The 57,233-nt window shown below is 69.3% G+C and carries 53 protein-coding genes, 2 tRNA genes and 1 riboswitch (2 of these 56 cut by a window edge); of the genes, 38 read left to right on the top strand and 17 right to left on the bottom strand.

Features of this window, described 5'->3' with window-relative positions; translation table 11 throughout:
* From ABN034_RS09935 to ABN034_RS09910, 6 genes are all read right to left on the bottom strand, one after another.
* Positions 1–780, bottom strand: the 5' portion of a protein-coding gene (locus tag ABN034_RS09935) for a class I SAM-dependent methyltransferase (protein ID WP_349690703.1). Its footprint begins 3 nt before the window's first position; only the first 780 of its 783 coding nucleotides appear in the window; it begins with the start codon at positions 778–780; its stop codon lies beyond the left edge, outside the window.
* Entirely contained in the window at positions 777–1,991 is a 1,215-nt protein-coding gene (manD, locus tag ABN034_RS09930) for a D-mannonate dehydratase ManD (protein ID WP_349690702.1), read from the bottom strand. Before manD ends, ABN034_RS09935 begins: the two co-directional genes overlap by 4 nt.
* Entirely contained in the window at positions 1,988–2,932 is a 945-nt protein-coding gene (locus ABN034_RS09925; RefSeq protein ID WP_349690701.1) for an ABC transporter permease, read from the bottom strand. The genes manD and ABN034_RS09925 overlap by 4 nt, the downstream gene beginning before the upstream one ends.
* Entirely contained in the window at positions 2,932–3,855 is a 924-nt protein-coding gene (locus tag ABN034_RS09920) for an ABC transporter permease (RefSeq protein WP_349690700.1), read from the bottom strand. The genes ABN034_RS09925 and ABN034_RS09920 overlap by 1 nt, the downstream gene beginning before the upstream one ends.
* Positions 3,852–5,144 carry an ABC transporter ATP-binding protein gene (locus ABN034_RS09915; protein ID WP_349690699.1) on the bottom strand — a complete coding sequence of 431 codons (1,293 nt, stop codon included), beginning with the start codon at positions 5,142–5,144 and terminating at the stop codon, positions 3,852–3,854. Before ABN034_RS09915 ends, ABN034_RS09920 begins: the two co-directional genes overlap by 4 nt.
* Positions 5,145–5,214: 70 nt before the next feature.
* The gene (locus ABN034_RS09910; RefSeq protein WP_349690698.1) at positions 5,215–6,459 is read right to left on the bottom strand and encodes an extracellular solute-binding protein; all 1,245 of its coding nucleotides are present in this window, start codon (positions 6,457–6,459) and stop codon (positions 5,215–5,217) included.
* 395 nt (positions 6,460–6,854) lie between these two features.
* Between ABN034_RS09910 and ABN034_RS09905 the strand changes: the two genes are divergently transcribed.
* The 11 genes from ABN034_RS09905 (at position 6,855) to ligA (ending at position 18,939) form a co-directional block, all read left to right on the top strand.
* The gene (locus ABN034_RS09905) at positions 6,855–7,748 is read left to right on the top strand and encodes a sugar phosphate isomerase/epimerase family protein (protein ID WP_349690697.1); all 894 of its coding nucleotides are present in this window, start codon (positions 6,855–6,857) and stop codon (positions 7,746–7,748) included.
* Between the two features lie 368 nt (positions 7,749–8,116).
* Positions 8,117–8,908 carry an electron transfer flavoprotein subunit beta/FixA family protein gene (locus tag ABN034_RS09900; RefSeq protein ID WP_349690696.1) on the top strand — a complete coding sequence of 264 codons (792 nt, stop codon included), beginning with the start codon at positions 8,117–8,119 and terminating at the stop codon, positions 8,906–8,908.
* Between the two features lie 67 nt (positions 8,909–8,975).
* On the top strand, positions 8,976–9,947 hold the full coding sequence (locus tag ABN034_RS09895) for an electron transfer flavoprotein subunit alpha/FixB family protein (RefSeq protein ID WP_349690695.1): 972 nt from the start codon (positions 8,976–8,978) through the stop codon (positions 9,945–9,947).
* A 47-nt stretch (positions 9,948–9,994) separates the two neighbouring features.
* Positions 9,995–10,093, top strand: a riboswitch (TPP riboswitch).
* Positions 10,084–10,896 (top strand): hydroxyethylthiazole kinase, encoded by an 813-nt coding sequence (gene thiM, locus ABN034_RS09890; RefSeq protein ID WP_349690694.1) that lies wholly within the window; start codon positions 10,084–10,086, stop codon positions 10,894–10,896. It overlaps the preceding riboswitch by 10 nt.
* 12 nt (positions 10,897–10,908) lie before the next feature.
* A complete protein-coding gene (thiE, locus tag ABN034_RS09885) occupies positions 10,909–11,559 on the top strand; it encodes a thiamine phosphate synthase (RefSeq protein WP_502879000.1) in 651 nt (216 codons plus the stop codon).
* Positions 11,556–12,428, top strand: coding sequence for a bifunctional hydroxymethylpyrimidine kinase/phosphomethylpyrimidine kinase (gene thiD / locus ABN034_RS09880; RefSeq protein WP_349690692.1), 873 nt, complete (start codon positions 11,556–11,558; stop codon positions 12,426–12,428). The genes thiE and thiD overlap by 4 nt, the downstream gene beginning before the upstream one ends.
* A complete protein-coding gene (locus ABN034_RS09875; protein WP_349690691.1) occupies positions 12,412–13,113 on the top strand; it encodes a TenA family protein in 702 nt (233 codons plus the stop codon). Before thiD ends, ABN034_RS09875 begins: the two co-directional genes overlap by 17 nt.
* A 182-nt stretch (positions 13,114–13,295) precedes the next feature.
* Complete coding sequence (locus ABN034_RS09870; protein WP_349690690.1) at positions 13,296–14,573, top strand: cysteine desulfurase family protein; 1,278 nt, start codon at positions 13,296–13,298, stop codon at positions 14,571–14,573.
* Positions 14,573–15,667: a tRNA 2-thiouridine(34) synthase MnmA gene (gene mnmA / locus ABN034_RS09865; RefSeq protein ID WP_349690689.1), complete on the top strand. Its 1,095-nt coding sequence runs from the start codon at positions 14,573–14,575 to the stop codon at positions 15,665–15,667. Before ABN034_RS09870 ends, mnmA begins: the two co-directional genes overlap by 1 nt.
* 10 nt (positions 15,668–15,677) lie before the next feature.
* Positions 15,678–16,724, top strand: coding sequence for a uroporphyrinogen decarboxylase/cobalamine-independent methonine synthase family protein (locus tag ABN034_RS09860; protein WP_349690688.1), 1,047 nt, complete (start codon positions 15,678–15,680; stop codon positions 16,722–16,724).
* Between the two features lie 124 nt (positions 16,725–16,848).
* Positions 16,849–18,939: an NAD-dependent DNA ligase LigA gene (gene ligA, locus ABN034_RS09855; protein ID WP_349690687.1), complete on the top strand. Its 2,091-nt coding sequence runs from the start codon at positions 16,849–16,851 to the stop codon at positions 18,937–18,939.
* Between the two features lie 12 nt (positions 18,940–18,951).
* Here ligA and ABN034_RS09850 read toward each other — a convergent pair whose 3' ends face one another.
* Positions 18,952–19,617, bottom strand: coding sequence for an ACT domain-containing protein (locus ABN034_RS09850; protein ID WP_349690686.1), 666 nt, complete (start codon positions 19,615–19,617; stop codon positions 18,952–18,954).
* Positions 19,618–19,866: 249 nt separating this feature from the next.
* Between ABN034_RS09850 and gatC the strand changes: the two genes are divergently transcribed.
* The 4 genes from gatC (at position 19,867) to ABN034_RS09830 (ending at position 24,157) form a co-directional block, all read left to right on the top strand.
* Positions 19,867–20,184: an Asp-tRNA(Asn)/Glu-tRNA(Gln) amidotransferase subunit GatC gene (gene gatC, locus ABN034_RS09845; protein WP_349690880.1), complete on the top strand. Its 318-nt coding sequence runs from the start codon at positions 19,867–19,869 to the stop codon at positions 20,182–20,184.
* Positions 20,184–21,677, top strand: coding sequence for an Asp-tRNA(Asn)/Glu-tRNA(Gln) amidotransferase subunit GatA (gatA, locus tag ABN034_RS09840; RefSeq protein WP_349690685.1), 1,494 nt, complete (start codon positions 20,184–20,186; stop codon positions 21,675–21,677). Before gatC ends, gatA begins: the two co-directional genes overlap by 1 nt.
* Before the next feature lie 271 nt (positions 21,678–21,948).
* Complete coding sequence (gatB, locus tag ABN034_RS09835; RefSeq protein ID WP_349690684.1) at positions 21,949–23,457, top strand: Asp-tRNA(Asn)/Glu-tRNA(Gln) amidotransferase subunit GatB; 1,509 nt, start codon at positions 21,949–21,951, stop codon at positions 23,455–23,457.
* A 124-nt stretch (positions 23,458–23,581) separates the two neighbouring features.
* Positions 23,582–24,157, top strand: a complete 576-nt coding sequence (locus ABN034_RS09830; RefSeq protein WP_349690683.1) for a Uma2 family endonuclease — start codon at positions 23,582–23,584, stop codon at positions 24,155–24,157.
* Between the two features lie 31 nt (positions 24,158–24,188).
* Here ABN034_RS09830 and ABN034_RS09825 read toward each other — a convergent pair whose 3' ends face one another.
* On the bottom strand, positions 24,189–25,346 hold the full coding sequence (locus tag ABN034_RS09825; protein ID WP_349690682.1) for a PQQ-dependent sugar dehydrogenase: 1,158 nt from the start codon (positions 25,344–25,346) through the stop codon (positions 24,189–24,191).
* Positions 25,347–25,400: 54 nt separating this feature from the next.
* Between ABN034_RS09825 and ABN034_RS09820 the strand changes: the two genes are divergently transcribed.
* The 8 genes from ABN034_RS09820 to serA all read left to right on the top strand — a co-directional run bounded on the left by ABN034_RS09820 (position 25,401) and on the right by serA (position 35,808).
* Complete coding sequence (locus ABN034_RS09820; RefSeq protein WP_349690681.1) at positions 25,401–26,348, top strand: 2-hydroxyacid dehydrogenase; 948 nt, start codon at positions 25,401–25,403, stop codon at positions 26,346–26,348.
* A 55-nt stretch (positions 26,349–26,403) separates the two neighbouring features.
* On the top strand, positions 26,404–27,609 hold the full coding sequence (locus ABN034_RS09815; RefSeq protein WP_349690680.1) for a glycosyltransferase 87 family protein: 1,206 nt from the start codon (positions 26,404–26,406) through the stop codon (positions 27,607–27,609).
* A gap of 82 nt (positions 27,610–27,691) precedes the next feature.
* On the top strand, positions 27,692–29,365 hold the full coding sequence (gene ilvD, locus ABN034_RS09810) for a dihydroxy-acid dehydratase (protein ID WP_349690679.1): 1,674 nt from the start codon (positions 27,692–27,694) through the stop codon (positions 29,363–29,365).
* 21 nt (positions 29,366–29,386) lie between these two features.
* Positions 29,387–30,028 (top strand): pyridoxamine 5'-phosphate oxidase family protein, encoded by a 642-nt coding sequence (locus ABN034_RS09805; protein ID WP_349690678.1) that lies wholly within the window; start codon positions 29,387–29,389, stop codon positions 30,026–30,028.
* Positions 30,029–30,331: 303 nt separating this feature from the next.
* A complete protein-coding gene (locus ABN034_RS09800; RefSeq protein ID WP_502879005.1) occupies positions 30,332–32,065 on the top strand; it encodes an acetolactate synthase large subunit in 1,734 nt (577 codons plus the stop codon).
* A gap of 61 nt (positions 32,066–32,126) precedes the next feature.
* Positions 32,127–32,663 (top strand): acetolactate synthase small subunit, encoded by a 537-nt coding sequence (gene ilvN, locus ABN034_RS09795; protein ID WP_349326221.1) that lies wholly within the window; start codon positions 32,127–32,129, stop codon positions 32,661–32,663.
* A 45-nt stretch (positions 32,664–32,708) separates the two neighbouring features.
* Positions 32,709–33,740 (top strand): ketol-acid reductoisomerase, encoded by a 1,032-nt coding sequence (gene ilvC, locus ABN034_RS09790; protein WP_349326222.1) that lies wholly within the window; start codon positions 32,709–32,711, stop codon positions 33,738–33,740.
* Between the two features lie 454 nt (positions 33,741–34,194).
* The gene (serA, locus tag ABN034_RS09785) at positions 34,195–35,808 is read left to right on the top strand and encodes a phosphoglycerate dehydrogenase (protein ID WP_349690676.1); all 1,614 of its coding nucleotides are present in this window, start codon (positions 34,195–34,197) and stop codon (positions 35,806–35,808) included.
* A gap of 30 nt (positions 35,809–35,838) precedes the next feature.
* On the opposite strand, the gene ABN034_RS09780 is transcribed toward serA, so the two are convergent.
* Positions 35,839–36,405 carry an O-methyltransferase gene (locus ABN034_RS09780; protein WP_349690675.1) on the bottom strand — a complete coding sequence of 189 codons (567 nt, stop codon included), beginning with the start codon at positions 36,403–36,405 and terminating at the stop codon, positions 35,839–35,841.
* 265 nt (positions 36,406–36,670) lie between these two features.
* Here ABN034_RS09780 and ABN034_RS09775 point away from each other — a divergent pair, with 265 nt between their 5' ends.
* From ABN034_RS09775 to ABN034_RS09760, 4 genes are all read left to right on the top strand, one after another.
* Entirely contained in the window at positions 36,671–36,856 is a 186-nt protein-coding gene (locus tag ABN034_RS09775; protein ID WP_349326225.1) for a hypothetical protein, read from the top strand.
* Positions 36,857–36,989: 133 nt separating this feature from the next.
* Complete coding sequence (locus tag ABN034_RS09770; RefSeq protein WP_349690674.1) at positions 36,990–38,048, top strand: 3-isopropylmalate dehydrogenase; 1,059 nt, start codon at positions 36,990–36,992, stop codon at positions 38,046–38,048.
* Between the two features lie 131 nt (positions 38,049–38,179).
* On the top strand, positions 38,180–39,271 hold the full coding sequence (locus ABN034_RS09765) for a branched-chain amino acid aminotransferase (RefSeq protein ID WP_349690673.1): 1,092 nt from the start codon (positions 38,180–38,182) through the stop codon (positions 39,269–39,271).
* 251 nt (positions 39,272–39,522) lie between these two features.
* Positions 39,523–39,807, top strand: a complete 285-nt coding sequence (locus tag ABN034_RS09760) for a DUF397 domain-containing protein (RefSeq protein ID WP_349690672.1) — start codon at positions 39,523–39,525, stop codon at positions 39,805–39,807.
* Positions 39,808–39,886: 79 nt separating this feature from the next.
* On the opposite strand, the gene abc-f is transcribed toward ABN034_RS09760, so the two are convergent.
* Entirely contained in the window at positions 39,887–41,539 is a 1,653-nt protein-coding gene (abc-f, locus tag ABN034_RS09755) for a ribosomal protection-like ABC-F family protein (protein ID WP_349690671.1), read from the bottom strand.
* Positions 41,540–42,001: 462 nt separating this feature from the next.
* Between abc-f and cimA the strand changes: the two genes are divergently transcribed.
* From cimA to ABN034_RS09730, 5 genes are all read left to right on the top strand, one after another.
* A complete protein-coding gene (cimA, locus tag ABN034_RS09750; protein WP_349690670.1) occupies positions 42,002–43,621 on the top strand; it encodes a citramalate synthase in 1,620 nt (539 codons plus the stop codon).
* Positions 43,622–43,719: 98 nt separating this feature from the next.
* On the top strand, positions 43,720–44,499 hold the full coding sequence (locus ABN034_RS09745; RefSeq protein ID WP_349690669.1) for a fumarylacetoacetate hydrolase family protein: 780 nt from the start codon (positions 43,720–43,722) through the stop codon (positions 44,497–44,499).
* Positions 44,492–45,994: a glutamate--tRNA ligase gene (gltX, locus tag ABN034_RS09740; protein ID WP_349690668.1), complete on the top strand. Its 1,503-nt coding sequence runs from the start codon at positions 44,492–44,494 to the stop codon at positions 45,992–45,994. The genes ABN034_RS09745 and gltX overlap by 8 nt, the downstream gene beginning before the upstream one ends.
* 87 nt (positions 45,995–46,081) lie before the next feature.
* Positions 46,082–46,153: transfer RNA gene (locus ABN034_RS09735), tRNA-Gln, on the top strand.
* A 190-nt stretch (positions 46,154–46,343) separates the two neighbouring features.
* Positions 46,344–46,416, top strand: a tRNA-Glu gene (locus ABN034_RS09730).
* A gap of 232 nt (positions 46,417–46,648) precedes the next feature.
* Here ABN034_RS09730 and ABN034_RS09725 read toward each other — a convergent pair.
* Both ABN034_RS09725 and ABN034_RS09720 read right to left on the bottom strand, forming a co-directional pair.
* On the bottom strand, positions 46,649–47,230 hold the full coding sequence (locus ABN034_RS09725) for a hypothetical protein (protein ID WP_349690667.1): 582 nt from the start codon (positions 47,228–47,230) through the stop codon (positions 46,649–46,651).
* A 90-nt stretch (positions 47,231–47,320) separates the two neighbouring features.
* Positions 47,321–48,040, bottom strand: a complete 720-nt coding sequence (locus tag ABN034_RS09720; RefSeq protein ID WP_349326233.1) for an IclR family transcriptional regulator — start codon at positions 48,038–48,040, stop codon at positions 47,321–47,323.
* Between the two features lie 145 nt (positions 48,041–48,185).
* On the opposite strand from ABN034_RS09720, the gene leuC reads away from it, so the two are divergent.
* The 3 genes from leuC (at position 48,186) to ABN034_RS09705 (ending at position 51,371) form a co-directional block, all read left to right on the top strand.
* A complete protein-coding gene (gene leuC, locus ABN034_RS09715; protein ID WP_349690666.1) occupies positions 48,186–49,592 on the top strand; it encodes a 3-isopropylmalate dehydratase large subunit in 1,407 nt (468 codons plus the stop codon).
* A 36-nt stretch (positions 49,593–49,628) separates the two neighbouring features.
* A complete protein-coding gene (gene leuD / locus ABN034_RS09710) occupies positions 49,629–50,240 on the top strand; it encodes a 3-isopropylmalate dehydratase small subunit (RefSeq protein ID WP_349690665.1) in 612 nt (203 codons plus the stop codon).
* Positions 50,241–50,849: 609 nt separating this feature from the next.
* Complete coding sequence (locus tag ABN034_RS09705) at positions 50,850–51,371, top strand: HU family DNA-binding protein (RefSeq protein WP_349690664.1); 522 nt, start codon at positions 50,850–50,852, stop codon at positions 51,369–51,371.
* 80 nt (positions 51,372–51,451) lie between these two features.
* Here the strand turns inward: ABN034_RS09705 and ABN034_RS09700 are convergent, their stop codons facing one another.
* Positions 51,452–51,661 carry a cold-shock protein gene (locus ABN034_RS09700; protein WP_349326237.1) on the bottom strand — a complete coding sequence of 70 codons (210 nt, stop codon included), beginning with the start codon at positions 51,659–51,661 and terminating at the stop codon, positions 51,452–51,454.
* A 65-nt stretch (positions 51,662–51,726) separates the two neighbouring features.
* On the bottom strand, positions 51,727–52,407 hold the full coding sequence (gene cofC / locus ABN034_RS09695) for a 2-phospho-L-lactate guanylyltransferase (protein WP_349690663.1): 681 nt from the start codon (positions 52,405–52,407) through the stop codon (positions 51,727–51,729).
* A gap of 140 nt (positions 52,408–52,547) precedes the next feature.
* On the opposite strand from cofC, the gene ABN034_RS09690 reads away from it, so the two are divergent.
* Positions 52,548–53,399, top strand: coding sequence for a lysophospholipid acyltransferase family protein (locus tag ABN034_RS09690; protein WP_349690662.1), 852 nt, complete (start codon positions 52,548–52,550; stop codon positions 53,397–53,399).
* A 66-nt stretch (positions 53,400–53,465) separates the two neighbouring features.
* Here ABN034_RS09690 and ABN034_RS09685 read toward each other — a convergent pair whose 3' ends face one another.
* Positions 53,466–54,614: a trans-sulfuration enzyme family protein gene (locus tag ABN034_RS09685; RefSeq protein WP_349690661.1), complete on the bottom strand. Its 1,149-nt coding sequence runs from the start codon at positions 54,612–54,614 to the stop codon at positions 53,466–53,468.
* A gap of 75 nt (positions 54,615–54,689) precedes the next feature.
* Here ABN034_RS09685 and ABN034_RS09680 point away from each other — a divergent pair, with 75 nt between their 5' ends.
* Positions 54,690–55,862, top strand: a complete 1,173-nt coding sequence (locus tag ABN034_RS09680; protein ID WP_349690660.1) for a D-alanine--D-alanine ligase family protein — start codon at positions 54,690–54,692, stop codon at positions 55,860–55,862.
* 22 nt (positions 55,863–55,884) lie between these two features.
* Here ABN034_RS09680 and ABN034_RS09675 read toward each other — a convergent pair whose 3' ends face one another.
* Positions 55,885–56,316, bottom strand: coding sequence for a DUF3515 domain-containing protein (locus tag ABN034_RS09675; RefSeq protein ID WP_349690659.1), 432 nt, complete (start codon positions 56,314–56,316; stop codon positions 55,885–55,887).
* A 59-nt stretch (positions 56,317–56,375) separates the two neighbouring features.
* Positions 56,376–56,612: an Lrp/AsnC family transcriptional regulator gene (locus tag ABN034_RS09670; protein WP_502877533.1), complete on the bottom strand. Its 237-nt coding sequence runs from the start codon at positions 56,610–56,612 to the stop codon at positions 56,376–56,378.
* Positions 56,613–56,902: 290 nt separating this feature from the next.
* Here ABN034_RS09670 and ABN034_RS09665 point away from each other — a divergent pair, with 290 nt between their 5' ends.
* Positions 56,903–57,233 carry the beginning of a thiamine-phosphate kinase gene (locus ABN034_RS09665; RefSeq protein ID WP_349690658.1) on the top strand. It continues 686 nt past the right edge of the window, so 331 of the gene's 1,017 nt are visible here — the first part of the coding sequence; the start codon lies at positions 56,903–56,905; its stop codon lies off the right edge, out of view.

Genomic DNA, 57,233 nt, shown 5'->3' with positions numbered 1-57,233 from the left:
GGAGGGGACGTTCGCGACCGCCAGCAGGTCGAGCGAGGCGTCGAGGTCGGGCAGAGCGCCTTCGCCGATCCCGGCGCGCAGGTGAAAGTCCTCGTCGACGAGGCTGGTGACGAAGGCCGCCAGCTCGGGCGACCAGTCATCGGGCGGATCGGCGAGCTGGGCCTTGACGAGGTCGCCGTGTCGGTGGTCCCAGGCCAGGATCCGTTCGCCGTGGTGGAGACCGGCGACCGTCGTCGCCTCGAGTCCGGCCCGCTCCAGCAACGCCCGAAGCTCACTGCCGACGAGCTCATGTGCGTGGCAGATGTTCCCCGGTGGGAACGTCAACCGGTTCGGTGTGGAGAGCACGATGCGCCCGCCTGGCCGGGTGACGCGGACGCACTCGGCGAGGAACGCCGGCTGGTCCCACAGGTGCTCGATCGTCTGCAGGCTGACCACCGCGTCGAACGCGTGCGAGGCGTACGGCAGCGCCACGAGGTTGCCCCGCAGCACCGGGACGTCCGGATAGGTCCTGCGCACGTGTGCCGTCACGTCCGCGTCGTAGTCGAGTGCGGCCACCCGGGCTCCGGTCGTACGCCGTAACAGGTCCGCGCCGTAGCCCTCGCCCACGCCCGCGTCGAGCACCCGCCAGGACGGTCCCGCCCCCGCCGCGAGGAACTGCTCCGCCACCCAGTGGTAGACCACCTCGTGGCGGCGGAACCAGTAGTTCTCGTGCCAGATGCCAGGCATGGTGCGTTCACCTGTCAGTGGCAGCGCGTCGGGGGAGGCCATGAGCCTGCTCACCAGCTGTGCACGGTGCCGTCGGTCAACCGGTTCACCGGAAGGTAGGCCGGTTGGTACGGATAGCGGGCCGCGAGCTTCTCGTCGATGTCGACGCCGAGACCGGGTTCCTCACCGGGATGCAGGTAGCCGTCGGCGAACCGGTAGCTGCGTGGGAACACCTCGTCGGTCACCTCGGCGTGGGGCATGTACTCCTGAAGCCCGAAGTTCGGGATCGCCACGTCGAGGTGGAGCGCCGCGGCCATGCACACGGGCGACAGGTCGGTCGCGCCGTGCGAGCCCGACCGCACGTGGTAGAGCGCGCAGTAGTCGAAGATCCGCCGCAGGTGGGTGATCCCGCCCGCGTGGACGACCGTCGCGCGGACGAAGTCGACGAGTTGTTCGGCGACCAGTTGCTGGCAGTCCCAGATCGAGTTGAAGACCTCGCCGACGGCGATGGGTGTCGTCGTGTGCGTCCGGATCAGCCGGAATCCTTCCTGCAGCTCGGCCGGGACCGGATCCTCCAACCAGTGCAGGGCGTAGTCCTCGACCCGCTTGCCGAGCCGCGCCGCCTCGATCGGCGTCAACCGGTGATGGACGTCGTGCAACAAGGTGAGATCGGGCCCGAACCGGTCTCGGACCGCCTCGAACAGCCGGGGAACGTGGGTGAGGTAGCGCTGTGTGGACCAGGTCGCCTCGACCGGGCGCGCACCGGCACCGGCGGGTTCGTACGGCGTCGAACCCTTGTGCACGCCGTACATCTTCTCGATGCCGGGAATGCCGCACTGCACCCGGACCGCGCGGTAGCCGAGATCGACCAACCGGGCCACGTCGTCGACGGCCTCAGCCACCGACTCGCCGTTGGCGTGGCCGTAGACCGTGACGCCCTCGCGGCTGCGGCCGCCGAGGAGTTGGTAGACGGGCAGGCCGGCGAGCTTGCCCTTGATGTCCCACAGGGCTGTGTCGACGGCGGCGATCGCGGCCATCGTGACGGGACCGCGCCGCCAGTACGCGCCCTTGTAGAGGTACTGCCAGGTGTCCTCGATCCGCTGGGCGTCCCGTCCGATCAGCAGCGGGCAGACGTGGTCGCGGAGATAGCTCGCGACGGCGAGCTCGCGACCGTTGAGCGTCGCGTCACCCACGCCGGACACGCCGTCGTCGGTACGAATCTTCAGGGTGACGAAGTTCCGGCCCGGACAGCTGACGATGACACTGGCGTCGACGATGGTCGTCATTTCGGCGGTGCTTCCTTGACCTCGGCCACGAGTTGCGTGGGGTTGACGAACCTCAGGGCGATCAGGAGGAGGACCAGCATCGACCCGGTGTAGATGACCGCCATCGCGTCGACGGACTGCTGCGCGCGGATTCCCGCCGCCGAGATGGAGTAGTACAACGCGACGACCAGGGTCTCCGACCCTGGACCAGCGGTGAGGAAGGTGAGTTCGAACATCCCGACAGACCGCACGAGTACGAGGATGCACGAGGCGAGGATCCCCGGTGCGAGCAGGGGACACAGGATGCGGATCAGGACGTCCCACGTCGTCGCTCCACACATCCTGGCCGCGGCCTCGATGTTGGGGTCGATCTGCTCGATGAACGGCGTGAGCACGAGGATGAGGAACGGCACCGAGGGGACGAGGTTGGCGAGCACCACACCGATGAGCGTCCCCGCCAGGTGGTACTTGTAGAGCGCCGTCGCGAGCGGCACGCCGTAGGTCATCGGCGGGATCACGATCGGCAGCAGGAACGCCAACATCACCAGGCGCTTGCCGGGGAAGTCCCGCCGGGCCAGCACGTAGGCCGCCGGCACACCGATCAGCGCCGACAGTCCCACGACCGCGGCGGAGACCTCCAGCGTCACCAGGAGCACGTACAGCAGCCCGAACTCCTCCCACGCCTGGGTGTACCACTGCGTGGTCCAGCCTTCCGGGAGCCAGGTGTCGAACCACCGGGTGGCGAAGGAACTCGCCAGGACGGCGCCGAAGACGCCAACCAGGTTGACGAGGAAGAAGCCGACGATGCCGAGGACCAGCCAGCCGAGTGGACTGGCGACGAGCCGGCGCCGCTCGCGCTGGGGCGGGTGGAAGTCGGAACGCTGTTGACGCCGGGCGGAACGGCGTTCGGAGCGCTCCCGGCGCGCCGTGGCGCGGATCGCTGCCGTACTGCGCGTGACCATCACACCCGTCCCCTCGTCGCACCGCGGTAGAGCCGGGAACGCCACCCGAGGATCGCCGCGATGACGACGAACTCCACGCCGCCCATGACCATCGTGATCGCCGCCGCCATGGTGTAGTCGTACTGCTCGAACGCCGCCTGGTAGGCGGCGATGGCGATGACGCGGGTCTCCCCGGCGGGCTCACCGACGAGCACGGCGGACGGGAAGACCGAGAACGCGAGAACGAAGTTGAGGCAGAAGACGATCGCCAGCCCGGGCGCGAGCAGCGGCAGCGTGACGTGGCGGAAGCGTTGCCAGCGACCGGCGCCGAGCGTGGCGGCGGCGCGTTCGAGCGTCGGGTCGATGCCGGTGAGATAGGAGAGCGTCAACAGGAAGGCGAACGGGAAACCCGTGATGACGAGGGAGAAGAACACGCCCCAGTAGTTGTGGATCAGCTGCAGGGGTTCGTCGATGAGGCCAAGCGTGCGCAGCGTGCGATTGAACCACCCCGTCGGCCCGAGGTAGGTCAACAGCCCTTCCGCGGTGAGGACCGTGCCGAGGGTGACGGGCACGACGAGCAGCGTGGTGAGCGACCTCTTCCCACGGACTCGACCGCGCAGCCGGTACGCGACCGGAACGGAGGCGAGGACGTTGACTGCCGTCGCCGGGATGGCCAGCCACAGTGTGGTGGCAACTGTGTCGCGCAGGTGCCGGTCTGCCCAGAACCGCGCGAAGTTGGCGAACCTGCCGCCGGTCTCCGGCTGGAACGACAGTCCCACGCCATAGAAGAACGGGTAGACGAACAGCACACCGAAGAACAACGCGGCGGGGATCAGCAGGAGCAGCACCCGGTCGATGCCGTGCTCGGCCAGCCGGTGGCGAAGGGCCGGCTTGCCGCCGGTGTCGTCGTCCACATCGATCGTCAGCTGCTCGTCGTGGGTCACCGGTGGCGTCCTCGGGGCGTGTCATCGCGGGTCCCCGACGGATAGACCAGGATGCGTTCCGGCCGGATCGTCACCTGAACCCGGTCGCCGGGCGCCAACCGGTGCGGGGTCAGCAGGTGGATCCGGGTGCCGTCCGGTGTGCGACCTTCGACGGCGAGTTCGCGTCCCTGGTATTCGCAGACCTCGACGCGGACCTCGATGCCGTTGTGGACGCCCCACTGGTTGGTCGGGGATTCCACCCCGGGTGCGCCCGGGGGAGAAGTCGGACCGTCGCCGGTCTGGCCCTGGCCGGCCTCATGCCCAGGCGAGGATCCCTGCCCCTGACGGCCTTCGGGGGACGGCGCCCGTGGGGCTGCCCACGCGGGTTGAGGACCACGCGGATCGCCGCCTGGCCTGACGACCACCAGGTCCTCGGGCCGTGCCATCGCGACCACCGGGTCGCCGACCGTGAGCCGGGCCTGTGCGGCGCCATGCAGGGCCCATCCGTTCCCCGCCACGAGGACACCGCCGCGCCCGTCGATCGCGTGGACCCGCAGCTCGAAGTCGTTGCGGTAACCCATGAAGTTGGCGACGTAACGGTTGGCGGGCTGGCTGTAGAGCTGCTCCGGCGTGCCGATCTGCTGTGTGCGCCCCTCGCGGAGAACGACCAGCCGGTCGGCGAGCGACAACGCCTCCTCCTGGTCGTGCGTAACGTAGATCGTCGTCAACCCGAGCCACTGGTGGAGCCCGCGGATGTCGGTACGCATCTCCAGCCGGAGCCGGGCATCGAGGTTGGACAACGGCTCGTCCATCAGCACCAGCGCGGGTTCGAGCACGATCGCCCGTGCGATCGCGACCCGCTGCTGCTCGCCGCCGGAGAGCTGGTCGGGCAGCTTGTTCGCGTGCTCCTCCAGACGTACGAGCGCGAGGGCGTCGTTGACCCGGCGCTTGATCTCCGCGTCGGGAATCTTGCGCATGGCAAGGCCGAAGCCGATGTTCTTGCGTACGGACATGTGCGGGAACAACGCGTAGTTCTGGAACACCATCCCGAAGCCGCGCCGCTCCGAAGGAACGGTGTCGATGCGTTCGGCGTCGAGCCAGATCCGGCCGCCGGAAAGCGGCAACAGACCGGCCAGGCAGTTCAGCGCCGTCGACTTGCCGCACCCGGACGGGCCGAGCAGGGCGATGAACTCACCTGCCTTGATGGTGAGGTTGAGCCGGTGGAGTGCGGTGTAGTCACCGAACCGGCGCGACACGCGTTCGAGGGTCAGTCCTTCGAACCCGTCGGTCCGAGCGTCGGTTGATGTCATGAGCCGGCCTCCCGCGTGAGCATCGCAGCGAAGCGAGGAGTGGAGCGCGGGCGGCTGGCGGGTAGCGCTGTCATGACTCCTTGACTTTCGACCCGCCGATGAGGCGGTCCCACTTGTCGAACGCCTTGACAAGTGCGTCGGCGTCGAGCGGTGTCTCGGTGGGGTGGTCGTCGATGAGTTGGTCGTATTCGGGGCGGCCGAACTCCTCGAGGATCTTTCGGCTTGCCGGCGGTGCCATGTCGAGCGTCACGCCCTTGACCGCCGCACCGAACAGGAACGTGCCGTCGTCGTAGATCTTCGCCTGCTGCTCCACGCTCAGCATGTGGTCGAGCAGGAGCAGGATCGCCGCCTGTTTCTGCACGGACACGCCGTGGGGTACGACCGCGTAGTGGGCGTCGGTGATCCAGTGGAAGCCGTCGAGCGCCGCGATCTCGACTTCCTTGGGCACCGTGCCCAGCACCCTCGGGTTGATGTCCCACCCGGTCGTCGACGCGATGAGGTCGACGCTGCCGTTGCCGAGGTTCTTCATCGTCTCGGTCGTACCGGACGGGTAGTACTCGATGTACTTGTCGAGTTCCTTCAGGTAGGCCCAGGTCCTGTCCCAGCCCTTCACCGGGTCTTTCGGGTCCTTGTCGCCGAGGATGTAGGGCAGCCCCATCAGAAGCGTCCGGCCCGGACCGGAGTTGGCGGGTCGGGCGTACATCATCCGCCCCGGGTGTTCCTTCGCCCACGCCAGCAGTGCGTCGGCGTTCGTGGGCGGACTGGGGACCTTCTCCGGGTTGTACTCCAGGAGCGGGCCGGACGGGTCGTACATCACGACGGCGCCGTAGCCCTGGGCCAGCCACTGCATCTTGCTCGCCGCGGGGAGATAGTCGTTCATGTGTGTCAGCCGCATCTGGTGTTTGGGCACCAGTGGCATCCAGAGTTCCTGGGAGATCCCGGCCGCCAGGCCGTCGTTGCCGGTGAGGACGAGATCGATGTTGACCCGCCCGGCGTCCTGCTGGGCCCTGATCTTGCCGGTGAGCTCGGGCGCGGGCGACTTGGAGTAGGTCACCCGGCTCACGATGTCCGGGTTCTCCTCGACGAACTCGTCGATCATCGGTTGGGTGAACTGCAGGTCGCCGGCGACGTCGAGGATGTTCAGCGTGACCGGCTGGGCCGGCTTCGCGGGAACCTCGACCTCCCTGCCTCCCGTCATACTGCTGAAGCCCGCTCCTGGTGGTGGCTCGGGTGCACCACAGGCGATGAGCACGAGAGCCGCGCCCAGCCCAGCGGCGACGTACCGAACTGCACCACTCACGATGGCAGCCTTCATGGCAGCGTCTCTCCTTCGCCGGCGAGCATTGCGGTGACGAGCGACACGAGGTCCATGGGAAACGGGTTTCCCGAAGACGACCACAGCGGGCGTTCGACGGTCAAGACCCCACTTTTCGTACCAACCGGACACGTGGAGTCGCGACCACCCCCGGTATGACCCCCGGACCGACACGCGGGGCAAGGCCAGACACGACCTCGCTGCCCCGCTGTGGGTGAAAGAGCATAGTCCCCGGACGAACCGGCGCAATCCACACCGGAACGGTCCTGTTTCGGCCCAGAGCCGGCGGACTGCCCCACGACTCGACGGTGTTGTGTGGACGAGACTTGAGAGGTCGCTCCTTCCATGGCGGCAGCGGCGACAGTCCTCGTAGCGACGACGAGAGGGGTACGCCTGTGGGCGGTACCAGTGCCACCACTTCCACCACACCGGGCACACCGACCGGCGACGCGTTCTTCACCAGCCTCAACCCCGGTGCGCTCGGTATCAGCCCGGGCTTCGAAGCGGCGGTGGAGCTCGCCGGCGAGTTCGGTTTCGGCGCGGTCGACCCGGACGCCCGCTACCTCGGGGAACAGCCCGAAGCCGAGCTGTCGAAGGTGGGCGAACGCCTGGAGAGCGCGGGTCTGCGTTGGGGATCCGGTGGCGTGCCGGTCGACCTCACCGGTGAAGCGGCGAAGTTCGCGGAGCAGCTGTCGGGTCTTCCGGCGTACGCGGCGACGCTGGCGGCGGCAGGCGTCGAGCGCGCGGGTACGTGGATCCGGCCGATGAGCGACGCGGTGACGTACCAGCGCAACTTCGCCCGGCACGTCGAGCGGGTGGGCCTCGTCGACGAGATCCTGAGCGGTGCGGGGATCAGGTTCGGGCTGGAGTACGTCGGGCCGAAGACCTTCTGGTCGACCGAGCTCTACCCGTTCGTCCACACCCTCGCCGAGGCGCGCGAGCTGCTGGCGGCGGTGGGAAGTTCGAACGTCGGCGTCATCCTGGACACCTTCCACTGGTACACCGCTGGCGAGACGGCCGACGACCTGCGCGGACTGACCGCTGACCAGGTGGTCGCCGTCGACCTCAACGACGCGCCGGTCGGCCGTGAACGCGACGAGCAGATCGACGGCCAGCGGACCCTCCCGGGAGCGACCGGTGTCATCGACCTGGCGGGTTTCGTCGGTGCGCTGCGCGACATCGGTTATGCCGGGCCGATCAAGGTCGAGCCGTTCAACGCGGAGCTTCGGGCGCTGCCGGTCCGCGATGTCGTGGCGAAGACGGCGGACTCCCTCTCCGCCGTCCTCTGAGCCTCGCCCGGCTCCTCGTCGCCCGAAGTGCTCCCGGCGTCCGCCGGGGGCGGCAAATGACCACGCTGAGCAGGTGTGTGGCACCCGGGACAGGTGCCGACGCCTCGTGAGGGTGCGGACGCCTGCTCAGCGTGGTCATTTGCACCGCGCCGAGGCCCCCACGCGTCCCCGCGGCACGTCGGTTGCCGACTAAGCTACTGACGGGTAACGTCTCGATGGTCGGGTTCGGGTCCAAGGTGTTCGCTCGAGTGCGTTCGCCAGGTGCGGCGAGCCTGGCAGGCTGGTAGCCACGCGAGCGCCCGCGACTCGCGGGGTGTTCGTTCAGCCGCGTAAGCGCGCCCGGAGCGAGTGAGGAGCCGGACCGGAGCATGAAGATCGTCGTCTGTGTGAAGTACGTCCCCGACGCCACAGCGGACCGCACCTTCGACCCTGGCGACAACACCGTCGACCGGGTGAACGTGCCCGGCCTGCTCTCCGAACTCGACGAGCACGCGATCGAGGCGGCGTTGACGCTCGCCGAGGCCGGTGACGCCGAGGTCACCGCCCTTGCGGTCGGCCCGCCCGACGCCGCCGCCGCGGTGAAGAAGGCCCTGCAGATGGGCGTGGACGCCGGCGTCCACGTCGCCGACGACGCGGTGCACGGTTCAGACGCGGTGGCCACGTCCCTGGTGCTCGCGAAGGCGCTGGCGAAGATCGGCGAGGAGGGTCCTGTCGACCTCGTTCTGTGCGGCATGGCCTCGACCGACGGCGGCATGTCGGTCGTTCCCGCGATGCTCGCCGAGCGCCTCGACCTGCCGCAGGTGACTTTCGCCGCGAGCGTCGAGGTGGGGGAGGGCGGCGTACGGATCCGCCGGGACGGCGAGACCGCCACCGAGATCGTCGAGGCGTCCCTGCCGGCGGTCGTCTCCGTCACCGACCAGGCCAACGAACCCCGTTACCCGTCGTTCAAGGGGATCATGGCGGCGAAGAAGAAGCCGGTGCAGACCTGGAGTCTCTCCGACGTCGGCGTCGACCCCGGGGAGGTCGGGTTGGGCGCGGCGAGGACGGCGGTCGCGTCGTACACACAACGCCCACCACGTCAGCAGGGCACGGTCGTCACCGACGACGGCGACGGCGGTCGGGCACTCGTCGGCTTCCTGGCCGAGCAGAAGTTCGTCTGAAGCACACGCGCGGAAAGAGATTCGTCTGAAGCACGCGCGCGGAAAGAGATAGGGGAAGGCTTCCGGCATGGCAGAGATCCTCGTCCTCGTCGACCACAGTGACGGCGCCGTCCGCAAGACGACCACCGAACTGCTGACGATCGCCCGCCGCCTCGGCGATCCCGCCGCGGTGTTCATCGGCAGCGGGTACGAACGCGCAAAGGACACCCTGGCGAGCTTCGGCGCCCAGAAGGTCTACCTCGCAGAAGACCCCGAGCTGACCGACTACCTCGTGGCACCCAAGGCGGAGGCCCTCGCCCTGGTGGCGGAGCGCGCGACGCCCGCCGCGATCCTGCTGACCTCCAGCGCCGAGGGCAAGGAGATCGCGGGACGGCTCGCGATCAAGCTCGACGCCGGCGTACTCACCGACGCGGTCGACGTGGTAGCCGGCGAGAACGGCGGCGGGCCGGTCACCACCCAGTCGGTGTTCGCCGGCAACTACACCGTCGAGGCGAAGGTCACCCGCGGCACGCCGATCATCACGGTCAAGCCCAACGCCGCCACCCCGGAGCAGGCTCCTGCGCAACCGGTGGAGGAGAAGCTGGACGTCGCCGTGTCGGACCAGGCGAAGACGGCCCGGGTCGTCGAACGCACGGCACGCACCCAGACCGGCCGCCCCGACCTCACCGAGGCGGCCATCGTCGTGTCCGGCGGCCGTGGCGTCGGGTCGGCGGAGAACTTCGCCGTCGTCGAGGCACTCGCCGACGCGCTCGGTGCCGCTGTCGGGGCGTCGCGGGCCGCGGTCGACTCCGGTTGGTACCCACACGCCTACCAGGTGGGGCAGACCGGCAAGACAGTGTCGCCGCAGCTGTACGTCGCGGCCGGCATCTCCGGCGCCATCCAGCACCGGGCGGGCATGCAGACCTCGCGGACGATCGTGGCCGTCAACAAGGACGCCGAGGCGCCGATCTTCGAGATGGCCGACTTCGGTGTCGTCGGTGACCTGCACACGGTCCTGCCCCAGGCGACGCAGGAGATCACCGAACGCAAGGGCAGCTGACCGGCACACCTGGGTCGCATACCCGCCGCCGAGCGGGTACGGTCGAAGGCAGTGACGCGGGGTGCCCGTAGATCGTTCGGGCTGAGAACACACCCGTGGAACCTGATCCAGATCATGCTGGCGAAGGGACGTCGCGATGCCCGCAGCCGATGCTGCTGTGAAAGCTGACGACATGGCCGACGCGCTCGAGCGGTTGCGCGTCCGGACTCCACTTGTGCACTGTCTCACCAACGTTGTCGTGGCCGGATTCACCGCCAACGCCCTGCTCGCCGCAGGGGCGGCACCGGCGATGGCTGACGCGGTGGAGGACGCCGACGTGCTCGCCCGAGCGGCCGGCGGAGTCCTCGTCAACATCGGGACCGTCACGGCGGCATCCGCCGACGGTATGCGGGCCGCCGTGGTCGCGGTGGGTGACGCCGGCGGTCGCTGGGTACTCGACCCGGTGGCCGCGGGTGCGTTGCCCTGGCGGGCGGCCCTGGCCGCGGAGTTGACGGAGCTGTATCCCCCTGCGGTCGTACGTGGAAATGCCTCGGAGGTCCTCGCACTCACCGGAGAGCTCGGCGGTCGGGGGGTCGACGCGAGTGCCGGACCGGACGACGCGGCCGCGGCGGCCACCGCGATCGCCGGCAGGTTCGGCGCGACGGTCGCCGTGAGTGGGGCTGTCGACCTGATCACCGACGGCGAGCGGACCGTCCGTGTCGAGAACGGCCATCCCCTGATGACGAAGGTCACTGGCGTCGGCTGTGTGCTCGGCGCGCTGGCGGCAGGGTTTCTCGCAGTCGTCGACGATCCTCTTCTCGCCACCGTGACGGCTACCGTGTTCCTGACGCTGGCGGCCGAGGACGCGGTGGCGCGGGCAGACAAGCCTGGTTCGTTCGCGGTGGGTTTGATCGACGAGTTGGCCACCGTCGACGGCGACCGTATCCGTACCGGCGCAAGGCTGCGTTGACAGGTGATCCCGTTGCGCCACCTGGACCTCTCGCTCTATCTCGTCACCGACACGAGGTTGTGTGGCGGTACGCAAGGTGTGGTTGACACCGTGCTGGCCGCGGTGACTGGTGGCGTGACGGCTGTCCAGCTGCGCGACACCCACGCGAACGCCCGCGCGCTCGTGGCCCTAGCCCGTCGCCTGCGCGAAACCCTCTCTGAGACGGGCGTCCCGCTGATCGTCAACGATCGCGCGGACGTTGCGGCAGCGGCGGGTGCTGACGGAGTCCATGTCGGGCAGGAGGACCTTCCGGTCGAGGTCGCGCGGGCGCTCCTTGGTCCAGACGCCTTTGTGGGCTTGTCGATCCAGCGGCCGGATCAGCTCGCCGCGGTGCGTGAGCTGGCGGCGGGCGCCGTCGACTACCTCGGTGCCGGACCGGTCCTTCCGCAACGTACCAAGGGCGACGCCGCTGCTCCGATGGGCCTCGACACGCTGGCAGAGGTCGTCCGCGGAGCATCCTTGCCGGTCGTCGCGATCGGCGGGATCGACACCGACAACGCTGCCGCTGTCCGGGCGACCGGGGTGGACGGCATCGCTGTCGTCAGCGCGATCTGCGGGAGGCCGGACCCGGCCGCGGCGGCCCGAGCCCTGCGAAACTGCCTTGCCGTGAAGGAGGTTCGATGACACCGGCGTTGCGGACAACGCCCGACCCGGAGCAGCCAGGGACTACGCCACCCCCGGTCGCGTTGACGATCGCGACGAGCGATCCTTCCGGTGGTGCCGGGATCCAGGCCGACCTCAAGACGTTCTCGGCACTCGGTGCCTACGGCACGGCCGTGCTGGTCGCCCTCACCGCACAGAACACCCGGGGCGTGACCGGTATCCAGGTGATCCCTACCGCGTTCATCGCCGAGCAGCTCGACACGCTGTTCGCCGACGTCTCCGTCGACGCGGTGAAGATCGGCATGCTGGCGAACGCCGCGGTGATCCGTACCGTCGCGGACGCTCTCGTCCGGCTTCGACCGCCGTGCATCGTTCTCGACCCGGTGATGGTGGCGGCAAGCGGCGACCGGTTGCTGGAACCCGACGCTGTCGCCGATCTGCGCGACCGGTTGCTGCCGCTGGTCGACCTCGTGACCCCCAACATCCCCGAGGCGGCCACGCTGCTGGCCCGCCCGCCTGCACAGAGCGTGGACGAAGCGGAAGAGCAGGCACGGGACCTGCGGCGCATGGGCGCGCGGAGGGTGCTGCTCAAGGGTGGCCACCGGCTGGATTCCGACGAGTCCACCGACGTGTACGTCGACGCCGAACGCACCCGCCTGTTCAACGCCCCACGGATCAGGACCAGGCACACGCACGGCACCGGCTGCACGCTGTCGTCGGCGATCGCGGCGCTGCGACCCCAGCGTCCGGGCTGGCCGGAGGCGATCGGAGCCGCCAAGGCCTACCTCACGGAGGCGATCGCCGCGGCCGACACGCTCGCTGTGGGTACCGGTAACGGACCCGTGCACCACTTCTACCACTGGTGGGGGAACCGTGACGCCGCCTCCTGATACCGCTCCCGACCCGGCGCACAGTACGACGGGCAGTACGACGTTCAGTGCCGCGGCGTGGACCGCGAGCGCCGTGACCCGCGAGGCGATCGACGCGCTGCCGTTCGTTCGCGGGCTGGGGGACGGCTCGCTGGACCGCGACCGGTTCGTCTACTACCTCGCTCAGGACGCGCACTACCTCGAGGACTACGCACGGGCGCTGGCCACGGCGGCGGTCATGGCGGAGACGGTCGACGACCTGGCGTTCTTCGCCGGCTCGGCCAGGGACTCGATCCTTGTCGAGCGTGACCTGCACCGCCGCCACGTCGGCGACATCGCCCGGCACCCGGCGAGCCCGACCTGTCTGGCGTACACGTCGTACCTGCTGGGCGTCGCGCACACCCAGGGTTACCCGGAGCTGGTGGCCGCGCTGCTGCCGTGCTTCTGGATCTACTCCGACGTCGGTACGCGGCTGCTGGAGCGGGCTGGGGCGTTGCAGGGGCATCCGTACGCCGACTGGATCGGGATGTACGCGGACGAGTCGTTCACAGCCGCGACCTCGACGGCACGGGCGATCGCCGACCGGGTGGCGGCCGGCGCCGGCGAGCCGACCCTGCGCCGGATGCACGCGGCCTTCGCCCGGGCGACGACCTTCGAGTGGATGTTCTGGGACGCCGCCTGGCGCCGGGAGACCTGGCCCTCCTAGCACCGCGAGCCGCGGGCGCCGGGGAATGATCACGTTTACGTGATCATTCCCCAACGACACGCGGCAAGTTCGACGTGCTTCGTTGGTACCTGCCGTGCATCGTCGGGAGCTCAGAGAGGCTCTAGTCGCGAACGTCGTGCTCGCCGCCCACGTACCGGAGACGGTTATTACTCTGGAGGGCGATGGATGCCACGCCTTCCCCTGTCTACCTCGACCACGCCGCGACGACGCCGATGCTGCCCGAGGCCGTCGCGGCGATGGCTGCCCAGCTCCCGCGGCTGGGCAACGCGTCGTCCCTGCACGCGTCCGGCCGCGCGGCCCGGCGGGTCGTCGAGGAGTCGCGCGAGACGGTCGCCCGGGCCCTGGGCGCCCGGCCGTCGGAGATCGTCTTCACCGGTGGCGGCACCGAGGCCGACAACCTCGCCGTCAAAGGCCTCTACTGGTCCCGTCAGGCCGCCGACCCGCGTCGGCGCCGGATCCTCGCGAGTGCGGTGGAGCACCATGCGGTCCTCGATGCGGTCCAGTGGTTGGCCGGCCACGCTGGCGCCGAGGTCGAGTGGCTGCCGGTCGACGACGTGGGCCGGGTGGACCTCGACGCCGCCGTCGCGAGCGTGGAGCGGGATCCCGCCTCCGTCGCGTTCATGACGGTGATGTGGGTCAACAACGAGGTCGGTACGGTCCAGCCGGTGTCCGAGCTCGCCGCACTCGCCCGCCGGCACGAGATCCCCTTCCACACCGACGCGGTCCAGGCCGTCGGCCAGCTGCCTGTCGACTTCACCTCCGCCGGACTCGACGCCATGACGGTGACCGGGCACAAGGTAGGCGGTCCGATCGGTGTCGGCGCGCTCGTCGTACGCCGGGAGATCGACCTCATGCCCCTCCTGCACGGCGGGGGACAGGAACGCGACGTCCGGTCGGGCACGCTCGACGTTCCCGCGGTCGCGGGGTTCGCCACGGCGGTGGAGTTCGCGACGTCACGGCACGTCGAGCTCGGGCGCACTCTGGCCGGTCTGCGGAACGAGCTCGTCCGCCAGGTCCTCGCCGAGGTGCCCGACGCCGAACTCAACGGCGAGCCGCTCGCCACGGACCAGCGCCAGCCGGCTGGCGAGGCGCGCCGGCTGCCTGGCAACGCGCACTTCTCGTTCCCCGGCTGTGAGGGTGACTCGCTGCTGCTCCTGCTCGACGCGCGCGGGATCGAGTGCTCCACCGGTTCGGCGTGCTCGGCGGGCGTCGCCGAGCCGAGCCACGTCCTGATCGCGATGGGACGAGACGAGGAGCGGGCCCGCGGATCGCTGCGGTTCAGCCTCGGCCACACCTCGACGCGCGCCGACGTCGACGCCCTGGGCACCGCGATCGGACCCGTCGTCGAGCGTGCCCGCGCCGCCGGGCTGGTCAACGCAGTCAACACCGCAGGCGTACACGAGCGGGTCACGGGCACGACGACCGGAGGAGGACGCTGATGCGGGTGCTGGCGGCGATGTCCGGCGGAGTCGACTCGGCGGTCGCGGCGGCGAGGGCGGTCGCGGCGGGCCATGACGTCACCGGCGTCCATCTCGCCTTGTCGCGCAACCCGCTGTCCTTCCGCACGGGAGCCCGCGGCTGCTGCACTCTGGAGGACTCCCGCGACGCCCGCCGGGCCGCTGACGTGCTCGGGATTCCGTTCTACGTCTGGGATCTCGCCGAGCGTTTCCAGGCCGACGTGGTTGACGACTTCGTGACGGAGTACGCGGCCGGGCGCACGCCCAACCCGTGCGTACGCTGCAACGAGAAGATCAAGTTCACGGCGGTGCTCGACCGGGCGCTCGCGCTCGGCTTCGACGCCGTGTGCACCGGCCACTACGCACGCCTCGTCGACGGTGCGGACGGACCCGAGCTGCACCGGTCGGTCGACCCGGAGAAGGACCAGTCCTACGTCCTCGGCGTGCTGACTGCCGACCAGTTGGCGCACGCGATGTTCCCGCTGGGTTGCTCCCACAAGACCGACGTACGCGAGGAGGCCGCGGCGCGCGGGCTCGCGGTCGCGGAGAAGCCCGACAGCCACGACATCTGCTTCGTCGCCGACGGTGACACGTCCGGCTTCCTCTCGCGCGAGCTGGGTGAGCGGCCCGGCACGGTCGTCGACGAGGACGGCACCGTGCTCGCCCGCCACGACGCGTCGTACGCCTTCACCGTCGGGCAGCGGCGCGGCCTGCACCTCGACCGGCCCGCCGCGGACGGCCGACCGCGCTACGTCCTGTCGATCGAACCGGTGAGCCGCACGGTCACGGTTGGCCCGCGCGAGCGGCTCGCCGTGCGAGCGCTCGCGGGCACCCAGCCGCGCTGGTGCGGGTCGAAGCCCGCCGGTGTGGTGCGCTGCCGGGCCCAGATCCGCGCCCACGGCGAGGCGTTCGCGGCGCGGGCGTGGCTCGACGGCGAGACGCTCCGCGTCGACCTCGCCGACCACGCCGTAGGTGTCGCGCCCGGGCAGTCGGTCGTGCTCTACGACGAGAGCCGGGTCATCGGCTCTGCGACGATCGCCGACACCGTTCCGGCCGCGGTGGCGGCCGACTCGTAGCCTGTGCGTCGTGCCCAACGACATCGAGGTTCCTTGGCGCCCGGGTTCGGCGACCGGCGTGGGTTCGTTGCCCTTCTCCGACCCGTCGGAGGCGGCGAGGGTCGTCCTCGGAGAGCTGCCGGACCTTCCGCACCTGCCGGAGCTTCCCGGGCGCGGACCCGGCGCGGACATGGTGGGCCGCGCATGCGGCCTCCTCGTCGAGTTGGCGGTCGACCTGCAGCCCGCCGGCTGGCGGCTCACGACGGGTGAGGGACTGGACCAGGGCCGCGGCCGGTCGATGCTGGCACAGGACCTGGACGCACTGGAGGAACTGGCCCAGGGTTACTCCGGGCCGTTGAAGGTGCAGGTCGCCGGACCGTGGACGCTGGCCGCATGCGTCGAACGCCCACGCGGGGGCCGCGTCCTCGGTGACCCGGGCGCCCGGCGTGACATCGCACAGTCGCTGGCCGAAGGGCTTTCCGGTCACCTGGTGGAGGTTCGGGGGCGGGTACCCGGGGCCGAGCTCGTCGTCCAGCTGGACGAACCTTCCCTGCCGTCCGTCCTGGCCGGTTCCGTCCCGACCGCTTCCGGGTTCTCCCGTTATCGGACGGTCGAGGAGTACGAAGTCCTCGAGTTGCTCCGCGGTGTCCTCGACCGGGTGGCGGGCGACAGGGCTCTCCCGGTCGTCCACTCCTGCGCGGCCGGCGTTCCGTTCGACCTGCTGGTGCGGGCAGGGGCGCGTGGGCTGTCCTTCGACCTGAGCCGGGTGCGGGAGCGCGATCTCGACGCGCTCGGCGCGGCGGTCGACGGCGGGGTGGCGCTGCTGGTCGGTGCCGTGCCGGCTACGCGTCCGGCCGCGGCCGGCGCGGCGACCGGGGGCAAGAGCGCGGGACCGTCGGACAGCGACGTGGCGCGTTCGGTGACGGTCTTGTGGCGACGGCTCGGCTTCGCCGCCGACGAAGCCGCCCGCGGCTGCGTGGTGACACCCTCGTGCGGCCTTGCGGGCGCTGACCCGGCATGGGCGCGCACGGCGATGGCGCTGGCGCGCGACGCCGCGGCTCATCTGCGTACGGCCTGATCACCGTACCTCGCCCGACCAGCTGCCGCTCTGCCACCTGACTGGCCGGAAACCTCGCAGACGTCCGGCGTGAACTGGGGCGATGGGCAGCGGCCATGTCGGACCGCGGCGGTAGGTTGCTGCCATGAGCAAGCGGACCGCCGAGCCGTCCAGCAAGGCACGTGACCGGCATGCCACCTTGGCGCAGGAGGTCGAGGAGCACAACTACCGCTACCACGTGCTCGACCGCCCGACGATCTCCGATGCCGACTACGACGCCCTCATGCTGGAGCTGCGCGACCTCGAGGACGCCCACCCGGAGCTGCGTACCCCCGACTCGCCCACCCAGAAGGTCGGCGCCACCTGGTCGGCCGACTTCGCCCCGGTCGACCACCTCGAACGCATGATGTCGCTCGACAACGCGTTCAGTCTGGAGGAGCTGCGCGCCTGGGCCGCCCGGGTCGAGCGCGAGATCGGCACCGAAGCGGAGTATCTCTGCGAGCTGAAGGTCGACGGCCTCGCCGTCGACCTCGTCTACGAAGGCGGGCGTCTGGTCCGCGGAGCCACCCGAGGCGACGGCCGGACCGGAGAGGACGTCACCGTCAACGTACGGACGATCGACTCCATCCCGACCCGGTTGGCCACCAGCGCAGACGGGTCGATGCCGCCTGATGTGTTGGAGGTTCGCGGCGAGGTCTACTTCCGCCTCCGTGACTTCGAGGAGATCAACGCGGGGCTCGTCGAGTCCGGCAAGGCGCCGTTCGCCAACCCGCGCAACTCCGCGGCCGGAACGCTGCGCCAGAAGGATCCCCGGATGACTGCCCGGCGGCCGCTGCGGTTCGTCGCCCACGGGATCGGCAAACGCGACGGGTGGGCGCCGGCCCGGCTCTCGGAGGCGTACTCCAGCCTGCGCGACTGGGGCGTCCCCGTCAGCGACCACGTGCGGGTCCTGCGCACCCTGGAGGAGGTCGACGCCTACGCCCGCGAGTTCGGCGAACGCCGGCACGACCTCGACCACGAGATCGACGGCGTGGTCGTCAAGGTCGACCAGGTGCCGCTGCAGCGCCAGCTCGGCTCGACCTCGCGGGCGCCACGGTGGGCGATCGCGTTCAAGTTCCCACCCGAGGAGGTCAACACCAAGCTGCTCGACGTCCGGGTCAACGTCGGCCGGACCGGGCGAGTCACGCCGTACGGCGTGATGGAGCCGACCAAGGTGGCCGGGTCGACGGTCGAGTACGCCACGCTGCACAACGCCCAGGAGGTCAAGCGCAAAGGCGTCCTCATCGGCGACACGGTGGTGCTCCGCAAGGCCGGTGACGTGATCCCCGAGATCGTCGGGCCGGTCGTCGACCTGCGGGATGGCTCCGAACGTGAGTTCGTGATGCCGAGCAAGTGCCCGGAGTGCGGCAGCCCGTTGCGGCCGGAGAAGGAGAGCGACGTCGACCTGCGCTGTCCCAACACCCGGTCATGCCCGGCGCAGCTGCGGGAGCGCCTGTTCCACCTGGCGGGGCGTGGGGCGTTCGACATCGAGGTGCTCGGCTACCAGGCCGGCACCGCGCTGCTCGACGAAGGGTTGATCCATGACGAGGGCGACCTCTTCGCGCTGACTCCCGAGCAGCTCGAAGGCTCGGAGTTCTTCACCACGAAGTCCGGCGAGCTCTCGGCCAATGCCAAGCGGCTGTTCCTCAACCTCCGGGCGGCCAAGACCCGCCCCCTGTGGCGGGTGCTCGTCGGGCTCTCCATCCGGCACGTCGGGCCGACGGCGGCGCAGGCGCTGGCCCGGACCTTCGGCGACCTCGACCGGATCGCGGCGGCGAGCGAAGAGGAGTTGGCCGCCGCGGAGGGTGTCGGTCCCACCATCGCGGCGTCGCTCGTGGAGTGGTTCGCGGTCGACTGGCACCGCGAGATCGTCGAGAAGTGGCGGGCGGCCGGCGTCCAGCTGCGCGAGGAGATCGAGCAGGGTCCACGGCCGCTCGAGGGCGTCACGGTCGTCGTCACCGGCAGCCTCGAAGGCTTCTCCCGCGACGAGGCAACCGAGGCGATCACGGCACGGGGTGGCAAGGCGTCGGGCTCGGTGTCGAAGAAGACCGGCTTCGTCGTCGCCGGTGACAACCCCGGATCGAAATACGACAAGGCCCGCGACCTGGGCGTACCCATCCTCGACGAGGCAGGCTTCCAGGTGCTCCTGGACGACGGCCCCGACGCCGCCCGCGAACGCGTACTTCCCGCGGAGTAGCCGCAGGTCGGGCTACTCCTCAGACGAGAGTGCCATGACGCTCTGGGAGAGGGCGGCGAGGTAGGCGAGCCGGGCCAGCTCCGAGTCGAGGATGTCGGGGCCGCCGTACCTTCCGACGACCAGAGCCCGGCACGGCTGGCCGAGGGGCACCGCGGCCGCCGCGACGTAGCGCCACCCGTGGCCCTCCCACTCGGCAGGAATGCTCAGCCGGCGCGCCGAGCGGAGCGGGAACCAGAACGCCTCGCCCGCTGGGAGGCGTGGTGCCGTCCTCGTCGCATGGACGATCTGTGTGCCCTCGGTCCCGTCACCCGCGTGGACGAGGAACGCCCAGTCCGCCCGGAAGACGGTGGGTGCCTGGTGGACCAGAACGCGTTCGGCGTCGTTGGGTTCCTCGGTCATCGCCTCGATGGCTTCCAGGTCGTGGCGCAGGTTGCCGCCCGCCGCATACCGCGAGAGCCACACCACCCGGACACCGGGCACCGAGTGGCAGGCCGAGACGAGGGCGTCGGCACGTCCACCAAGGGGAAGTTCGACCACGAAGTCGTCGACCGCCGTACCGTCATCTTCACGGCCCATCACGTCGACCGCCACGATGTCGGCACCGGTCTTGCCGAGCGCCGAGGCAACGGTCCCCAGCGCACCTGGTTCGTCAGGGAGTACGACGCGGACGAGGTACACACCATGATTGTCGCAGCGAATGATCGGCGACGTTGTTGCTTCGAGGTCAAGTTCCGTGACGAGTCATGCCGGTGTGCCCGTGGGGAGCCCGATCGGTGGCCCTCCTAGGATTGCCGGACCGGGCCCTGCCTGCGTGATCATGAAATCTCCCCGGCGTCAGAGCACCGCGCAGTCTTCATGATCATCGGACGAGGCTCAGGGCTCGGCACCAACGGCAAGGACAACGCGACGGCAAGAAGGGTCACCACCGTGCCTGCGATCACCCGCGAGGAGGTTGCGCATCTGGCGCGCCTCGCCCGGATCGACCTGACCGATGACGAGCTCGACCATCTCGCCCCCCAGCTCGACGTCATTCTGCAGTCGGTCGCCCAGGTAAGTGACGTCGCGGCACAGGACATCCCGCCCACCTCGCACCCGCTGCCGCTCACCAACGTCTTCCGCGCCGACGAGATACGACCCGGCTTGTCCGCCGAGGAGGCCCTGGCCGGCGCGCCACTGGTCGACGGCGAGCCAGCCGTGGAGGCGCAGCGGTTCCGCGTACCTCGGATCCTCGGCGAGGAGGCGTGATGACCGACCTCACCAAGCTCCCGGCGACGCGGATCGCCGAACTGGTCCGCACCGGCGACGCATCCGCGGTGGAGGTGGCGCAGGCCCATCTCGACCGGATCGCCAAGGTCGACGACCGGATCCGCGCGTTTCTGCATCTGGACGCCGAGGGTGCGCTGGCGGCCGCGCAAGCCGTCGACGAGAAGCGTGCCGCGGGGGAGCCGCTCGGCCCGCTGGCCGGCGTGCCGCTCGCCCTCAAGGACGTCTTCACGATGAAGGGCGTGCCGACCACCTGCGGATCGAGGGTCCTCGAGGGGTGGCGGCCGCCGTACGACTCGACCGTGGTGCGGCGCCTGCGTGCCGCCGACCTCGTGATCCTCGGCAAGACCAACATGGACGAGTTCGCGATGGGGTCGTCGACGGAGAACTCGGGCTACGGGCCGACTCGCAACCCATGGGACACCGAGCGGATCCCCGGCGGTTCGGGAGGCGGCTCGTCGGCGTCGTTGGCGGCGTACGAAGCACCTCTCGCGATCGGCAGCGACACCGGCGGATCGATCCGGCAGCCGGCGTCGGTCACGGGAACGGTGGGAGTGAAGCCGACATACGGCGGAACCTCCCGCTACGGCCTGGTCGCCCTCGCGTCGAGCCTCGACCAGCCGGGGCCGTGTGCGCGGACCGTGCTCGACGCGGCGCTGCTGCACGAGGTCATTGGCGGCCACGACCCGATGGACTCGACCTCGATCGACCGGCCGGTGCCGCCGGTGGTCGACGCCGCCCGTGCCGCCGACATCCGCGGCCTGCGGGTCGGCGTGGTGAGGGAGCTCGGCGGCGAGGGTTACCAGTCTGGGGTCGAGCAGCGGTTCCGCGAGGCGGTCGACCTGCTCGGCGAGTTGGGAGCCGAGGTCGTCGAGGTGTCGTGCCCGCACTTCGTCCATGCCCTGGCGGCGTACTACCTGATCATGCCGAGCGAGTGCTCCAGCAACCTCGCCCGCTTCGACGCGATGCGTTACGGCCTGCGGGTCGGTGACGACGGCACCCGCAGTGCCGAGGAGGTGATGGCGTTGACCCGCGAGGCAGGTTTCGGTCCCGAGGTGAAGCGCCGGATCATGATCGGCACGTACGCCTTGTCCAGTGGCTACTACGACGCCTACTACGGCCAGGCGCAGAAGGTCCGCACGCTCATCGCGCGGGACTTCGAGCGGGCATTCGAGTCCGTCGACGTCCTGGTCTCGCCTACCACGCCGACGACGGCGTTCCGGATCGGCGAACGCGTCGACGACCCGCTGGCGATGTACAAGGCGGACCTCTGCACGATCCCGTCCAACCTTGCCGGCAACGCGTCGGCGTCGTTCCCCTGCGGTCTCTCGCCCGACGACGGCCTGCCGGTGGGGCTGCACGTGATGGCGCCGGTGCTCGCCGACGACCGGCTCTACCGCGTGGGTGGGGCCGTCGAGGCGGCGTACGCCGAACGTCGGGGGCATCCCCTGCTCGACGACGCACCGGTGCTCTAGGGGGTGTCTGATGGATCACGATCGGCTCGCGGCGTCCCGCATCCCGCCTGGCTGCGTTCTCGTCGATCGGCGCACAAGACCAGTGCGCCTTCCTCCTCGGCCTTGCCAGCCGGGCGCGGATACGCCGCTCACTGATCGATCGTGATCCATCAGACACCCCCTAGGGCCTGGGCGAGTCCTTCCGGTCCCCGCGGCAGGTGCAGCGATCCACGCCGGGGCGCTGGCTAGGCTGGGCCTGCGCAGGTCACACCCATTCTCGAGAAGGACGCTGATGACGACCGGGACCATGCCGAGCCTGCTCGACTACGACGAAGCGGTCGAGCGTTACGACCCGGTGCTCGGGCTCGAGGTGCACGTCGAGCTGAGCACGGTGACCAAGATGTTCTGCGGCTGCCCCACGGAGTTCGGCGCGCCGCCCAACACCCAGGTCTGCCCGGTCTGCCTCGGCCTGCCCGGATCGCTGCCGGTCGTCAACGGCAAGGCTGTCGAGTCGGCGATCCGGATCGGCCTCGCTCTCGGCTGCGACATCGTGGACTGGTGCCGGTTCGCCCGGAAGAACTACTTCTATCCGGACATGCCGAAGAACTACCAGATCAGCCAGTACGACGAACCGATCGCGGTCAACGGTGAGGTCGAGGTCGAGGTCGAGGGGCGTACGTACACGATCGGCATCGAACGCGCCCACATGGAGGAGGACACCGGCAAGTCCACCCACGTCGGCACGAGCGGCCGGATCCACGGCGCCGACTACTCGATCGTCGACTACAACCGCGCCGGCATCCCGTTGATCGAGATCGTGACCAAGCCGATCGAGGGCACGGGCGCGTTGGCGCCACAGGTCGCGCGGGCCTACGTCTCGCAGCTGCGTGACCTGATGCGGGCACTGGGCGTCTCCGACGTTCGCATGGAGCAGGGCTCGCTGCGATGCGACGCCAACGTGTCGCTGCGGCCGCAGGGTGAGACGCCGTACGGCTTGCGGACCGAGACGAAGAACGTCAACTCGCTGCGCTCGGTGGAGCGGGCCCTGCGGTACGAGATCTGCCGGCAGGGCGCCATCCTCGACGCGGGTGGCAAGGTCACGCAGGAGACCCGGCACTGGCACGAGGACACCGGCATCACGACGTCCGGACGGAGCAAGGAGGAGGCCGAGGACTACCGGTACTTCCCCGAGCCCGATCTCGTGCCGGTCGCGCCGTCGCCGGAGTGGGTGGAGGAGCTGCGGGCCACCCTGCCGGAGCCGCCGAGCGCGCACCGCAAACGGCTCGCCGAGGCATGGGGCTTCACCGAGATGGAGTTCCGCGACGTCATCGGCGCGGGCGCCCTGCACCTCGTGGAGGCGACCGTCGAGGCAGGCACGACCCCGGCGGCGGCCCGCAAGTGGTGGCTCGGCGAGCTGGCACGCCGGGCGAAGGAGGCCGAGGTCGAGCTCGAAGCGCTCCCGATCACGCCGCCACAGGTGGCCGCCATCCAGGCCCTCGTCGAGGCCGGCACCGTCAACGACAAGTTGGCGCGCGAGGTCTTCGACGGCGTCCTCGCCGGTGAGGGCGCACCCGAGGAGGTCGTCAAGGCGCGCGGTCTCGCCGTGGTGAGCGACGACTCGGCGCTCGGCGCGGCGGTCGACCGCGCGATCGAGGCCAACCCTGACGTGGCGGAGAAGATCCGTGGCGGCAAGGTCGCCGCCGCCGGAGCGTTGATCGGTGCCGTGATGAAGGAGATGCGCGGCCAGGCCGACGCGGGCCGGGTCCGCGAGCTGATCCTGGAGCGCCTCGGCGCCGCGTAAGACCTGGTGAACCAGGCATGAGTTGATCTCTTGCTGTCGGTGGCCATCCCTACCCTTCGAACTCCTGATCGAAGGGGGTCGTCATGCCACACTGGTGTGGGCGTCGTTACGGAGGTGTCGCGCGATGGGTGCAGTCACGGTGGGAGATTCCGACGTGTGGGCAGGCCATCCGGGACCGTGGACGGAAGAAGAGTTCATGGCGCTCCCTGAGAGCCGCTGGGTGGAGCTGGTCGACGGGAGCCTGCTGGTGAACCCCAGCCCGGGCACGGTCCACCAGACATGGGCACGTCGCCTGGCGAATCTGCTCGAAGCGGCAGCACCCACCACGCTGGATGTCCTGGAAGCGGTCAATGTCCGGATCATCCGGGGCCGGATTCGAATCCCTGATGTCGTTGTCACCCGCGAACAGCTGGACCTGAAGCTCCTCGAAGGGTGCAGAGCCCTCCTCGTCGTCGAGGTGGTCTCGCCCGGTAGCGGGCGACGTGATCGGGACGAGAAGGCGATCGACTACGCGATGGCGGGAATTCCGTGGTACCTCGTGGTCGAGCCCGATGACAGCGGTCGGCCGGCGTTCTGGCTACGGCGCTTGGAGGTCGAGCGCTACGTCGATCATGCGCGTGCTTCTTGTGGCCAGACCATGCAGTTTCCGGATGTGGGGGCGGAGATCGATCCGGCCCAGCTCGAACGCCGCCACACCTGAACCCAGCGGGCGACCGACGCTACACCTGAGCTCAACGGTCGAGGGACAGCCGCAGGATCCGGTCGTCGCCGTCGCGTGGGTCGCCACGGCCGTCGGTGTTGCTGGTCGTGAGCCACAGTCCGCCCCCCGGCGCCGGTTCCACGGTACGCAGCCGGCCGAGGTCCTCGGTGAAGAACGCCCGCGGCTCGCCGATGACGCGACCCTCGTCGATCTGGATCCGCCAGAGACGTTCGCCACGGAGGCCAGCCATCCACAACGCACCGTCGGCGTACGCAAGGCCAGAAGGTGACGCCTCGTCGGTGGGCCATTGCGCGACCGGATCGACGAACCCGCGCTCGCCCGCGACACCCTCGACCTCGGGCCAGCCGTAGTTCCGACCTGGCCGGACGAGGTTGACCTCGTCCCAGGTGCTCTGGCCGAACTCGCTCGCCCACAGCCGCCCATCGTCGTCGAACGCCAGCCCTTGCACGTTGCGATGCCCGTAGCTCCACACCGGCGAGTCGAACGGGTTGCCGGGCGCGGGCTCACCGTCCGGCGTGATCCGCAGGATCTTCCCGCCGAGGGAGTCCAGGTCCTGGGCGAGCGGTTCGTCGGACGCCTCACCTGTGCCGACGTAGAGGAAGCCGTCCGGGCCGAAGACCATGCGGCCGCCGTTGTGGATGCCGCTCCCGGGAATGCCGTCGAGGACCGTCTGGGGGCGGCCGAGCCGGGAACCTGTGGACGGCATGCGTACGATCCGGTTCTCGTCCCCGGAGGTGTAGTAGGCGTACACGAACCGGTCGCGCTCGAAGGTCGGCGACACGGCGATGCCCAGCAGGCCGCCTTCGCCGCCCGGCACCACGCCCGGGACCGTGCCGACCGTGGACACCGCGCCGCCGCGGGCGATCCGCTTGATCCGTGCGGTGTCACGTTCAGCCACCAACGCAGCGCCGTCAGGCAGGAAGGCCAGTCCCCAGGGGGACGTGAGGCCGGTGGCGACCGTTCCAGCGATCCGGGGGGCGGGTGGGGGACCGGCCCGGCGGGAGTCCTCGTCCTCAGCTGGCGTGCCCTCCTCGGGAGAGGACGACGCGGTAGCTGTTTGCGACGAATCCGGCGGATTTCCGTTGGTCTCCGGTGCGGGGTCGTCCGCGCAGGCACCGAGCAGGCCAAGTGCCGTGGTCGCGACGACGGCGACGATGACATGACGCACTGGTGGCTCCTCGATGTGTGAAACGTGCCCTCGCTGCGGATAGTCTCATGGCCCGTGGAGAGCAGGCAGAGTGTCCGGCGTCCGGCGTCCCCACCCGCGCGGGTCTGGCTTCCCGAGCCACCTGCCGTCTATTCCGGGTTGCCCGACGGTCTGGTGATCGACGTCTACGACGGTAGCGGTGAGCCGCCGGAGTCGCTCGCGGGAGTGACCTTCTACGTACCGCCGTACATGGCCGGACCCCACACGGTCGAACTGGTCGCCAGGATGCCCGCGCTCGAGGTGGTGCAGACCCTGACCGCGGGCGTGGAGAACGTACGCCCGCACCTCGGCGAAGGCGTCACCCTCTGCAACGCGCGTGGTGTCCACGACGCCAGCACCGCGGAGCTCGGAGTGGCGCTGATCCTCGCGTCCCTGCGGGGGATCCCCGAGTTCGTCCATGCGCAGACCGAGCACCGGTGGGCGGACGGTCGAAGGCAGGCCCTTGCCGACAAGCGGGTCGTGGTCCTGGGTGCCGGGTCGATCGGACAGGCGCTGGCCCGTCGGCTGGCCCCCTTCGAGTGCGAGGTGACCCTGGTCGGGCGTACGGCACGGGACGGCGTCGCGGGCGCAGCGCAGCTGGCCGACCTGTTGCCCGCGGCCGACGTCGTCGTCCTGCTCGTACCGATGACGGACGAGACCCGCGGCATGGTCGATGCGAAGTTCCTCGCCCAGCTGAAGGACGGCGCTCTGCTGGTCAACATCGCGCGCGGGCCGATCGTGCAGTCCGACGCTCTGCTCGCCGAGCTGTCGAGCGGGCGGTTGCGCGCCGCGGTCGACGTGACCGATCCGGAGCCCTTGCCTGCAACGGATCCGCTCTGGAACGCGCCCGGGCTGCTGCTGAGTCCACACGTCGGCGGCAACACGTCGGCATTCGTTCCCCGCGGCCGTGCCCTGGTGAGCGCGCAGCTGCGACGCTACGTCGCCGGCGAGCCGCTCGCCAACGTCGTCACCGGCTCGTACTGACCCGGATCCGGTGCTCGAGGACGGGACCACGCCCACGCTGGAAGGAGCAAACCGAGTGCGGAACCGGGTAGCCATCGTCGTGCAGGTGGCGTTGCCGATCCTGGCGGCGTTGCTGGTCGCACCGTTCTCCGTACGCTTCGAAGGGTTCTGGCCCTGGGATCCGCGGGTCGTCGACCTGGAGGTCTACCAGTACACCGGCCAGGTCCTGCTCCAGGGCGGCGACATCCTCACCGCCCGCACGCCGCGCGACGGGTTGGCGTTCATCTATCCACCGTTCGCGGCACTGCTGTGCGTACCCCTCGTCCTCATCACGCCGGTCCTGCTCAAGGCGCTCTGGCTCGCGGCGACGGCGGTCGCGGTGGTGGCCGTCGTCCATCGGCTGGGGTTGACCGGTTGGTGGCTCAGCCTGGCGGCCACGGCTGCCGTCCTCTTCGTCGAGCCCGTACGGGAGACGCTGGGATTCGGTCAGGTCAACGTCTTCCTGATGGCGATGGTCGTCCTCGACCTCGTACCCGGCCCACGGCTCCCCCCATGGCGGCGGCGTCTGCTGCCGCCCGGCGTCCTGACCGGCCTGGCGACGGCGATCAAGGTGACCCCTGCCCTCTTCGTCGTCTACCTCCTTCTCGCCCGCCAGTGGCGGACGGCGCGCACCACACTCATCGCGGCAGGAGCGGCGACGTTGCTGGGTGCGGTCCTCATGCCGCGGGAGTCGCTCGCCTTCTGGCAGTTCCTGCTCGCCGGCGACACGCGGACGGGTTCGACGTCGTTCCTGTTCAACCAGTCGATTCTCGCGGCGACGTTGCGCTTCGCCGGCAACGGAATGACCGTCTACTACGCGGGCCTCGCGCTCAGTGCCGTTGTCGCGTTCGCCGGAGCGTGGGCGGCGGCACGCTGGCATGTACGCGGGCAGCCGCTCCTCGCGGTCTCGCTGTGTGGCGTGGCCACCCTGCTCGCCTCGCCGCTCTCGTGGACGCACCACTTCGTCTGGGTCGTGCCCCTTGCCGCGGTGGTCGTCGACCGCGGCCTGCCCGCCCTGGTACGTGGCTTCTCGGCCGCATTCGTGGTCTGGGTCGCGGCCGCGGAGTTCAAGCATCTGCCCTGGGGACAGGACGTCGAGCTGACCTACGGTCCGGCGGAGCAGTTGCTCAGCGGTGTGACGCCGATTCTCGGAACGGTTCTCGTGGGGATCGCTCTGGTCGAGGGCCACCGGTCCGCCAAGCGGACCGCACAACCACGTGCCGAGACGGTCGCCGTACAGTGAGGGGGCGGAGATCCCGTCCCACGTCGCTGCCATCAGCAGCCTCCACGCACCAACTGTGCGGCGAACGAGGAGCCGAACGACCATGACAGACATCAAGCCCCGCAGTCGGGAAGTCACCGACGGGATCGAGCGCGCAGCCGCCCGCGGGATGCTCCGCGCGGTGGGGATGGGCGACGAGGACTGGGAGAAGCCGCAGATCGGCGTCGCCTCGTCGTGGAACGAGATCACCCCCTGCAACCTCTCCCTCGACCGACTGGCGAAGGCCGCCAAGGACGGCGTTCACGCCGGTGGTGGCTACCCGCTGGAGTTCGGCACGATCTCGGTCTCCGACGGCATCTCGATGGGTCACGTCGGCATGCACTTCTCGCTCGTGTCCCGCGAGATCATCGCCGACTCGGTGGAGACCGTCGTCGAAGCCGAACGCCTGGACGGCACGGTCCTGCTCGCCGGCTGCGACAAGAGCCTGCCCGGCATGTTGATGGCGGCCGCCCGGCTCGACCTCGCGTCGGTGTTCGTCTACGCCGGCTCGATCCTGCCCGGCAGGGTCGACGGCCGCGACGTCACGATCATCGACGCGTTCGAGGCCGTCGGCGCCTGCGCCCGAGGGCTCATCACACGAGAGAAGGTCGACGAGATCGAGCGCGCCATCTGCCCGGGCGAGGGCGCGTGCGGCGGTATGTACACCGCCAACACCATGGCGAGCGCGGCCGAGGCGCTGGGCCTCGCGCTTCCGGGTTCGTCCGCGCCCCCGGCGGTCGATCGGCGCCGCGACGGCATCGCCCGGCGTTCGGGCGAGGCGGTCGTCGAGATGCTGCGCCGAGGGATCACCGCGCGCCAGATCCTCACCAAGGACGCGTTCGAGAACGCGATCGCCGTCGTGATGGCGCTCGGCGGCTCGACCAACGCCGTCCTGCACCTGCTCGCGATCGCCCGCGAGGCCGAGGTCGACCTCACCCTCGACGACTTCAACCGGATCGGCGACAAGGTGCCGCACCTGGGAGATCTCAAGCCGTTCGGGCGTTACGTGATGAGCGACGTCGACCGGGTGGGTGGCATCCCGGTCGTGATGAGGGCCCTGCTCGACGCGGGGCTGCTGCACGGCGACGCGCTGACGGTGACCGGCAAGACGCTGGCCGAGAACCTCACCGACATCGACCCGCCGGACCTCGACGGCACGATCATCCGGGCCATCAAGGACCCGATCCACCGCACCGGTGGGCTCACGATCCTGCATGGTTCGCTCGCGACCGAAGGTGCGGTCGTCAAGAGCGCGGGCCTGGACGCAGCTGTCTTCGAGGGCCCCGCGCGGGTCTTCGAACGCGAACGCGGCGCCCTCGACGCCCTCGAGGACGGCACGATCCAGGCCGGAGACGTCGTGGTGATCCGCTACGAAGGCCCCAAGGGCGGCCCCGGCATGCGCGAGATGCTTGCCATCACCGGCGCCATCAAGGGTGCGGGTCTCGGCAAGGACGTCCTGCTCCTCACCGACGGTCGCTTCTCCGGCGGCACCACGGGCCTGTGCGTGGGCCACGTCGCGCCCGAGGCGGTCGACGGTGGTCTGATCGGCCTGGTCCGCGACGGCGACGTCGTACGCCTGGACATGACCGCGCGCACGCTCGACCTCCAGGTCGACGCCGACGAGCTCGAACGCCGCCGGAAGGACTGGGAGCCCCTGCCGCCGACCTACACCCGAGGTGTCCTCGGCAAGTACGCCAAGCTGGTGAAGTCCGCCGCTCACGGCGCCGTCTGCGGCTGACGGCTGAGTGGGGGAGGACACATGGGCAAGATCCACGAACGCATCGACGGTCGGCTGCGGACCTTCATCGAGGCGCAGAAGATGTTCTTCACCGCCACCGCGCCGAGCGGGGCGGACGGACACGTCAACGTCTCGCCCAAGGGGGTCGGCGGCACGTTCGCGGTGATCGACGAGCACACCGTCGCCTACCTCGACATCACCGCGAGCGGTGCCGAGACGATCGCGCACCTGCGGGACAACGGCCGGATCACGCTGATGTTCTGCGCCTTCGAGGGCCCACCCAACATCGTCCGCCTGCACGGGCGAGGACGGGTGGTGTCGATCTACGACGACGCGTACCCCACGTTGGCCGAGCTCTTCACCGAGCATCGTGGTGCCCGCGCGGTGATCGTCGTCGACGTGCACCGGATCTCGGACTCCTGCGGTTACGGCGTACCCCTCATGGACTACGTGGGGGAGCGCGACCTTCTGCCGCCGCACATGGATCGGAAGGGACCAGAGGGGTTGGTGGCGTACCGCCGGAAGAAGAACCTGCACAGTATCGACGGGCTCCCGGCGTTCACCGATGATCCGGCGCCAGTGCCGGATCATCCAGGCGCCCCGGAGGGTGACGACATGCGGACCGAACGTCCGGATGTCGAGACACGCGAGGCTTCGGCTTGACGTGAGGGGCGACGGTCAGAGAACGTGCATGCGTGCGTCCACAGATTCTCGTACTCCGACAGCGCGCCGGCTGAGCCCTCACACGGCTGACACAGCCAGCGCGCACCCCTCGTTGCCCGTTCGGGCCGGGGGGTTTTTGTTTCCCCGGCAACGACAACACAGACTTTCGACGACAACACCGACAACGCCGTCGCTACGGAAGGGCGAACGATGAGCGACCAGACGACCGGAGGCCGCACCCCCGGCGCCGCCCACCCGAAGGGCACGCAGCCGACGGGTGGAGCGCAACCGACCAGTGGCCAGATGACGGGCGCGCAGAGCCTGATCAAGGCGCTGGAGTCGGCCGGTGTCGACACGGTCTTCGGCATTCCCGGAGGAGCGATCCTTCCGGCCTATGACCCGCTGCTGGACTCGCACAAGATCCGCCACATCCTGGTCCGCCACGAGCAGGGTGCCGGCCACGCCGCCGAGGGGTACGCACTCGCCACCGGCAAGGTCGGTGTCTGCATGGCGACCTCCGGACCGGGCGCGACCAACCTGGTGACGCCGATCTCCGACGCGTACATGGACTCCGTTCCGATGGTCGCGATCACCGGCCAGGTCCCGGGGAGCGCGATCGGCACCGACGCCTTCCAGGAAGCTGACATCCGCGGCATCACGCTCCCGATCACCAAGCACAACTTCCTCGTGACCGACCCGGCGGAGATCCCGCGGACCATCGCCGAGGCGTTCCACATCGCGTCCACCGGTCGTCCGGGCCCGGTCCTGGTCGATGTCGCCAAAGACGCCCTGCAGGCGATGACGACGTTCTCGTGGCCGACCAGCCTCGACCTTCCGGGCTATCGCCCGGTGACCCGGCCGCACGCCAAGCAGGTGCGCGAAGCCGCGCGGCTGATCACCGAGTCGCGGCGCCCGGTGCTGTACGTCGGGGGCGGCGTGATCAAGGCCCGCGCGGCCAAGGAGCTGCGGGTCCTCGCCGAGATGACCGGCATCCCGGTCGTCACGACCCTGATGGCGCGGGGTGCGTTCCCCGACAGCCACCAGCTGCACCTCGGCATGCCCGGCATGCACGGCACGGTGGCGGCGGTGAGCGCGCTGCAGAAGTCCGACCTGCTGATCTGCCTCGGCGCCCGGTTCGACGACCGGGTGACCGGCAAGCTGTCGACGTTCGCGCCGCAGGCGAAGGTCGTCCACGCCGACATCGACCCCGCGGAGATCTCCAAGAACCGCACCGCAGACGTGCCCATCGTCGGTGACTGCCGGGAGGTCATCGCCGATCTCGTGGTCGCGATCCAGGCCGAACACGGTGCCGGCCGCCAGGGCGACTACACCGCCTGGTGGCGGCTCCTGGACGACTGGCGGAACCGGTATCCGCTGGGCTACGCCAAGCCCGACGACGGCTCGCTCGCGCCCCAGCAGGTGATCGAGAAGATCGGCCAGGTCGCCGGTCCCGAGGCGTTCTACGTGGCGGGTGTCGGGCAGCACCAGATGTGGGCGGCGCAGTTCATCTCGTACGAGAATCCCGGCACGTTCCTCAACTCCGGTGGCGCCGGCACGATGGGCTTCTCCGTTCCCGCCGCCATGGGCGCCAAGGCGGGCCGTCCGGACGCCACGGTGTGGGCGATCGACGGGGACGGCTGCTTCCAGATGACCAACCAGGAGCTCGCCACCTGCGCGCTGGAGAACATCCCGATCAAGGTCGCGGTGATCAACAACTCCAGCCTCGGCATGATCCGGCAGTGGCAGACGCTCTTCTACAACGAGCGCTACTCCAACTCCGACCTGCACTCCACCCGCATCCCCGACTTCGCCAAGCTGGCGGAGGCGTACGGCTGTGTCGGTCTGCGCTGCGAGCGGCCCGAGGACATCGACGACGTGCTCGCGAAGGCGATGAGCGTCAACGACGTTCCGGTGGTCGTCGACTTCGTGGTCCACCGCGACGCGATGGTGTGGCCGATGGTGGCGGCTGGTACCAGCAACGACGACATCAAGATCGCGCGCGACCTGGCACCGGACTGGGAGCACGACGACCTGTGAGTCCGTACGCCCGTTCCGGCGTTCTCGTCTTCCCCACGTTCTAGGAAAGGAACGAAGAGCAGTGTCCCGACACACGCTGTCCGTGCTGGTCGAGAACAAGCCCAGCGTCCTGGCACGGATCGCCGGCCTGTTCTCCCGGCGCGGGTTCAACATCGACTCCCTCGCGGTCGGACCCACCGAACACCCGGAGGTCTCGCGGATGACGATCGTCGTCAACGTCGAGGACCTTCCGCTGGAGCAGGTGACGAAGCAGCTCAACAAGCTGGTCAACGTCATCAAGATCGTGGAACTGGACCCGGCGACGTCGGTCCAGCGTGAGCTGCTTCTGGTCAAGGTGAAGGTCGACACGCAGACGCGGGGGAGCGTGCTGGAGACGGTCCAGCTGTTCCGGGCGAAGGTGGTCGACGTCGCTCCCGATACGGTGACGATCGAGGCGACCGGCAACTCCGAGAAGCTCGAGGCGATGCTGCGGGTCCTGGAACCGTTCGGGATCCGCGAGCTCGTGCAGTCCGGCATGGTCGCGATCGGGCGAGGCAGTCGTTCGATCACCGACCGTACCCTCCGCTCGCTCGACCGGGCGAGCGAGCGCAGCGCCTGAGGCTTGTGGTAAGAGCACCCAGAGAGAACGTACGAAGGAGATCTTGTGGCAGAGCTGTTCTACGACGACGATGCCGACCTGTCGGTGATCCAGGGCCGGACCGTCGCCGTCCTCGGATACGGCAGTCAGGGCCACGCCCACGCGCTGTCGTTGCGCGACTCCGGCGTCGACGTCCGCGTCGGCCTGCCGGAGGGCTCCAGGAGCCGGGCGAGGGCAGAGGCGGAGGGACTGCGCGTCCTGACCCCGGCGGAGGCGTGTGAGGAGTCCGACCTGATCGTCGTCCTCGCGCCGGACCCGGCGCAGCGCAAGCTGTACGCCGAGGCGATCGAGCCGAACCTGGTCGAGGGCGACGCGTTGTTCTTCGGGCACGGCTTCAACATCCGCTTCGGCTACATCCAGCCGCCGGCGGGTGTCGACGTGTGCATGGTCGCGCCGAAGGGGCCGGGTCACCTGGTGCGGCGTGAGTACAACGAGGGCCGCGGCGTGCCGGTCCTGGTCGCGGTCGAGCAGGACGCGAGCGGGAACGCCTGGCCGCTCACGATGTCCTACGCCAAGGCGATCGGCGGTCTGCGCGCCGGCGGCATCAAGACGACGTTCACCGAGGAGACCGAGACGGACCTGTTCGGTGAGCAGACGGTCCTCTGCGGTGGTGTGTCGGCGCTCATCCAGGCCGGCTTCGAGACCCTGACCGACGCGGGCTACCAGCCCGAGGTCGCCTACTTCGAGTGTCTGCACGAGCTGAAGCTGATCGTCGACCTGATGTACGAAGGCGGGATCGCGAAGCAGCGCTGGTCGGTGTCCGACACGGCTGAGTACGGCGACTATGTCTCGGGGCCGCGGATCATCGACGACTCGGTGAAGCAGCGGATGCGGGAGGTTCTGGCCGACATCAAGGACGGGTCGTTCGCGCAGCGGTTCATCGACGACCAGGACGCCGGCGGACCCGAGTTCGCGAAGTTCCGCGCCCAGTCCGAGCAGCACCCGATCGAGGCCGTCGGCCGCGACCTGCGGGCCCTGATGGCCTGGGTCAAGAGCCACGACGACGACTACGTGGAAGGCACTGCCGCCCGGGGCTAGTCCGGGCGGAAACGCGAACGCGCGAACCGCGTTGCGCCGGGGGCGACAATGACCACGCTGCCCATGCTGCTGGTAGCCGGCGCCCGGCGTTGACCACGCTGCCCATGCTGCTGGTAGCCGGCGCCCGGCGTTGACCACGCTGCCCATGCTGCTGGTAGCCGGAACAGGTGTCGGCACCTGTCCAAAGACCACAGGCATGGGCAGCGTGGTCATTGTGGGCTCCCGGAGAGCCTCATTTTCCACCTCGCCCGGGCGGGTAGCGAGGTGTTCCCGGTCGGCGCCGGTGGGTAACGTGGTCATTCCCGCCTCGCATGGCCGTGTTTCGGCACCCCGCTGCAGGTATCAGAGTCGATGATTATGCTGGGGCGGAGCGCCGGGCCCACAGATGTGCTCGGGGACCTGTCCTTCCCCCCGTCTCGGCCCACCAGGAAGGCATTGTCGCGTGGATTCCACCGTGAGCCCCTCAGCGGATGTGACCTTGTCCAAGCCCGTCGTTCTCATCGCCGAGGAGTTGTCCTCAGCGACCCTCGAGGCGCTCGGTCCGGACTTCGACGTACGCCACTGCGACGGCGCCAACCGGTCCGAGCTGCTGGCCGCCGTCACCGACGTCGACGCTCTCCTCGTCCGGAGCGCGACCAAGGTCGATTCCGAAGTCCTCACCGCGGCCTCGCGGCTCAAGGTGGTCGCACGGGCGGGGGTGGGGCTGGACAACGTCGACGTGCGGGCCGCGACGCAGGCCGGCGTCATGGTCGTCAACGCTCCCCAGTCCAACATCGTCTCGGCCGCCGAGCACGCCATCGGCCTGCTCCTGGCGGTCGCCCGCAACATCCCCGCCGCCCACGCCTCGCTCAAGGCCGGCGAGTGGAAGCGGAGCAGGTTCACCGGTGTCGAGTTGCACGACAAGACTCTCGGCGTCCTCGGCCTCGGCCGGATCGGCGTGCTGGTCGCGCAGCGGCTGGCCGCGTTCGGCATGAAGGTCGTGGCGTACGACCCCTACGTCCAGCCTGGCCGGGCCGCGCAGATGGGTGTACGCCTGGTGCCCCTCGACGAACTGCTCGCCACCAGCGACGCGATCACCGTCCACCTGCCGAAGACGCCGGAGACGGCCGGCATCGTGGGTGAGGCGGAGCTCGCCAAGGCCAAGCCCGGCGCGATCATCGTCAACGCCGCCCGCGGGGGGATCATCGACGAGCACGCGTTGTACGTCGCCCTCAAGGAGGGACGGGTCGCCGGCGCGGGGATCGACGTCTTCGTCACCGAGCCGAGCACGGACTCGCCGTTACTGGAGCTCGACAACGTGGTGGTGACCCCCCATCTCGGCGCGAGCACCGCGGAGGCGCAGGAGAAGGCCGGTGTCGCGGTCGCCAAGTCCGTACGCCTGGCGCTGGCCGGCGAACTCGTCCCCGACGCGGTCAACGTCCAGGGCGGCGTCATCGCCGAAGACGTCCGGCCGGGGATCCCGTTGGCGGAGAAGCTGGGTCGGATCTTCACCGCACTCGCTGGCGAGGTGGCCCTGCAGATGGACGTCGAGGTGCGTGGCGAGATCACCGACTACGACGTCAAGGTGCTCGAGCTCGCGGCCCTCAAGGGCGCATTCGCCTCGGTCGTCGAGGAACAGGTCTCCTATGTCAACGTCCCGTTGCTCGCCGCCGAACGCGGCCTCGAGGTACGCCTGCTCACCGATCCCGACAGCCCCGACTTCCGCAACCTCGTGACCCTGCGCGGGACCCTGGCCGACGGCCGCCAGGTCTCGGTCGGCGGCACCCTCGTCGGCCCTCGCCACGCCGAACGCCTGGTCGAGGTCGAGGGCTTCGACATCGAGATCGAGCTGACCGAACACATGGCGGTCCTGAAGTACGTCGACCGGCCGGGCGTCATCGGCGTCATGGGCCGGATCCTCGGCGAGGCGGGGGTCAACATCGCCGGCATGCAGGTCAGCCGGGACCGCCGAGGCGGCAAGGCCCTGGTGGCGATGACCGTCGACTCGGCGATCCCGCAGGCGGCGCTCGACGAGATCGCCCGCGAGATCAACGCCCAGGACATCCGCGCCATCGACCTCGTGGACTAGGGCCCAGAACTGGCCCGTGGCGGCCCGCGGTCAGCGGCGGGTCGCGATCAGCACGCTGGCGTCGCTGGCGACCATCACCTCGACCGTTGCGAACCTCGGATCTGTCAGCCACTGCATGCGCATGGTGTCGACCCGGCCCTGGTACATCGGCGGCCAGGTCGAACTCGGGGTGAAGTCGTCGAGCACGACGAACCCGCCTGGCTCCATGAGATCGGCAGCGGTGTCGGGTCCGGCGCGCTTGGCCTCGCGTACGTCGAGGAAGAGCAGCGCGAACGGAGCCTCGGCCGCGAGCTCCTTCCAGTCGGCCTCCAGGACGGTCACGGACTCGTCTCCGGCGAACATCTCGCGGACCGCCTCGACGAGCGCCGGATCGTGCTCGGCGGTGAGAAGGCGCGCACCCTCGCGCATGCCGCTGCGCAGCCAGGCGGAGCCGACCCCGCAGCCGGTCCCGGACTCCGCGAGCGTGCCGGTGCGGGAGGCGGAGAGGCTCGCCAGCAGCCGGCCGGTCTCGTTGCGACAGGACGACACGAAGCCGCGACGCCGCGAGAGCTGATGGGCTCGTGCGACGACGGCCGGGATCTCAGGCGGCACGCTCATGCGCCAAGGGTGGGGTACATGAGGGCATTCCCGCCCTGGCGTCTCGACATGTGAAAACTTCCCTCGATCCGCGAGACAACTGCTAGGACGTCCAACTAATCTCGGTCGGGTCATGAGATTCGTCGTAATCCTTCGCTGCCGTGGCGGGGCCCGCTGAGGGTCGGCTCTCCGTCACGGGGTCCAGCGTTGCCGGCCCGCCCTTCACTCGAGATGGACGAGCACTCGAGAGACTGACGAAGACGCGTACGTGCGAAGGAGAATTCCGATGACCAAGGCGCATCGCGAGGCGCAACGGCTGGCCTACCAGGCCCTGCAGGAGGCGCTGGATCGCCGTGACAACGGCGGCAGGACCGCCGCCGCGGTTGCCGAGACCCGCACCGCACATGACAGCCGGGACGCCACCCCGCGCCCGCGGCCGGCAGTCGCCCCATCCGGAAATCCCGTCCGGTGAGATAGGCGACCTCCGCCGTCGACGCAAGCCCAACCGCCCGTCGAGGGCACGCGTCGACACGACCACATTGCGTTCGACCACATGTCGAGACCTGAGTTTCGGGATGTGGACACTTGCGAATATGGTGATCCGTATGGCTCAGAGCATCCGGCTGGCTGTCATCCCTGGTGACTACATCGGCCCCGAGGTGACCGCCGAGGCCCTGAAGGTCCTCGAGGCGTGCGTACCGGCTTATGACATCAAGGTCGAACAGACGCAGTACGACCTGGGTGCCGAGCGCTACCTCGCGACCGGCGAGGTCCTGCCCGACAGCGTGCTGGCCGAGCTTCGTGCCCACGACGCGATCCTGCTCGGTGCGGTGGGCGGGCGACCGGGCGACCCCAAACTGCCAGCCGGGATCCTCGAGCGGGGCCTTCTGCTCCGGTTGCGGTTCGAGCTCGACCACTACGTCAACCTCCGGCCGTCCCGCAGCTTTCCGGGCGTGCCGACCCCGCTCGCGAGTGACGCGCCGATCGACTTCGTCGTCGTCCGGGAGGGCACCGAGGGGCTCTACGTCGGCAACGGTGGAGTGGTACGCAAGGGCACCACCCAGGAGCTCGCCACCGAGGTGAGCGTCAACACGGCGTACGGCGTCGAACGCGTGGTCCGCGACGCGTTCCGGCGCGCGCAGGCTCGCCGGGGCAAGCTCACTCTGGTCCACAAGACCAACGTCCTCGTCCACGCCGGCGGCCTCTGGTCGCGGATCGTGGGGGAGGTGGCGAAGGAGTTCGCCGACGTCACCGTCGACTACCTCCACATCGACGCGGCCACGATCTTCCTCGTGACCGAGCCCGAGCGTTTCGACGTCATTGTCACCGACAACCTGTTCGGCGACATCCTCACCGATCTGGCGGGTGCCGTGACCGGCGGCATCGGCCTGGCGGCGAGCGGCAACATCAATCCCGACCGGACGGCGCCGTCGATGTTCGAGCCCGTCCACGGCTCGGCGCCCGACATCGCCGGCACGGGCAAGGCCGACCCCACGGCGGCGATCCTGTCCACCGCCCTGCTCCTCGAGCACCTCGGCGAGCCCGGGGCGGCCCGCCGGATCGAGGACGCCGTGAGCGCCGACCTCGACACCAGGGGCGGCGCCAGCCCCACCCGAACCACGGCAGAGATCGGCGACGCGATCGCCGCCCGAGTAGCCAGCTAGGCCTTTGGACGGGACCCACGTCCTTCGCAAAGGCCCGACGCCGCCCGCGTTCCGCGGGCGGCGTCCTTCGTCTCCAGTCCTCTGGTCTCCAGACTCCTTGTTCTCGTTACACGATTGGGTACGGTGCTGCCATGACCGCAAGCCTCGAGTTTCGCCGCGAGCTCACGCCTTCTCCCACTCCGGTGGAGCGTCGGGAGGAGATCCTCGCGCAGCCCGGATTCGGGAGGTTCTTCACCGACCACATGGTCACGGTGACCTGGACTTCGGGGGAGGGGTGGCACGATGCCGTCCTCCGCCCGTACGGTCCGCTCTCGCTCGACCCGGCGACCGCGGTCCTCCACTACGCCCAGGAGATCTTCGAGGGTCTCAAGGCCTACCGCCACGACGACGGGTCGATCTGGACCTTCCGGCCAGAAGCCAATGCCCGGCGGTTCCAGAGTTCGGCGCACCGGATGGCGTTGCCGGAGCTCGACGCCGACGACTTCGTGGCCGCGCTCGACCTGCTCGTCCAGACCGACCACGAATGGGTCCCGACCGGCGGGGAGAAGAGCCTCTACCTCCGCCCGTTCATGTTCGCCTCCGAGGTCTTTCTCGGTGTGCGACCCGCCCATGAGGTGACGTTCGCGGTGATCGCGTCACCCGCCGCGTCCTACTTCGCCGAAGGGGTCAAGCCGGTCTCGATCTGGCTGTCCGAGGACTACACCCGGGCGGCCGTCGGTGGAACCGGTGCGGCCAAGTGCGGCGGCAACTATGCGGCGAGTCTGCTGGCCCAGCAGGAGGCTGGCGCGAACGGGTGCGACCAGGTGGCGTTCCTGGACGCTGTGGAGCGACGCTGGGTCGAAGAGCTCGGCGGCATGAACCTCTACTTCGTCCTCGACGACGGGTCGATCGTGACGCCCGAGCTCACCGGCACCATCCTGGAGGGCATCACCCGGGAAGCGATCATGGCGCTCGGAGCCGAGCTCGGCCACAAGATCGAAGAACGCCGGATCGACGTCGACGAATGGCGTTCTGGCGTCGTCAGCGGCCGGATCGCAGAGGTGTTCGCCTGCGGTACGGCCGCCGTGGTCACCCCGGTCGGATCGTTGAAGTGGCGCGGTGGCGCGCTCGAGATCGGCGGCGGCTCCGCCGGTCCGGTGACCTCGCGCATCCGGCAGCAGCTGCTCGACATCCAGTACGGAAGGGCGCAGGACGCCCACGGCTGGCTCCACCGGGTGCGCTGACCGCTCCTCCGCACGCGGACACGGCCAAACACCTCGCCGATGTCACGCTGAGTACTCGATACCAACGTCTTCGCTGATCATCACGGAGCGTTTCCACGGTCCCGCCGATCGACACGGATCGGCGAGGGATCCTGCGCAAATAGGCGTAGGAGGAGTAGCTTCTGTGCGCACAGTACGCGACCTCTGCCGGTAACGAACGCCGGTGACCAGGCCCTCGTCGGTCGCGTCTTGAAACAGGGAGTAACGGAGGTATGAGCGAAGAGAGCAGTGCAGTGGCGTCCCACCCGACCAAGGGAGAGTTCGACCTCACCAGGGTCGAGTGGCGCGCGGCAGTCCCCGGTGGGGACATCGAGGTCGGTTTCGTCGACGACCTGATCGGCATGCGCAACGCCCAGGATCCGGACGGGCCGATCCTCGTCTTCACTCCTGGTGAGTGGGAGGCGTTCCTGTCCGGTGCGAAGGACGGCGAGTTCGATCCCGAGGTCCTCGACCTCGAAGGGGCCGAGGTCGGCGCGGAACCCGGCGGCTCGGGCTGAGACCGGTCGTCAGGTGATCAGCGGCCCGCGAACGGGACATTGGGTTTGCGCAGGGAATGTCCTCTTCGCCGGCCGTTGATCACTCCCGGATCTCCACCTCCCAGGAAGACTCCACCCAGGGCGACACCGCACCGCTCCGCCGCGTGAGATGCCATCGCTGGGTCGGAGCCAGACTCTGCACGAACCGCTCATCGTGGCTGACCGTCACCGTCGTACCTCCGAACGCGGCGACCGCGGCCTCCAACACGTCCAGGGACTCGAAGTCCAGATAGTTCGTGGGTTCGTCGAGCAGCAGCACCTCGTGGCCGCCGTTGATCAGCGCGGCCAGCAACAACCGTCGCAGCTCGCCCGCGGAGAGGGTGCCGAGCGGTCGCCGGAACTGTGAAGAGTCGAAGAGATACGAGTCCAGAAGCCGTTCGGCGTCCTCCTCGTACATCGGGACTCTGCTACGCAGATAGTCGAGCATCGACATGCGCAGCGGGAGACGGTCGTGCACCTGGGGGAGTACGCCGATCCGAGCCTGGGTGGCGACCTCGCCGCCGGCCGGTGCCAACTCACCCGAGAGCAGTGCGAGCAAGGTGGACTTGCCGGTGCCGTTCTCGCCGGTGACCAGGATCCGTTCGCCACCTCTCACCACTGCCGAGAAGTCCTTCCACAGCAGGCCGTTGCCCCGATCGGCCGCGACGCCGTCCAGGGTGAGGACGGTGCACTCGGGCGGTGTCGTGGCGGCGAGGTCCAGCACCAGGGGCGGGCGTTCCTGCGGGTGCTCGATCCAGCGTGCGGACAGCATTTCCCTGCGCAGCCTGCGTTCCCGGGCCTTCGCCTTCTTCGCGACCTTCTTGGCGTACCGGCGTGCCTTGTCGTTGTGGGTCGTGAGTTCGGTCCGCAACGCCTGGTTCGCGGTGCGTTCGATGTCGGCGGCGAGCCGCCGGCGGTGCTTCTCCTGGGCTTCGTAGTCGGCCAACAGCCGGGCCCGGCGGCGTTGCTTCTCCGCGCGGTAGGACGAATAGCCACCTTCGTAGAGCTCTGCCCGGTCGGTGAGGATGTCGAGTTCGACGATCCGGTCGACACTCGCGTCGAGGAATGCCCGGTCGTGGGTGATGACGACGACCGCCCCGCGGTAGTCCGCGAGGAACTCGCCCAGCCAGCTGACCCCGGCGAGATCGAGATGGTTGGTGGGTTCGTCGAGGAGCAGGATGCTCGGCTCCTCCAGCAACAACCGCGCCAGCATGAGCCGTGCCTGCTGTCCTCCGCTCACGTCGACCAGGGGGGTACGCGGGTCGAGGGACGCGATGTCGAGGTGGCCGCGTACCTCCTCGGCACGCGACTCCGCCTCCCATCCACCCAGCAGCGAGAAGCGGTCCTGCAGTCCGGCGTACTCCGACAGTGTGCCGCCGGCTGCCGGCGCGGCTGTCGCCATGGCGTCCTCGAGGGTCCGCATCCGCGCGGCGATCCGGTTCAGCTCACCGAGACCTTCGTCGAGGTACGAACCCACCGTGGCGTCGGTGTCGGCGATCTCCGCGTCGAGATAGCCCACCCGGCCGTGTGGGCCGTACGCCACCGAACCCGCGTCCGGGCGCTCTCGCCCGGCGAGCAGCCGGAGCAAGGTGGACTTACCGGCACCGTTGGGCCCGACGAGGCCGACCCGCTCGCCCGCGTTGACGGTCAGGCTGATGTCGGTGAACAGCGGCTCGTCGTCGTAGCTCTTGGCAAGACCGGACGCCTTGAGCACGGCGGCGGAGGGCGCTACAGAATGTCTGGCGGATGCAGTCATGGGGCCCCAGAACTCGATCGGACCGGTCGCGCCGGACAGGAGAGCGGCGACCGGGATGTCGGGAAAGGTGAGTTCTGGTCAGATGCCCATGAGTCCGAGCCTAACCGCCGGCCTGACGGACTCTCCAGAGATTTGCCCAAGATCACGGCCCGCCGGGCGCGGCCTCTCGATCGGAGGACCCGACTGCCGGGAATGGGGTGGTTGACCTGTGCCCGGGGTGATGTGCGACACTGCCGGAATGCTGAAGACCTTCACCCTGATCATTACGTAGGCGCGCCGGACCTGCTTCTCTCGTCCAGCGCGCAGACCTCTCGCTCCCGGCGGGAGGTTTTTTGTTTGTCTCAAGCCCTCCCCGGTTCAGCTCCCACGCCGAGCCCGCAGACGTCAAATCGAGCAGTCATCCCCCAGGAGCGCCTCCCGATGAGCGACTTTCACGTCTACGACACCACGCTTCGCGACGGTGCCCAGCAGGAAGGGCTGAGCCTTTCCGTCGACAACAAGCTGACGATCGCCCGGCACCTGGACGAACTCGGCGTCGGCTACATCGAAGGCGGCTGGCCGGGAGCCAACCCCAAGGACACCGAGTTCTTCGCGCGGGCGCGGTCGGAGCTGCACCTACGCCACGCCACGCTTGCCGCGTTCGGTGCCACGCGGCGGGCGGGGGTGGCGGCGGCAGACGACCCGCTCGTGGCGGCCCTGCGCGACTCCGGTGCCAGCGTCGTGACACTGGTCGCCAAGAGCCACGACCGCCATGTGGAGTTCGCCCTGCGTACCACGCTGGAGGAGAACCTCGCGATGGTGCGGGACACGATCGAACACCTCCGCTCCTGCGGGCAACGGGTCTTCCTCGACGCCGAGCACTTCTTCGACGGTTACCGCGAGAATCCGGCCTACGCCATCGAGGTCGTACGCACGGCCGCCGAAGCGGGCGCCGAGGTCCTCGCGCTCTGCGACACCAACGGCGGCATGCTTCCCGACCATGTGGGCGAGGTCGTCGACACCGTGCTGAGCACGGCCGGTCTGGCGGGGACCACCGCGCGGGTGGGAATCCACTGTCACAACGACGCCGGCTGCGCGGTAGCCAACACCCTCGCCGCCGTACGCGCCGGCGCCACCCACGTGCAGGGAACCCTCAACGGCTACGGCGAACGCACCGGCAACGCCGACCTGCTCACCGTCGTCGCCAACCTCCAGCTCAAGCTCGGACATGCGCTCGTTCCCGAGCCTGCCCTTCGGGAGGCGACCAGGATCGCCCATGCCGTGTCGGAGGTGACCAACGTTCCTCCGTACTCCCGTCAGCCCTACGTCGGCGCGTCGGCCTTCACCCACAAGGCGGGACTGCACGCCAGCGCGATCAAGGTCGACCCGAATCTCTACCAGCACACCGATCCCGAGCTTGTCGGCAACGACATGCGGCTACTCGTCTCCGACATGGCGGGCAGGGCGAGCATCGAGCTGAAGGGACGCGAGCTCGGATACGACCTCGCCGGTGACCGCGAGCTCGTCACGCGGATCACCGAACGGGTGAAGGAGCTGGAGTCGCGCGGATACACCTTCGAGGCCGCGGACGCGTCGTTCGAGCTCCTGCTCATCGAAGAGGTCGAAGGCGTCCGACCGACCTTCTTCGAGGTCGAGTCCTGGCGGGTGATCACGGACTCCAGGCCCGGCGAGGAAGCCGTCTCCGAGGCGACCGTCAAGCTGCGCGCCGGGGGCGAACGCACCATCGTCACCGGCGAGGGCAACGGCCCGGTCAACGCGCTCGACAGTGCGCTCCGCGGCGCGATCGGGCAGGCGTACCCCATCGTGGACAAGCTCGACCTGATCGACTACCGGGTCCGCATCCTCGAAGCGGGCCACGGGACCGACGCCGTGATCAGAGTTCTGATCGAGCTGTCCGACGGCGAGGAGTCGTGGGAGACCTGCGGTGTGGGGCACAACATCGTCGAGGCGTCGTTCGAGGCACTTGTCGACGGCGTGACGTTCGGTCTGGTCCGCGGTCAGGTCAGCCAGGGCGGCCAGGTCGGGGAGCAGGCGACCTGACCAGGGCGGCCCGGTAGGCTGCGAGCTTTCCGTACGGATCCACCGGGGCCGCCGGCGCAGATCCACCGGCGACCAGGAAGCACGAAGGCAGGTTGGCCTTGCGCATCGCACGGTTCAGTGCAGGTGAGGACCCGAAGTACGCCGTGATCGAAGGGGAGGCGGGGGCGGAGATCGCCGCGGTGATCGACGGCGACCCGCTCTACCGGCCCGTCCAGCCCACCGGCGAACGGCTCCCGCTCACGGACCTACGCCTGCTGGCGCCGATCATCCCACGGAGCAAGGTGATCGGCGTCGGCCGCAACTACGCCGAACACGCTGCCGAGCTGGGCAACGAGGTTCCGGCCGAGCCGTTGATCTTCCTCAAGCCCAACACGTCGGTCATCGGGCCGCGCGACGGGATCGTCTACCCGGCAGAGACCTCGGACCTGCACTACGAAGGCGAGCTGGCGGTGGTGATCGGCCGGATCTGCCGACACGTGCCACGCGAACGCGCCGCCGAGGTCATCTTCGGCTACACCTGTGCCAACGACGTCACCGCCCGCGACCTGCAGAAGACCGACGGGCAGTGGGCGAGGGCCAAGGGATTCGACACGTTCTGCCCGATCGGCCCCTGGATCGAGACCGAGCTCGACGCCTCCGACCTGGCGTTGACGACGACCGTGGCGGGGGAGCCTCGCCAGTCCGGGCGTACGTCGCAGATGATCCACGACATCCCCTCCCTCGTCAGTTACGTCAGCTCGTTCATGACGCTGTTGCCCGGCGACCTGATCCTCACCGGGACGCCGGCCGGTGTCGGGCCGATGCGTCCCGGTGAGGAGGTGTCGGTCACCATCGAGGGCATCGGCACCCTGACCAACCCGGTGATCGCCCATGGCTGAAGGCGGTTCAGCCCGGCCCTCACCAGCCGTCCGTACCCGCTTCGCGCCCTCTCCGAGCGGCGACCTGCATGTCGGCAACATCCGAACCGCGTTGTACGCATGGGCATGGGCGCGCCACACCGGGGGCCGGTTCGTCCTGCGGATCGAGGACACCGACCGGTCACGCATCACCGACGAGGCGATCGCGTCCGCCCTCGAGGACCTGCGCTGGCTCGGCCTCGACTGGGACGAGGGTCCGGAGATCGGCGGCGACTGCGGCCCGTACCAGCAGAGCGAACGCCTTCCGCTCTACCACGAGTGGGTCCAGCGGTTCTTGTCCGAGGGCACTGCGTACCACTGCTACTGCACGCAGGAGGAGCTCGACGCCGAGCGGGAAACCCAACGCAGCAAGGGCCTGCCGCCCGGCTACAGCGGACGCTGCCGGACGCTGACGGTTGCGCAGGTCGCGGACTTCGAAGCGGAGGCACGCAAACCCGTCGTCCGCTTCCGGATGCCGCCCGGCACCACCACCGTCCACGACACGATTCGTGGCGAGGTGGTCTTCGACCACGCCAACATCCCCGACTTCGTGATCATGCGGGCCAACGGCTATCCCCTCTACAACCTCGCGGTGTCAGTGGATGACGCGCTCATGCGGATCACCCACGTCGTCCGCGGCGACGACCTGCTGGCGTCGACGCCGCGGCAGATCGCGATGTACGAGGCGATGGGCGTTCCCGCCGAGGACGTCCCGGTCTTCACCCACTGCCCGTACGTCCTCGGGACCGACGGCAAGCCGCTGTCGAAGCGCTACGGATCGGCCTCCATCGAGTGGTACCGCGAGAACGGCTACCTTCCGGAAGCGGTGGTCAACTACCTCGCGTTGCTCGGCTGGTCACCGGGCAACGACCGCGAGGACCTCCGCCTCGACGAGCTGGTCGAGCTCTTCGACCTGTCCCGAGTGGGTGCCACGCCAGGCCGCCTCGACCCCAAGAAGCTCGACGCCATCAACGGGGACAAGATCCGCGCGCTCGGCGTTGACGAGTTGGCCCATCGGATCATGCCGTTCCTGCAGGCGGCCGGGCTGGTGGCCGAGCCGGTGCATCCGGACCAGGCACGGCTCGTGGCGGCCGCCGTGCCCCTGATTCAGGAGCGGCTGACCAGGCTCACCGAATCCGTCGACCTGCTGGCCTTCCTCTTCGTCCGCGAGGGCGCGTTCACCGTCGACCCGGAGGCTGCTGCGCGCGTGCTCACGACCGACGCCGGGCCCGTCTTGTCAGCGGCGTACGAAGCCCTCGCGGCGCTCGCCGTATGGGACCGGGCAGCCATCGAGCAGGCGCTGCGGCAGGTCCTCGTCGAGAAGTTGGGACGCAAGCCCAAGCACGCGTTCGGGCCTGTACGCGTAGCCGTGACAGGGCGGCGGGTGTCCCCGCCACTCTTCGAGTCGCTGGAGCTGCTGGGAGCTCACCGCACGCTCGGGCGGATAGAGCGGGCGCTCGAGGTGGACGTCGGCTAGCCGACCCTGATGGCCCGTGTGGGGGTACGCGACGGCTTCGCTATCATCGAGGCGGCCCGCTGCCAGGTGGTGGTTCGGGCCGACCCATGGGGTATGGGGTAATTGGCAGCCCGACGGATTCTGGTTCCGTTAGTCTAGGTTCGAGTCCTAGTACCCCAGCGGGTGAGCTGGGAGTCTCCGCGTTCTCGGGAGGCTCCGGTTGGCTGGGAGGCTCCGGTTGGCTGGGAGGCTCCGGTTGGCTGGGAGGCTCCGGTTGGCTGGGAGGCTCCGGTTGGCTGGGAGGCTCCGGTTGGCTGGGAGGCTCTGGCGGACGGACAGTCTCCGGTTGATAGAGTGCAGCTCGCTTTGCGGCCCCGTTGTGTAGCGGCCTAGCACGCCGCCCTCTCAAGGCGGTAGCGCCGGTTCGAATCCGGTCGGGGCTACAGGCTCTTGGGCGATCCGTGTGCGCTAAGCGCACCGGGTCGCCTTTCGCGTGTCACTGGCGTCGTGCGACAGCAGGTTGTCTGCGTTCCGGAGGTAGAGCATCCGGAATGTGACCTAGCGTGTGCAGCCATGCGGAAGGACGCCGTGCGGATCGACTTCTGAGCGCGACCGGCATCCCGGAACACGGTGCGTCGGCACCCTGGGGACCGGCCGCAGGTGACCTATCAAGGCTCAGAGAACCTTGATCAGCCCGAGTACTGCTTCGCTGCGCCGATCGGGATGTCTGAAACGGCAGGCCGACAGCGGCGGTTTCTCCTCGCCATGGAAGGGGATCGGGATGCCCTCGAGTTGGGCGAGGTCGTAGATGGTGAGCAGGTCGATCCTCAGTGGAACGCCGTCGCGGTCGACCGGCGGACCCACGTAGAAGTCGCTCACGGCCTCCGCCATCACCGATTCCGTGGTGCCGTAGAACGTCCGGCCGTCGCACATGGCCGAGCGGAGGGAGGTTCCCGAGACCACGCAGGGAACAACGTGCAACTCAACGCCGTAACGGTCGTAGGCCTCGTGCAGCGGGCCCTTTCGCCCAGGGTCGTACCGATCCGTGCCGGTCGCCATGATCACTTCGCCCAACGAGTCGTGCGTGTGCGTCGGATGGTCGATCAGGCTGACTGACCGGATGGCAATCTCGCGTTCCCCGTCCTGGCCGAAGTTCTTGCAGATGACGTCATCGAGAGCTGCGCCGACGGCTTCCGCGTCGGGAGGCGCCGTGAGGTCGTACGTCGGAAGCGACATGGTGACGACGGTGACGGGCATCGTTCCTCCAGAGCCGTTCTTGACGGTGCGCCGCCCTGGCCAGCACGGCAACCGTGTGCAGGTAGGGCGCTTCCGACCATCCAGCGGGCCCTACTCGGCGGCGCGGCGGAGGGACTCGGAGAGGCGTTCGGCGGCTGCCATCACCGCAGGTGCGTGCATCCGACCCGGCTGCCGAGACAGCCGCTCCAGTGGACCGGACACCGACACCGCCGCGACCACCTTGCCAGACGGGGAGCGGATCCCGGCCGAAACCGAAGCGACTCCCGCCTCCCGCTCACCGACGCTCTGCGCCCATCCACGCCGGCGTACGGCCGCCAACGTCGCCGCCGTGAACTTCGCGCCCTGCAGGCCGCGGTGCAGGCGTTCAGGCTCCTCCCACGCCAGCAGGATCTGGGCGGCGGAGCCGGCGTGCATGGTGAGTTGGGTGCCAACCGGGATCGTGTCGCGGAGTCCGCTCGGGCGTTCGGCAGCGGCGACACAGACGCGCCCCTCGCCCTGGCGGCGGAAGAGCTGCGCGGACTCCCCCGTGATGTCGCGAAGGCGTGCAAGGACGGGCCCCGCGGCGGCCAGCAGTCGGTCCTCACCGGCCGCGGCGGCCAGCTCTCCGAGCCGGGGGCCGAGGATGAACCTCCCCTGCATGTCCCTGGCCACGAGCCGGTGATGCTCCAACGCGACCGCCAGCCGGTGGGCTGTCGGCCTGGCCAGACCTGTGACCTGAACCAGCCCGGCGAGGGTGGCCGGACCCGCTTCCAGGGCACCGAGAACGAGCGCCGCCTTGTCAAGAACGCCGACTCCGCTAGAGTTGTCCATGACTCGATATTGCAGTCTCGAATTACGAGACGCAAGCCCAGAACCTGAAAAGGCCAAGGTCTGAAGGGTCGAGAACCAGTCAAACCGGACCCACGTTGGGTCGGGGTCGAAACAATTGTGAAAAGACCTGTCTGGAGGCACCACCATGCGGACCACCCTCGCGGAGAAGGTGTGGGAGGAGCACGTCGTACGCCGGAGTGAGGGCGAACCCGACCTGCTCTACATCGACCTCCACCTCGTCCACGAGGTGACGAGTCCGCAGGCGTTCGACGGCCTCCGCCTTGCCGGCCGCGGCGTACGGCGTCCCGACCTCACGATCGCGACCGAGGACCACAACGTCCCCACTCTGGACTTCGACAAGCCGATCGCCGATCCGGTCTCCCGCACCCAGGTCGAGACCCTGCGTCGCAACTGCGAGGAGTTCGGGGTCCGGCTGCACCGGCTCGGCGACGCCGACCAGGGCATCGTGCACATCATCGGCCCGCAGCTCGGCCTCACCCAGCCCGGCATGACGATCGTCTGCGGTGACTCCCACACCTCGACCCACGGAGCCTTTGGCGCGTTGGCGTTCGGCATCGGCACGAGCGAGGTCGAACACGTCCTCGCCACCCAGACCCTGCCCCAGAGTCGTCCGAAGACCATGGCCGTGACGGTCGACGGCCTACCGCCGGAAGGCGTGACGCCGAAGGACCTCGTCCTCGCCCTCATCGCCCAGGTGGGCACCGGCGGCGGGCAGGGGCACGTCGTCGAATACCGCGGCGAAGCCATGCGCGCCATGTCGATGGAAGGCCGGATGACGGTCTGCAACATGTCGATCGAGTGGGGTGCCAAGGCCGGCATGGTGGCGCCGGACGCGACGACCTTCGCCTATCTGGAGGGTCGCCCACACGCCCCGAAGGGCAAGGAATGGGAGGCCGCTCTCGACTACTGGCGTGGCCTCACGACCGACCCCGGCGCGGAGTTCGACCGCGAGGTCCACCTCGACGCGAGCACCCTGACGCCCTTCGTCACCTGGGGAACCAACCCCGGGCAGGGGGTTCCCCTCGGCGGCGCCGTCCCCCATCCGAGCGACTACGACGACCCGGGCGCACAGGTGTCGGCCGAGCGGGCGCTCGAGTACATGGGCCTCACGCCCGGCACTCCGATGCGCGAGATCACTGTCGACACGGTGTTCCTCGGGTCCTGCACCAACGGCCGGATCGAGGACCTGCGGGCCGCCGCCGACGTGATCCGCGGCCGCAAGGTCGCTCCAGGCGTACGCATGTTGGTGGTTCCGGGTTCGGGCCGCGTACGCCTGCAGGCCGAGGCCGAAGGTCTCGACGTGTTCTTCAAGGACGCGGGAGCCGAATGGCGGGGCGCAGGCTGCTCGATGTGCCTGGGCATGAACCCCGACCAGCTCGCGCCGGGGGAGCGCAGCGCGTCGACCTCCAACCGCAACTTCGAAGGCCGGCAGGGCAAGGGCGGACGTACCCACCTGGTGTCGCCGCTCGTCGCGGCCGCGACCGCCGTCAGTGGCCACCTCGCCTCGCCCGCCGACCTACCCACGACCTGATCCTCCGCACGATCCGAAGCTGACGGAGCCACAGCCATGGAGAAGTTCACCGTCCACACCGGCAAGGCCGCCCCGCTGCGGCGGTCCAACGTCGACACCGACCAGATCATCCCGGCGGTCTACCTCAAGCGCGTGACGCGGACCGGGTTCGGCGACGGGCTCTTCGCCGCCTGGCGGGGCGATCCCGCGTTCGTTCTCAACAAGCCGGAGCACCAGGGAGCCTCGATCCTCGTGGCCGGGCCCGACTTCGGCACCGGATCCTCCCGGGAGCATGCGGTCTGGGCCCTGCAGGACGCCGGCTTCAAGGTCGTCATCGCGGCCCGGTTCGGCGACATCTTCCGCGGCAATGCCGGCAAGGCGGGCCTTCTGGTGGCACTCGTCGACCACAAGATCGTCGAACGCCTGTGGGAGTTGGTCGAACGCGAGCCGGAGACGCCCGTGACCGTCGACCTCGAACAGCGCCTCGTCCTTGCCGGCGACGGCCCGGACGCGATCCGGGACTCCTTCGACATCGACGACTACACGCGCTGGCGGTTGCGCGAGGGCCTCGACGACATCGGCATCTCGCTCACGCACGTGGATCTGATCGATGCGTACGAGTCCCAGCGTCCCTCCTTGCGGCCCACAACGCTGCCAGCGAGCTCCTGAACCAGCCGGATCGAGTGGTTCAGGGGTGCGTGTCGCCCGCGACACGCCCGAACGTGACGGACTTCACCTTTTCTTGTTTTCGGCAGATCTGAGGCCGCTCGACGTCGCCCTCGGTACTGCCGAACCCTTGCTCCGATGCGGATCCGACCGATGCCGCCGCAGGTCGTCGACACGGCCGACTCGCTGCCTGGTTGGGGCTCCGCGGCGGCGGCCTGGCGGGGATCCAAGATCAACCGAAGTCGTAGGTGTCCGTGGTCGGCGTACCTCGAAAGCCCTGTGTGGTAAGGGATCTGACGGCACGTAGGCCGCTTGGGACGGCCGCTGGAGCGGCGTCGGTTGGCGACCGGAGGGGTACGAACGGCAGCCGGCCAGGGGGTCCGGGAGGGCCGCCATTCGTCAACGCCAGCAGGCGACATCGGGCCTCCCGCGGCCCGTACCTGAACCCTACGAGCGTCCGACGCGGACCCGGTTCCAAGCGCCTCCAGCCGGCCAGAACGCCGCGACACAAGGAGCATCCGGGTGAAGGTTATTGAGTAAGAGCGATACATTCCCTAACGTGCGCATGAATCGAGCGCAGGCTCGTACGATCCCGTTCACCGGAGGGAAGCAGTGAACAAATCTCAGTTGGTCGAGACGCTGGCAACGCGTTTCGAGGGCAACAAGAAGGACGCGCAGCACGCGCTCGAGTCGGTTATCGACGTGATTACGCGCGCTGTGGCGTCAGGCGAGAAGGTCGCCATCACAGGGTTCGGCGCGTTCGAGAAGATCGACCGCCCGTCCCGGATGGTCCGTAACCCCCGCACTGGCGAGCGCAAGCGGGCGAGGAAGACGTCGGTTCCGAAGTTCCGCGCGGGTGCGGAGCTCAAGGCCGTCGTGTCCGGTTCCAAGAAGCTGCCGAGGCTCGCGGCCGCGAAGAAGGCCGCCACGAAGACCGCGGCCAAGGCGCCCGCGGCCAAGCGGGCGGCGACGAAGGCTCCGGCCAAGAAGACCGCCACGCGGTCGCCGGCCAAGCGGGCAGCCACCAAGGTGACCGCCAAGAAGACCGCCACGAAGAAGACGGCGGCCAAGAAGACGACGGCCAAGAAGGCCACCAGCAAGCGCACGCCGGCCAGGCGTGCGGCGAAGCGCTGACTGTCGCCAGCCGCAAGTCGGCAGCAGGCAAAGGGGCCGGCACCTTCCGTTGATGAAGGTGCCGGCCCCTTTGCGTTTCGTCAGTCCGTCAGGGTGTAGATCGTGAGCGAGCGGATCTTGGTCGCGTCGCCGGATCCCTCGACGTCGAGTCGGACCCGTTGCCCGATACGCAGGTGCCGCAGGCCTGCGGTGGCGAAGGCCTCAGCGTCATAGGTCAACTCGACCCCGTCATCGGCCAACACCGTGCCGGACCGGGTCTCAGGATCGAACGAACGCACCGTCGCCTGCATGGCGCGAAGTCTATGCGCCCGGCGATGCGAGGACCATTCCCTCCTCGTACCGAACAAACCCACTGTTACAGCAGAAGCGCGACAGCGGCCCGGGTACGTGCGCCCACCCCCAGGGTCAACGCGTCCATGAGGTCGGCCTCGGTGTCGACATCGCGGCGTACGGAGGTCATCGCGGGCAAATCCAACTCCACCGCGCCGGAGGCGAGATGAGCCGCACGGGACGCACCACCGAAGCGGGGGGCGAACTCCGCCGCCCCTGCCGCGCAGTACAAGGTCGTACCCACGGCGTCTGCATCGGCCACGAACGACGTGGGATGTGCCAGCGCGGCATCGAGCACCGGCGCGAGCTCGTCCGGACGAAGTGCGGGCAGATCGCCCAGCATCGCTGCCACGGCACAGCCTGGCCGGCGCGCCCGCGCGCGTGCGGCGCCATGGCGGAGGGCGGCGTTGAGGCCTTCCTCTGGTTCGTCGGAGATGACGATGGCGCCGATCGCTGACAAGGCGGCACCCGACTCGTGATCATGGGTGACAGCAAGGACGTCAACCACGACAGGGCATGCCATCGCGGCGGTGACCGTGTCGAGAGCCATCGCCCGGGCAAGGTCGGTCCGGTGCTCTCCGGCGAACGGAGCAAGCCTGGACTTTCCGACCGTCGCCGGCTTGACGGGCACCACGAGGGTCCAGCCGGCCCCACCGCGATGATCGGGGGAACTGCCGCTGCCGTTGGCACGTTCTAGCGAAGACATCGACGTCGATCCTCTCAAGTCCCAGCCCACCGGCGATCCGCAGGACTCCCGGCAGAGCACCCCGGACCCGCTGCTCGACACCACACCAGGCGTCGTTCAGACTGTGGCGGGCGAACGTAGGGTTTCCAGGACCTCGTGCCATGCGCGCCCTGACCGACCGCCCACGCCCGTCACCCCACACCGCGCGGGCCGACGAGGAGGACAGAGTGCCGCCGCCGCAGACCCCGTCACCGAAGACCCCGCCGTCACCGAAGACCGGCTTCTGCTACGACCTGGCCGCCGCGGCTGTCGTGCCCTTCATGCGTACGTTGACCAGGCGCGAGTGGCGAGGGACCGAGCACATTCCCGCCAAAGGTGGCATCGTCGCCGTCACGAACCACTTGTCGTACTTCGACCCGATCGCCATCGGGCATTTCCTGCACACCTCCGGCCGCCCGCCGCGATTCCTCGCCAAGGCGAGCCTGTTCAACATTCCTGTGGTGGGGAAGTTCCTGCGCTCGGCCGGACAGATCCCGGTGCACCGCGAGAAGCGCACCGCCGGCGACGCTCTCGCCGAGGCCTGCTCCGCGATCGACGAGGGGGAGTGTGTCGTGGTCTATCCGGAAGGGACGATCACCCGTGACCCCTCTCTGTGGCCGATGGTCGGCAAGACCGGAGCCGTACGCATCGCCCTTCGTACCGGGTGCGAGATCGTTCCCATCGCGCAGTGGGGTGCCCAGGACGTGCTTCTGCCGTACGCCAAGTTCCCACGCCTGCTTCCACGCAAGACGATGCGGATGGCGGCGGGACCACCGGTGGATCTCTCGGCGTTCCGCGGCGACCAGGCAACCCCGTCGCTGTTGAAGAAGGCGACCGTGGTCGTGATGGACGCGATCACCGCGCTGCTCGCCGAGCTACGTGGGCAGGAGGCGCCGAACGACCCGTTCGATCCGAGCAAGTTCGACGTGCCCTCGATCGGAAACCCGTACAAGAAGCGGATCCACCAGCGATGACGGTGGCCCTCATCCGATAGAGCCGTGTGAGGGTGCCCCTCATCCAATCCAATCGGCGGGGCGCGGTCAGCCTGACCGGTCGACGAGTTGGTCGAGGGTGGTCGAGAGGTCGGTCCAGAGGTCGTCGACGTCCTCGATCCCGACGCTCATCCGGACGAGGTTGTCCGGAATCGTCGCTACCTCGGTCGCCCAGCGCCGTCGGCGCTCGAACGTCGACTCCACGCCGCCGAGGCTCGTCGCGTGCACCCACAGTCGGGTCGTTCGGGTGAGGGCGTCCGCCGCCGCCGCACCGCCACGCAACTCGATCGCGATGATCCCGCCGTACGCCCGCATCTGCGCCGTCGCACGCCCGTGCCCAGGGTCGGACGCCAGCCCTGGATAGCGCACCCGCTCCACAGCCGGATGGGCGGCGAGGCGTTCGGCCAGGGTGACCGCGTTGGCGCAGGAGCGCTCCACGCGGAGATGGAGAGTACGCATACCGCGCAAGGCGAGCCATGTCTCGAACGGCCCCGGTATCGCTCCGACCTTCCTCCGCCGGCTGGCGAGCTCCTCGTACAACTCGTCACCGCGGGGGGTCGGGGCCGTCACCAGTGCACCGAGTACGACGTCGCTGTGCCCGGCGAGAAACTTCGTCGCCGAGTGCACGACGACATCGGCGCCTGCGTCAAGGGGTCGTTGCAGGAGCGGGGTCGCGAACGTGTTGTCGACGGCGACCACGGCTCCCGCCTCCCGCCCGGCCGCGCACAGCGTGGGCAGATCCGCCACCTCGAGCGCCGGGTTCGTCGGCGACTCGACGAGGATCAGATGGGCGCCCGGCATCGCCCGGCGTACCGCCTCGGTGTCGGCGATGTCGACCAGCCGTGCCTCTCCGAGCCGGCCGGACGTCGTGAGATCGGCGAGCTGTCCCACCGTGCCCAGGTAGGCGTGGCGAGGAGCCACGACGATGCCACCCACAGGCACCAGGTCGAGCGCAGTGGCGATCGCGGCGAGCCCCGACGCGTACGCAAGGGCCCGCCCGCCCTCCAGGCCCCCCAGGACCTCCTCGAACGCCTCCCAGGTGGGGTTGGCATACCTGCCGTACTCCAGCGCCCCTCCGGCGACGTAGGTCGAGGCCAGCGTCAAGGGCGGGTTCAGCGGGGCGTCCGGCTCATGCGCCGGCCGTCCGGCGGTCACCGTGAGTGTCGAGGGGGTGAGCGTCTCGGGAAGTTCGCGCATATGCCGATTCTTCCTGACTCATTGCGCGGCTCAACCGCTGACAATTCGCTGCCCCTGCCGAGTAGGGTCAGGGCGATGAGCGAGTTCGAGCGGAGCCTGTCGCCCCGAGCACTACCCGACGACGGGCCGTCTCCAACCGATGCCAAGCCCCGGGTCGCTGTCGTCTTCGGCGGGCGCAGTTCGGAGCATGCCGTCTCCTGCTCCACCGCGGGCAGTGTGCTGCGTGTCCTCGACCGGGACCGGTACGACGTGATCCCCATCGGCATCACCCTCGACGGGCGCTGGGTCCTCGAACGCGATGAACCCGAACGCCTCGCCATCCAGGCGGGCCACCTCCCCGAGGTCGACGAGAAGGGTGCCGCCGTCGTGCTCTCCAACGACGCGGACAAAGGGCTCGTCGCCCTCGACCCTGCCTCCGGGCCGAGCAGTCTCGGCGAGGTCGATGTCGTCTTCCCCCTGCTGCACGGGCCTTTCGGCGAGGACGGCACCCTGCAGGGTCTGCTCGAGATGGCGGGCGTGCGCTACGTCGGCGCCGGCGTGCTGGCCAGCGCGATCGCCATGGACAAGCACTACGCCAAGCAGATCTTCGCCGCCAACGCCATTCCCGTGGCGCCCTACACCGTGCTCAAGCCCGGTGCCTGGGACCGCGACCGCCCCGCCTGCGAAGAGGCGGTGGCCTCGCTCGGCTACCCCGTCTTCGTCAAACCGACCCGCGGCGGATCGAGCATCGGCATCACCAAGGTGGGCCGGCCCGGCGACCTCGCCGACGCGGTGGAGAAGGCGCGCCAGTTCGACCCCAAGGTGCTCGTCGAGGCCGCGGTCGAGAACGCCCGCGAGATCGAGTGCGGCGTCCTGGATCGCCTCGACGGCGGCCGGCCGGAGGCGAGTGTCGTGGCCGAGATCCGGTGCGACACGGAGTTCGAGTTCTACGACTTCGAGGCGAAGTACCTCGACGACGAGGAGCACGTCAACCTGGAGGTGCCGGCCGACCTCGACGACGCGGTAGCCGACGAGGTACGCGCGCTCGCCGTCAGGGCATTCGACGCGGTCTCGGCCGAGGGGCTCGCCCGGGTCGACTTCTTCCTGCGCCAGGACGGCACGGTGATCCTCAACGAGATCAACACGATGCCCGGCTTCACCCCGTACTCCATGTTCCCGCGGATGTGGGCCGCCACCGGACTCGACTATCCCGCTCTGGTCGACCGACTGATCCAGCTCGCCCTGCAGCGCCCCACCGGCCTGCGCTAGGACTCGCCGGGCGCGGTTCGCGCTACTGGCACGGCTTCACCTGGCGCACACGGCGGTCGACGCTTGACGCGAGGTCGACCAGCGAATCGGCGGCAGGGTCGTACGCCTCTGGCACGGCGACCTCGACATAGGTTGCCCGCCCGACTGTGGTGAAGATCGTCCCGCGGGTCGCCTTCTCCGCGTACCATCCGACGCCGTTGATCTCGAAACACTCCGAGGTCGGTGTCAGCGCCTCGGGGCGGGCTACGCCGCAGCGCAACGTGATCGGCGGGTCGCCCCACGCCGCGGCCAGGGCCTCTGGTGGATCCACAGGGCGGGACTCACCGCCGCCGACGCTCGTCGGCAGATCTTCGACCAGCGCCCGGCATGCGGCCTTCACCGCGCCCCTCGGCTGGGGCGGTTCCACGGTGACCGGACCCTGCCCGCATCCGGTCAGGACGAACGCCAGCGCCACGCCCACCACCCCGGACGTACGAAGGGATCCCGGCGTAGGACAGCGAAGAATGGCCGGACCTAGATATGGACGACGGGACAGGTGAGGGTCCGGGTGATCCCGGTGACCCCCTGCACCTTGGCGACGACGAGTCGACCCAGCTCGTCGACGTTGGTCGCCTCGGCACGGACGATCACGTCATAGGGCCCGGTGACGTCTTCGGCGAGGGTGACACCTTTGATGCGGGCAATCTGCTCTGCGACTTCGGCCGCCTTGCCGACTTCGGTCTGGATCAGGATGTAGGCCTGGACCACCACTGGTCGTCCTCCCGGGCTCGTGGCGCAGTACTCAGCGCTGGTGCGCATTCATGACGTACGCCCTGATACCGCCACCACGCGGTAGCGTCGTCGCGGAGCTCCAGGGGATCACGTCGTGGTCACGCTATCGCGGGACGTGCCACCGCGCGCGGCTCGGCCCAGCTGTCGGCGCTGCCGCGGGGCCAGTTTGGCAGTGGAGCCAGTTTGGCAGTGGAGCCAGTTTGGCAGGAGAGGCAGTTTGGCAGTGGAGCCAGTTTGGCAGGAGAGGCAGCCGGGAGGGGAGCGACGAGGTGGGCACGCCCGCAGGGGGACATGGCGAGACTCTCAGCGAGCTCGGTGAGTTCGGACTCATCGACATCTTCCGGGCCAGGTTGCCGGTCGGTCCTGGCGTCGAGCTCGGACCCGGTGACGACGCGGCGGTGGTGGCCGCGCCAGACGGTCGGATCGTGGCGACCACTGACATGCTCGTCGAGGGTCGGCACTTCCGTCGCGACTGGTCAGGTGCCTACGACGTGGGCCGGAAGGCGGCGGCGCAGAATCTCGCCGACCTCGCCGCCATGGGTGCCGCACCCACGGCGCTCCTGGTCAGCTTCGGCGCACCCGGCGACCTGCCGGCGCAGT

Origin of the sequence: Actinopolymorpha sp. B11F2 (assembly GCF_040195635.1) — a bacterium.
Taxonomy (GTDB): Bacteria; Actinomycetota; Actinomycetes; order Propionibacteriales; family Actinopolymorphaceae; genus Thermasporomyces.
This window is presented reverse-complemented; position numbering and strand designations above follow the sequence as displayed.

Excerpts from the sequence above, each read along its gene's own strand:
- manD (WP_349690702.1), bottom strand. The coding sequence starts at position 1,991 with ATGACGACCATCGTCGACGCCAGTGTCATCGTCAGCTGTCCGGGCCGG.
- ABN034_RS09925 (WP_349690701.1), bottom strand. The coding sequence starts at position 2,932 with ATGGTCACGCGCAGTACGGCAGCGATCCGCGCCACGGCGCGCCGGGAG.
- ABN034_RS09915 (WP_349690699.1), bottom strand. The coding sequence starts at position 5,144 with ATGACATCAACCGACGCTCGGACCGACGGGTTCGAAGGACTGACCCTC.
- ABN034_RS09910 (WP_349690698.1), bottom strand. The coding sequence starts at position 6,459 with ATGAAGGCTGCCATCGTGAGTGGTGCAGTTCGGTACGTCGCCGCTGGG.
- ABN034_RS09900 (WP_349690696.1), top strand. The coding sequence starts at position 8,117 with ATGAAGATCGTCGTCTGTGTGAAGTACGTCCCCGACGCCACAGCGGAC.
- ABN034_RS09895 (WP_349690695.1), top strand. The coding sequence starts at position 8,976 with ATGGCAGAGATCCTCGTCCTCGTCGACCACAGTGACGGCGCCGTCCGC.
- thiM (WP_349690694.1), top strand. The coding sequence starts at position 10,084 with ATGCCCGCAGCCGATGCTGCTGTGAAAGCTGACGACATGGCCGACGCG.
- thiD (WP_349690692.1), top strand. The coding sequence starts at position 11,556 with ATGACACCGGCGTTGCGGACAACGCCCGACCCGGAGCAGCCAGGGACT.
- ABN034_RS09870 (WP_349690690.1), top strand. The coding sequence starts at position 13,296 with ATGGATGCCACGCCTTCCCCTGTCTACCTCGACCACGCCGCGACGACG.
- mnmA (WP_349690689.1), top strand. The coding sequence starts at position 14,573 with ATGCGGGTGCTGGCGGCGATGTCCGGCGGAGTCGACTCGGCGGTCGCG.
- ligA (WP_349690687.1), top strand. The coding sequence starts at position 16,849 with ATGAGCAAGCGGACCGCCGAGCCGTCCAGCAAGGCACGTGACCGGCAT.
- gatA (WP_349690685.1), top strand. The coding sequence starts at position 20,184 with ATGACCGACCTCACCAAGCTCCCGGCGACGCGGATCGCCGAACTGGTC.
- gatB (WP_349690684.1), top strand. The coding sequence starts at position 21,949 with ATGACGACCGGGACCATGCCGAGCCTGCTCGACTACGACGAAGCGGTC.
- ABN034_RS09830 (WP_349690683.1), top strand. The coding sequence starts at position 23,582 with ATGGGTGCAGTCACGGTGGGAGATTCCGACGTGTGGGCAGGCCATCCG.
- ilvD (WP_349690679.1), top strand. The coding sequence starts at position 27,692 with ATGACAGACATCAAGCCCCGCAGTCGGGAAGTCACCGACGGGATCGAG.
- ABN034_RS09805 (WP_349690678.1), top strand. The coding sequence starts at position 29,387 with ATGGGCAAGATCCACGAACGCATCGACGGTCGGCTGCGGACCTTCATC.
- ABN034_RS09800 (WP_502879005.1), top strand. The coding sequence starts at position 30,332 with ATGACGGGCGCGCAGAGCCTGATCAAGGCGCTGGAGTCGGCCGGTGTC.
- ABN034_RS09780 (WP_349690675.1), bottom strand. The coding sequence starts at position 36,405 with ATGAGCGTGCCGCCTGAGATCCCGGCCGTCGTCGCACGAGCCCATCAG.
- ABN034_RS09775 (WP_349326225.1), top strand. The coding sequence starts at position 36,671 with ATGACCAAGGCGCATCGCGAGGCGCAACGGCTGGCCTACCAGGCCCTG.
- ABN034_RS09770 (WP_349690674.1), top strand. The coding sequence starts at position 36,990 with ATGGCTCAGAGCATCCGGCTGGCTGTCATCCCTGGTGACTACATCGGC.
- ABN034_RS09765 (WP_349690673.1), top strand. The coding sequence starts at position 38,180 with ATGACCGCAAGCCTCGAGTTTCGCCGCGAGCTCACGCCTTCTCCCACT.
- ABN034_RS09760 (WP_349690672.1), top strand. The coding sequence starts at position 39,523 with ATGAGCGAAGAGAGCAGTGCAGTGGCGTCCCACCCGACCAAGGGAGAG.
- cimA (WP_349690670.1), top strand. The coding sequence starts at position 42,002 with ATGAGCGACTTTCACGTCTACGACACCACGCTTCGCGACGGTGCCCAG.
- gltX (WP_349690668.1), top strand. The coding sequence starts at position 44,492 with ATGGCTGAAGGCGGTTCAGCCCGGCCCTCACCAGCCGTCCGTACCCGC.
- ABN034_RS09725 (WP_349690667.1), bottom strand. The coding sequence starts at position 47,230 with ATGCCCGTCACCGTCGTCACCATGTCGCTTCCGACGTACGACCTCACG.
- ABN034_RS09720 (WP_349326233.1), bottom strand. The coding sequence starts at position 48,040 with ATGGACAACTCTAGCGGAGTCGGCGTTCTTGACAAGGCGGCGCTCGTT.
- leuC (WP_349690666.1), top strand. The coding sequence starts at position 48,186 with ATGCGGACCACCCTCGCGGAGAAGGTGTGGGAGGAGCACGTCGTACGC.
- leuD (WP_349690665.1), top strand. The coding sequence starts at position 49,629 with ATGGAGAAGTTCACCGTCCACACCGGCAAGGCCGCCCCGCTGCGGCGG.
- ABN034_RS09700 (WP_349326237.1), bottom strand. The coding sequence starts at position 51,661 with ATGCAGGCGACGGTGCGTTCGTTCGATCCTGAGACCCGGTCCGGCACG.
- cofC (WP_349690663.1), bottom strand. The coding sequence starts at position 52,407 with ATGTCTTCGCTAGAACGTGCCAACGGCAGCGGCAGTTCCCCCGATCAT.
- ABN034_RS09690 (WP_349690662.1), top strand. The coding sequence starts at position 52,548 with ATGCGCGCCCTGACCGACCGCCCACGCCCGTCACCCCACACCGCGCGG.
- ABN034_RS09685 (WP_349690661.1), bottom strand. The coding sequence starts at position 54,614 with ATGCGCGAACTTCCCGAGACGCTCACCCCCTCGACACTCACGGTGACC.
- ABN034_RS09680 (WP_349690660.1), top strand. The coding sequence starts at position 54,690 with ATGAGCGAGTTCGAGCGGAGCCTGTCGCCCCGAGCACTACCCGACGAC.